This window comes from Edwardsiella sp. EA181011, from assembly GCF_000800725.1.
Lineage (GTDB): Bacteria > Pseudomonadota > Gammaproteobacteria > Enterobacterales > Enterobacteriaceae > Edwardsiella > Edwardsiella anguillarum.
The window spans coordinates 1896382-1954052 of record NZ_CP011364.1; the positions used below are offsets into that span (position 1 = coordinate 1896382).

Annotated in this window: 46 protein-coding genes, 1 pseudogene and 1 riboswitch (2 of these 48 only partly in view); of the genes and pseudogenes, 33 read left to right on the plus strand and 14 right to left on the minus strand. The window is 62.6% G+C overall.

Annotated features, from left to right (window positions below; genetic code table 11):
• The 9 genes from nuoF to nuoN form a co-directional block, all read left to right on the plus strand.
• On the plus strand, positions 1-506 hold the end of the coding sequence (gene nuoF, locus QY76_RS08445; protein ID WP_045424228.1) for an NADH-quinone oxidoreductase subunit NuoF. It extends 841 nt beyond the left edge of the window; only the last 506 of its 1347 coding nucleotides appear in the window; its start codon lies beyond the left edge, outside the window; it ends in the stop codon at positions 504-506.
• A gap of 60 nt (positions 507-566) precedes the next feature.
• Positions 567-3302 carry an NADH-quinone oxidoreductase subunit NuoG gene (gene nuoG / locus QY76_RS08450; RefSeq protein ID WP_045424231.1) on the plus strand — a complete coding sequence of 912 codons (2736 nt, stop codon included), beginning with the start codon at positions 567-569 and terminating at the stop codon, positions 3300-3302.
• The gene (nuoH, locus tag QY76_RS08455; protein ID WP_034162620.1) at positions 3299-4276 is read left to right on the plus strand and encodes an NADH-quinone oxidoreductase subunit NuoH; all 978 of its coding nucleotides are present in this window, start codon (positions 3299-3301) and stop codon (positions 4274-4276) included. Before nuoG ends, nuoH begins: the two co-directional genes overlap by 4 nt.
• 17 nt (positions 4277-4293) lie before the next feature.
• Positions 4294-4836, plus strand: coding sequence for an NADH-quinone oxidoreductase subunit NuoI (gene nuoI / locus QY76_RS08460; RefSeq protein WP_005288223.1), 543 nt, complete (start codon positions 4294-4296; stop codon positions 4834-4836).
• A 10-nt stretch (positions 4837-4846) separates the two neighbouring features.
• Positions 4847-5419, plus strand: coding sequence for an NADH-quinone oxidoreductase subunit J (gene nuoJ, locus QY76_RS08465; RefSeq protein WP_034162619.1), 573 nt, complete (start codon positions 4847-4849; stop codon positions 5417-5419).
• A complete protein-coding gene (gene nuoK / locus QY76_RS08470; protein WP_045424241.1) occupies positions 5416-5718 on the plus strand; it encodes an NADH-quinone oxidoreductase subunit NuoK in 303 nt (100 codons plus the stop codon). The genes nuoJ and nuoK overlap by 4 nt, the downstream gene beginning before the upstream one ends.
• Positions 5715-7559, plus strand: a complete 1845-nt coding sequence (nuoL, locus tag QY76_RS08475) for an NADH-quinone oxidoreductase subunit L (RefSeq protein WP_045424244.1) — start codon at positions 5715-5717, stop codon at positions 7557-7559. The genes nuoK and nuoL overlap by 4 nt, the downstream gene beginning before the upstream one ends.
• A 77-nt stretch (positions 7560-7636) precedes the next feature.
• Complete coding sequence (gene nuoM / locus QY76_RS08480; protein ID WP_034162617.1) at positions 7637-9160, plus strand: NADH-quinone oxidoreductase subunit M; 1524 nt, start codon at positions 7637-7639, stop codon at positions 9158-9160.
• Positions 9161-9166: 6 nt separating this feature from the next.
• Positions 9167-10624, plus strand: coding sequence for an NADH-quinone oxidoreductase subunit NuoN (gene nuoN / locus QY76_RS08485; RefSeq protein WP_034162616.1), 1458 nt, complete (start codon positions 9167-9169; stop codon positions 10622-10624).
• 51 nt (positions 10625-10675) lie between these two features.
• On the opposite strand, the gene QY76_RS19055 is transcribed toward nuoN, so the two are convergent.
• The 4 genes from QY76_RS19055 to QY76_RS08500 all read right to left on the minus strand — a co-directional run bounded on the left by QY76_RS19055 (position 10676) and on the right by QY76_RS08500 (position 15085).
• On the minus strand, positions 10676-10831 hold the full coding sequence (locus QY76_RS19055) for a hypothetical protein (protein ID WP_167549803.1): 156 nt from the start codon (positions 10829-10831) through the stop codon (positions 10676-10678).
• Positions 10832-10920: 89 nt separating this feature from the next.
• On the minus strand, positions 10921-13224 hold the full coding sequence (bglX, locus tag QY76_RS08490) for a beta-glucosidase BglX (RefSeq protein ID WP_045424247.1): 2304 nt from the start codon (positions 13222-13224) through the stop codon (positions 10921-10923).
• A gap of 239 nt (positions 13225-13463) precedes the next feature.
• Positions 13464-14000 carry a cytochrome b gene (locus QY76_RS08495; protein WP_045424251.1) on the minus strand — a complete coding sequence of 179 codons (537 nt, stop codon included), beginning with the start codon at positions 13998-14000 and terminating at the stop codon, positions 13464-13466.
• Positions 14001-14140: 140 nt separating this feature from the next.
• On the minus strand, positions 14141-15085 hold the full coding sequence (locus QY76_RS08500; protein ID WP_034162613.1) for a sugar glycosyltransferase: 945 nt from the start codon (positions 15083-15085) through the stop codon (positions 14141-14143).
• A 649-nt stretch (positions 15086-15734) separates the two neighbouring features.
• Between QY76_RS08500 and hybO the strand changes: the two genes are divergently transcribed.
• The 6 genes from hybO to hybE are packed head-to-tail and all read left to right on the plus strand — an operon-like array spanning position 15735 to position 21725.
• Complete coding sequence (gene hybO, locus QY76_RS08505; protein WP_012849197.1) at positions 15735-16859, plus strand: hydrogenase 2 small subunit; 1125 nt, start codon at positions 15735-15737, stop codon at positions 16857-16859.
• Between the two features lie 3 nt (positions 16860-16862).
• The gene (gene hybA / locus QY76_RS08510; protein ID WP_034162612.1) at positions 16863-17846 is read left to right on the plus strand and encodes a hydrogenase 2 operon protein HybA; all 984 of its coding nucleotides are present in this window, start codon (positions 16863-16865) and stop codon (positions 17844-17846) included.
• Positions 17839-19029, plus strand: coding sequence for a Ni/Fe-hydrogenase cytochrome b subunit (gene hybB / locus QY76_RS08515; RefSeq protein ID WP_045424254.1), 1191 nt, complete (start codon positions 17839-17841; stop codon positions 19027-19029). Before hybA ends, hybB begins: the two co-directional genes overlap by 8 nt.
• Positions 19026-20729 (plus strand): hydrogenase 2 large subunit, encoded by a 1704-nt coding sequence (gene hybC, locus QY76_RS08520; protein ID WP_034162611.1) that lies wholly within the window; start codon positions 19026-19028, stop codon positions 20727-20729. The genes hybB and hybC overlap by 4 nt, the downstream gene beginning before the upstream one ends.
• Positions 20729-21223: a HyaD/HybD family hydrogenase maturation endopeptidase gene (locus QY76_RS08525; protein WP_034162610.1), complete on the plus strand. Its 495-nt coding sequence runs from the start codon at positions 20729-20731 to the stop codon at positions 21221-21223. The genes hybC and QY76_RS08525 overlap by 1 nt, the downstream gene beginning before the upstream one ends.
• Positions 21213-21725, plus strand: coding sequence for a hydrogenase-2 assembly chaperone (gene hybE / locus QY76_RS08530; protein WP_034162609.1), 513 nt, complete (start codon positions 21213-21215; stop codon positions 21723-21725). Before QY76_RS08525 ends, hybE begins: the two co-directional genes overlap by 11 nt.
• Positions 21726-21785: 60 nt before the next feature.
• On the opposite strand, the gene QY76_RS08535 is transcribed toward hybE, so the two are convergent.
• On the minus strand, positions 21786-23252 hold the full coding sequence (locus QY76_RS08535) for a C69 family dipeptidase (protein ID WP_045424257.1): 1467 nt from the start codon (positions 23250-23252) through the stop codon (positions 21786-21788).
• Between the two features lie 294 nt (positions 23253-23546).
• Between QY76_RS08535 and QY76_RS08540 the strand changes: the two genes are divergently transcribed.
• The 8 genes from QY76_RS08540 (at position 23547) to QY76_RS08575 (ending at position 32324) form a co-directional block, all read left to right on the plus strand.
• Positions 23547-24050: a DUF1097 domain-containing protein gene (locus tag QY76_RS08540; protein WP_034162607.1), complete on the plus strand. Its 504-nt coding sequence runs from the start codon at positions 23547-23549 to the stop codon at positions 24048-24050.
• A gap of 140 nt (positions 24051-24190) precedes the next feature.
• Entirely contained in the window at positions 24191-25519 is a 1329-nt protein-coding gene (menF, locus tag QY76_RS08545) for an isochorismate synthase MenF (RefSeq protein WP_034162606.1), read from the plus strand.
• Between the two features lie 240 nt (positions 25520-25759).
• Positions 25760-27439 (plus strand): 2-succinyl-5-enolpyruvyl-6-hydroxy-3-cyclohexene-1-carboxylic-acid synthase, encoded by a 1680-nt coding sequence (gene menD / locus QY76_RS08550; RefSeq protein WP_034162605.1) that lies wholly within the window; start codon positions 25760-25762, stop codon positions 27437-27439.
• Entirely contained in the window at positions 27436-28209 is a 774-nt protein-coding gene (menH, locus tag QY76_RS08555; RefSeq protein WP_045424267.1) for a 2-succinyl-6-hydroxy-2,4-cyclohexadiene-1-carboxylate synthase, read from the plus strand. Before menD ends, menH begins: the two co-directional genes overlap by 4 nt.
• 50 nt (positions 28210-28259) lie before the next feature.
• Positions 28260-29117, plus strand: coding sequence for a 1,4-dihydroxy-2-naphthoyl-CoA synthase (menB, locus tag QY76_RS08560; RefSeq protein ID WP_034162603.1), 858 nt, complete (start codon positions 28260-28262; stop codon positions 29115-29117).
• A complete protein-coding gene (menC, locus tag QY76_RS08565; protein WP_034162602.1) occupies positions 29117-30088 on the plus strand; it encodes an o-succinylbenzoate synthase in 972 nt (323 codons plus the stop codon). The genes menB and menC overlap by 1 nt, the downstream gene beginning before the upstream one ends.
• A complete protein-coding gene (gene menE, locus QY76_RS08570) occupies positions 30076-31470 on the plus strand; it encodes an o-succinylbenzoate--CoA ligase (protein WP_034162601.1) in 1395 nt (464 codons plus the stop codon). Before menC ends, menE begins: the two co-directional genes overlap by 13 nt.
• Positions 31471-31769: 299 nt before the next feature.
• Positions 31770-32324 (plus strand): YfaZ family outer membrane protein, encoded by a 555-nt coding sequence (locus QY76_RS08575; protein ID WP_034162600.1) that lies wholly within the window; start codon positions 31770-31772, stop codon positions 32322-32324.
• Between the two features lie 91 nt (positions 32325-32415).
• On the opposite strand, the gene trpS is transcribed toward QY76_RS08575, so the two are convergent.
• The gene (gene trpS, locus QY76_RS08580; protein WP_045424270.1) at positions 32416-33447 is read right to left on the minus strand and encodes a tryptophan--tRNA ligase; all 1032 of its coding nucleotides are present in this window, start codon (positions 33445-33447) and stop codon (positions 32416-32418) included.
• Between the two features lie 181 nt (positions 33448-33628).
• Complete coding sequence (tyrP, locus tag QY76_RS08585) at positions 33629-34846, minus strand: tyrosine transporter TyrP (RefSeq protein ID WP_034162599.1); 1218 nt, start codon at positions 34844-34846, stop codon at positions 33629-33631.
• A 213-nt stretch (positions 34847-35059) separates the two neighbouring features.
• Here tyrP and QY76_RS08590 point away from each other — a divergent pair, with 213 nt between their 5' ends.
• On the plus strand, positions 35060-36262 hold the full coding sequence (locus QY76_RS08590) for a nicotinamide mononucleotide deamidase-related protein YfaY (protein ID WP_045424273.1): 1203 nt from the start codon (positions 35060-35062) through the stop codon (positions 36260-36262).
• An 18-nt stretch (positions 36263-36280) separates the two neighbouring features.
• Here QY76_RS08590 and yvcK read toward each other — a convergent pair whose 3' ends face one another.
• Positions 36281-37189: a uridine diphosphate-N-acetylglucosamine-binding protein YvcK gene (gene yvcK, locus QY76_RS08595; RefSeq protein WP_045424276.1), complete on the minus strand. Its 909-nt coding sequence runs from the start codon at positions 37187-37189 to the stop codon at positions 36281-36283.
• A 313-nt stretch (positions 37190-37502) separates the two neighbouring features.
• A riboswitch (molybdenum cofactor riboswitch) is annotated at positions 37503-37645 on the plus strand.
• Here yvcK and moaA point away from each other — a divergent pair.
• From moaA to ydeP, 7 genes and pseudogenes are all read left to right on the plus strand, one after another.
• A pseudogene (gene moaA / locus QY76_RS08600) lies at positions 37636-38621 on the plus strand (GTP 3',8-cyclase MoaA). (Overlaps the previous riboswitch by 10 nt.)
• Before the next feature lie 38 nt (positions 38622-38659).
• Positions 38660-39145: a cyclic pyranopterin monophosphate synthase MoaC gene (gene moaC / locus QY76_RS08605; protein WP_034162595.1), complete on the plus strand. Its 486-nt coding sequence runs from the start codon at positions 38660-38662 to the stop codon at positions 39143-39145.
• A complete protein-coding gene (moaD, locus tag QY76_RS08610; protein WP_034162594.1) occupies positions 39142-39384 on the plus strand; it encodes a molybdopterin synthase sulfur carrier subunit in 243 nt (80 codons plus the stop codon). Before moaC ends, moaD begins: the two co-directional genes overlap by 4 nt.
• A 1-nt stretch (position 39385) precedes the next feature.
• Positions 39386-39838 (plus strand): molybdopterin synthase catalytic subunit MoaE, encoded by a 453-nt coding sequence (gene moaE, locus QY76_RS08615; protein WP_034162593.1) that lies wholly within the window; start codon positions 39386-39388, stop codon positions 39836-39838.
• Positions 39839-39931: 93 nt separating this feature from the next.
• Positions 39932-40513, plus strand: coding sequence for a flavodoxin family protein (locus tag QY76_RS08620; RefSeq protein ID WP_034162592.1), 582 nt, complete (start codon positions 39932-39934; stop codon positions 40511-40513).
• A 166-nt stretch (positions 40514-40679) separates the two neighbouring features.
• Positions 40680-41390 carry a Bax inhibitor-1/YccA family protein gene (locus QY76_RS08625; protein WP_012849172.1) on the plus strand — a complete coding sequence of 237 codons (711 nt, stop codon included), beginning with the start codon at positions 40680-40682 and terminating at the stop codon, positions 41388-41390.
• Between the two features lie 146 nt (positions 41391-41536).
• On the plus strand, positions 41537-43816 hold the full coding sequence (gene ydeP, locus QY76_RS08630; protein ID WP_045424279.1) for an acid resistance putative oxidoreductase YdeP: 2280 nt from the start codon (positions 41537-41539) through the stop codon (positions 43814-43816).
• Between the two features lie 26 nt (positions 43817-43842).
• Here ydeP and yfaE read toward each other — a convergent pair whose 3' ends face one another.
• The 4 genes from yfaE to ubiG form a co-directional block, all read right to left on the minus strand.
• Positions 43843-44151 carry a class I ribonucleotide reductase maintenance protein YfaE gene (yfaE, locus tag QY76_RS08635; RefSeq protein ID WP_045424283.1) on the minus strand — a complete coding sequence of 103 codons (309 nt, stop codon included), beginning with the start codon at positions 44149-44151 and terminating at the stop codon, positions 43843-43845.
• Positions 44151-45281: a class Ia ribonucleoside-diphosphate reductase subunit beta gene (gene nrdB, locus QY76_RS08640; RefSeq protein ID WP_034162590.1), complete on the minus strand. Its 1131-nt coding sequence runs from the start codon at positions 45279-45281 to the stop codon at positions 44151-44153. The genes yfaE and nrdB overlap by 1 nt, the downstream gene beginning before the upstream one ends.
• A gap of 94 nt (positions 45282-45375) precedes the next feature.
• On the minus strand, positions 45376-47658 hold the full coding sequence (gene nrdA / locus QY76_RS08645; RefSeq protein WP_034162589.1) for a class 1a ribonucleoside-diphosphate reductase subunit alpha: 2283 nt from the start codon (positions 47656-47658) through the stop codon (positions 45376-45378).
• A 379-nt stretch (positions 47659-48037) separates the two neighbouring features.
• Positions 48038-48745, minus strand: a complete 708-nt coding sequence (ubiG, locus tag QY76_RS08650; RefSeq protein ID WP_045424294.1) for a bifunctional 2-polyprenyl-6-hydroxyphenol methylase/3-demethylubiquinol 3-O-methyltransferase UbiG — start codon at positions 48743-48745, stop codon at positions 48038-48040.
• A gap of 241 nt (positions 48746-48986) precedes the next feature.
• On the opposite strand from ubiG, the gene gyrA reads away from it, so the two are divergent.
• Positions 48987-51623: a DNA topoisomerase (ATP-hydrolyzing) subunit A gene (gyrA, locus tag QY76_RS08655; RefSeq protein ID WP_045424297.1), complete on the plus strand. Its 2637-nt coding sequence runs from the start codon at positions 48987-48989 to the stop codon at positions 51621-51623.
• A 191-nt stretch (positions 51624-51814) separates the two neighbouring features.
• Positions 51815-54685, plus strand: coding sequence for a two-component system sensor histidine kinase RcsC (gene rcsC, locus QY76_RS08660; RefSeq protein ID WP_045424300.1), 2871 nt, complete (start codon positions 51815-51817; stop codon positions 54683-54685).
• 32 nt (positions 54686-54717) lie between these two features.
• On the opposite strand, the gene rcsB is transcribed toward rcsC, so the two are convergent.
• A complete protein-coding gene (rcsB, locus tag QY76_RS08665; RefSeq protein ID WP_012849164.1) occupies positions 54718-55371 on the minus strand; it encodes a response regulator transcription factor RcsB in 654 nt (217 codons plus the stop codon).
• Positions 55364-57671 carry the 3' portion of a phosphotransferase RcsD gene (gene rcsD / locus QY76_RS08670; protein WP_045424303.1) on the minus strand. The gene runs 407 nt beyond the window's last position, so 2308 of the gene's 2715 nt are visible here — the last part of the coding sequence; the start codon falls outside the window, past its right edge — the gene reads right to left on this strand; it ends in the stop codon at positions 55364-55366. Before rcsD ends, rcsB begins: the two co-directional genes overlap by 8 nt.

Genomic DNA, 57671 nt, shown 5'->3' on the forward strand with positions numbered 1-57671 from the left:
GCGGGATGCGCGATGGGCTGAAGCTGAAGGCCTGGCAGCCGGGCGGGGCGGGGACTGACTTTTTGACCGAGGCGCACCTGGATCTGCCGATGGACTTCGCCAGCATCGGCAAGGCGGGCAGCCGTCTGGGCACCGCGCTGGCGATGGCGGTTGACCATGAGATCAACATGGTCTCGCTGCTGTGCAATCTGGAGAGCTTCTTCGCCCGCGAGTCCTGCGGCTGGTGTACGCCGTGCCGCGACGGTCTGCCGTGGGGGCTGAAGATTCTGCGCGCGCTGGAGCGCGGCGAGGGGCAGCCGGGGGACATCGAAACCCTTGAGCAGCTGTGCCGCCTGCTGGCGCCGGGTCATACCTTCTGCGCCCACGCCCCCGGGGCGGTAGAGCCGCTGCAGAGCGCGATTAAATACTTCCGCGAAGAGTTTGAGGCGGGGATCGCCCGGGAGACGGTCGGCAACGTCAGCCCCATCCGCGGAATTCAGCCCAACTTACTGAAATCACGCTGGTAATTGAATCTCTTCGCCGTTGACGGCGGGGGGATACGGTTTTCTTATTTTGGAAGCATGTCAATGGCAACAATACATGTAGACGGCAAAGAGTATGACGTCGACGGGGCGGAGAACCTGCTGCAGGCCTGTCTCTCCCTGGGGCTCGACATACCCTACTTTTGCTGGCATCCGGCGCTGGGCAGCGTCGGCGCCTGCCGCCAGTGCGCGGTTAAGCAGTACCAGAACGCGGAGGATACCCGTGGGCGACTGGTGATGTCCTGTATGACGCCGGCCGCCGATGGCACCTATATCGCCATCGATGACGAGGAGGCCAAGCGGTTCCGTGAGAGCGTGGTGGAGTTTTTGATGACCAACCACCCACACGATTGTCCGGTGTGCGAGGAGGGCGGTAACTGTCATCTGCAGGATATGACCGTGATGACCGGCCACCGCCTGCGCCGCTACCGCTTTACCAAGCGTACTCATGAGAACCAGGATCTGGGGCCGTTTATCTCCCACGAGATGAACCGCTGCATCGCCTGCTACCGCTGCGTGCGCTACTACAAGGATTACGCCGGCGGCACCGACTTCGGCGTCTACGGCGCCCACGATAACGTCTACTTCGGACGCCCGCAGAGCGGCACGCTGGAGAGCGAGTTTTCCGGCAACCTGGTGGAGATCTGCCCGACCGGGGTGTTCACCGACAAGACCCACTCCGAGCGCTATAACCGCAAGTGGGATATGCAGTTTGCCCCCAGCGTCTGCCAGCAGTGCAGCGTCGGCTGTAACACCAGCCCCGGCGAGCGCTACGGCGAGCTGCGCCGTATCGAAAACCGCTTCAACGGCACCGTGAACCACTACTTCCTATGCGATCGCGGCCGTTTCGGCTACGGCTATGTCAATCTCAAGGATCGTCCGCGCCGGCCGCAGCAGCGCCGTGGGACGGACTGGATCGATCTCAACGCCGAGCAGGCGCTGCAGGGCGGGGCCGATATTCTGCGCCGCGCCAGCAAGGTGATCGGCATCGGCTCGCCGCGCGCCAGCGTGGAGAGCAACTTCGCCCTGCGTGAGCTGGTGGGGGCGGAGAACTTCTACAGCGGCATCGACGTGGGTGAGCTGAAGCGCCTGAACCTGATGCTGTCGGTGCTGCGCGACGGCGGTATCTACACGCCGTCCCTGCGCGAGATGGAGCAGTACGATGCGGTGCTGATCCTCGGTGAGGATGTGACTCAGACGGCGGCGCGCATCGCGCTGGCCCTGCGTCAGGCGGTGAAGGGCAAGGCGCAGGCCATGGCCGCCGCCCAGCGGGTGGCCGACTGGCAGATCGCCGCGGTGCAGAACATCGGCCAGCACGCCAAGTACCCGCTGTTTATCACCAGTATTGATGAAACTCGCCTGGATGACATCGCCGCCCTGAATTACTGCGCGCCGGTGGCCGACCAGGCGCGCTTAGGCTTTGCTGTGGCGCACGCGCTGGATGAAAACGCGCCGGCGGTCGAGGGGCTGTCGGACGAGGTGCGCCGTCAGGCTGATATCATCGCTCAGGCGCTGGCCGGTGCGCGCAAACCCCTGATCGTGACCGGCAGCGGGGCGGGCTATACCCCGATGATCGAGGCGGCGGCCAACGTGGCGCGCGCGCTGAAGCAGCGTGCGCTGGAGGTCGGCATCACCTTCGTACCGGCTGAGGCCAACAGCATGGGGTTGGCGATGATGGATGCCTCCTCGCTGGATAACGCGCTGGTGCAGCTGGAGCAGGGCTATGCGGATACCGCGATCGTGCTGGAGAACGACCTGTACCGTCATGCGCCGTCGGCGCGCGTCGATGCGGCGCTGGCCAAGGCCAACGGCCTGATCGTCATCGACCATCAGCGCACGGCCATCATGGATCGCGCCGATCTGGTGCTCTCCGCCGCCAGCTTCGCGGAAAGCGACGGTACCTTGGTTAACCAGGAAGGGCGCGCCCAGCGCTTCTTCCAGGTGTTCGATCCTGCGTTCTACGACGATCCGAAGAAGAAGTCGCCGACCATCATGCTGGAGGGGTGGCGCTGGCTGCATGCCCTGCGGGTGAGCGCCGGCCAGCAGGTGCCGGACTGGAGCCAGCTCGATCAGGTGATCGCCGACTGCGTGCAGGCCTGCCCACAGTTCGCCGGCATGGTCGACGCGGCGCCCAACGCCGCCTTCCGGGTGCGTGGGCAGAAGCTGGCGCGTGAGCCGCTGCGCTACAGCGGGCGTACCTCGATGCTGGCCAACATCAGCGTCCATGAGCCGCGCCAGCCGCAGGATAAGGACACCGCCTTTGCCTTTTCGATGGAGGGCTACAGCGCGCCGCAGGCCGAGCGTCAGGAGTTCGCCTTCGCCTGGGCGCCGGGCTGGAACTCCCCGCAGGCCTGGAACAAGTTCCAGGATGAGGTCGGCAGCCACCTGCGCTTCGGCGATCCGGGCGTGCGCCTGATCGCGGCCGGTGACGGCGGATTACCCTATTTCACCCAGGTACCGGCGCCGTATCAGGTGCACGGCTGGGTGATCGCCCCTTACTACCATCTGTTTGGCAGCGACGAGCTGACTCAGCGTACGCCGGTGATCCAGCGCCGCATGCCGCAGGCCTGCGTGCGGGTCTGCCCGGAGGATGCCGCGCGGATGGGCGCGTCGGAGGGGGCGACGATCGAACTGAGCTGCGCCGGCGAGGTGCTGCGTCTGCCGCTGCAGATTAGCCGCCGCCTGCAGCCGGGTCAGGTCGGCCTGCCGCTGGGCATGCCGGGGGTCGCGCCGGTGTTGAACGGCGTTAAAGTGGATTACATGCGGGAGGCTGCGGTATGAGCGTAATAACGCCGGATACGGTGGAGATCCTTCTCACCGTGCTGAAGGCTGTGGTGATCCTGCTGGTGGTGGTCACCTGTGGGGCCTTTATGAGCTTCGGTGAACGCCGTCTGCTGGGGTTGTTCCAGAACCGCTACGGGCCAAGCCGGGTAGGGTGGGGCGGTTCGCTGCAGCTGGTGGCGGACATGATCAAGATGTTCTTCAAGGAGGACTGGGTTCCGCCGTTCACCGATCGCCTGATCTTTACCCTGGCGCCGATGATCGCCTTCTGCTCGCTGCTGCTCTCGTTTGCCATCGTGCCGGTGGCGCCGGGCTGGATGGGGGCCGACCTTAACATCGGCATCCTGTTCTTCCTGATGATGGCCGGGCTGGCGGTGTATGCGGTGCTGTTCGCCGGCTGGTCGAGCAATAACAAATACTCCCTGCTGGGGGCGATGCGCGCCTCGGCGCAGACCCTGAGCTATGAGGTGTTCCTCGGCCTTTCGCTGATGGGGGTGGTGGCGCAGGCCGGCTCCTTCAATATGCAGGTGATCGTCGACTCGCAGAGCCATCTGTGGAACATCATTCCGCAGTTCTTCGGCTTCCTGACCTTTATCATCGCCGGCGTCGCGGTGTGTCACCGTCACCCGTTCGACCAGCCGGAGGCTGAGCAGGAGTTGGCCGATGGCTACCATATCGAATACTCCGGGATGAAGTTCGGTCTGTTCTTCGTCGGTGAATACATCGGTATTGTCACCATCTCAGCGCTGATCGTCACCCTGTTCTTCGGCGGCTGGCACGGGCCGTGGCTGCCGCCGTTTATCTGGTTCGCCCTCAAGACGGCGTTCTTTATGGTGATGTTTATTCTGGTACGCGCCTCCCTGCCGCGTCCCCGCTATGACCAGGTGATGGCCTTCGGCTGGCGGATCTGCCTGCCGCTGACGCTGATCAACCTGTTGGTCACGGCGGCCGTCATTTTGTATCACGCTCAGTAAAAGGGGTGAGTGTAACCATGACATTGAAAGAGTTAGTGGTTGGTTTCGGCACCCAAGTGCGCAGCCTGTGGATGATAGGCCTGCATGCTTTCGCCAAACGCGAAACCAAAATGTATCCGGAGGAGCCGGTATACCTGCCACCGCGCTACCGCGGCCGTATCGTGCTGACGCGCGATCCGGACGGCGCCGAGCGCTGCGTGGCCTGCAACCTGTGTGCGGTGGCCTGCCCGGTCGGCTGCATCTCGCTGCAGAAGGCGGAGACCGAGGATGGCCGCTGGTATCCGGAGTTTTTCCGCATCAACTTTTCCCGCTGTATTTTCTGCGGCATGTGCGAGGAGGCCTGTCCGACCACCGCCCTGCAGCTCACGCCGGATTTTGAGATGGGGGAGTTCCGTCGTCAGGATCTGGTGTATGAGAAAGAGGATCTGCTGATTTCCGGGCCGGGGAAATACCCCGACTACAACTTTTACCGTATGGCCGGTATGGCGATCGATGGCAAAGCCAAGGGCGAGGCCGAAAACGAAGCCAAACCGATCGACGTCAAAGGTCTGTTGCCCTAAGGAGCCGAGCATGGAATTTGCCTTTTACGCTGCGGCGCTGGTGGCCGTGTTGGCGACGATCCGCGTGATCACCCACACCAACCCGGTGCATGCGCTGCTGTACCTGATCGTCTCGCTGCTGGCGGTGGCGGCGGTGTTCTTCTCCCTCGGCGCCTACTTTGCCGGGGCGCTGGAGATCATCGTCTACGCTGGCGCCATCATGGTGCTGTTCGTCTTCGTGGTGATGATGCTCAACCTGGGCCACTCGGTGGTCGAGCAGGAGCGCGCCTGGCTGAAGCCCGGCGTGTGGATCGGTCCGGCGCTGCTGTCGCTGATCCTGCTGGCGGTGGTGCTGTATGCGATTAGCACCCTGCAGGGTGGTGTCCTCGATGGTCGCGCCGTGGATGCCAAGGCGGTGGGGATTGCCTTGTTCGGGCCCTATGTGCTGGCGGTGGAGCTGGTCTCAATGCTGCTGCTGGCCGGCCTGGTGGTGGCCTTCCACATCGGTCGTGAACACCATCCGGGCGAGGTACTGAGCAATAAGGCCGCGTCCCAGGGGACGGCGGCGATGGCGGTACGTAATAAAGCGGAGGAGCGCGCATGATCCCGTTACAACATGGGCTGATCTTGGCAGCCATTCTGTTCGCGCTGGGGCTGACCGGCCTGTTAATCCGCCGCAACCTGCTGTTCATGCTGATCAGTCTGGAGATCATGATCAACGCGGCGGCGCTGGCCTTTGTGGTGGCCGGCAGCGTCTGGGGCCAGGCCAACGGGCAGGTGATGTATATCCTGGCCATCAGTCTGGCGGCGGCGGAGGCCTCTATCGGTCTGGCGCTGTTGCTGCAGCTGCATCGTCGCCGCAACACCCTGAATATCGATACTGTCAGTGAGATGCGCGGATGAACCTACTCTATTTAACCATTCTGCTGCCGCTGCTGGGATTTCTGATCCTGGCCTTTTCCCGCGGCCGTCTGTCGGAGAATCACACCGCGATCATCGGGGTCGGTTCCGTCGGTCTAGCGGCGCTGGTCACCCTGTACGTCGGCGCCAACTTTCTGAGTCACAATGCGGCCGGTGCAGCCTATAGCCAGCATCTGTGGAACTGGATGGCGGTCGGTAACTTTACCATTCCGGTGACCCTCAGCCTGGACGGCCTGTCGCTGACCATGCTGTCGGTGGTGACCGGCGTCGGCTTCCTGATCCACCTGTTCGCCTCATGGTATATGCGCGGGGAGGAGGGCTACTCCCGCTTCTTCGCCTATACCAACCTGTTTATCGCCAGCATGGTGGTACTGGTGTTGGCGGATAACCTGATGCTGATGTACCTCGGCTGGGAAGGGGTGGGGCTGTGCAGCTATCTGCTGATCGGGTTCTACTACACCAATCCGGCCAACGGTGCGGCGGCGATGAAGGCATTCATCGTGACCCGCGTCGGCGACGTGTTCCTGGCCATCGGCCTGTTTATCCTCTACCACCAGCTGGGTACCCTGAATATCCGCGAGCTGATGGTATTGGCGCCGCAGCAGCTGGCGGTCGGTTCGCCGGCCATCACCTGGGCGACGCTGATGCTGCTGGGCGGCGCGGTGGGTAAATCGGCTCAGCTGCCGCTGCAGACCTGGCTTGCCGATGCCATGGCGGGCCCGACGCCGGTCTCTGCGCTGATCCACGCCGCGACCATGGTGACCGCCGGGGTCTATCTGATCGCCCGGACCCATGGCCTGTTCGTGATGGCGCCGGAGGTGCTGCACCTGGTGGGGATTATCGGCGCCGTGACGCTGGTGCTGGCCGGCTTTGCCGCGCTGGTGCAGACGGATATCAAGCGGGTATTGGCCTACTCCACCATGAGCCAGATCGGCTATATGTTCCTGGCGCTAGGGGTACAGGCCTGGGATGCTGCGATTTTCCATCTGATGACCCACGCCTTCTTCAAGGCGCTGCTGTTCCTCTCCTCCGGCTCGGTTATTCTGGCCTGCCACCATGAGCAGAACATCTTCAAGATGGGCGGACTACGCCACAAGTTGCCGCTGACCTACCTGTGCTTCCTGGTGGGCGGGGGGGCACTGGCGGCGCTGCCGCTGGTCACCGCCGGATTCTACAGTAAAGATGAGATCCTGTGGGGAGCGCTGGCCTCGGGCCATGTCAACCTGATGATGGCCGGGCTTATCGGCGCCTTCCTGACCTCGCTGTATACCTTCCGGATGATCTTCATCGTGTTCCACGGCGAGGCGCATACCCAGGCCCATGAGGTGAAGGGGCTGAGCCACAACCTGCCGCTGATCGTGCTGATGATCCTCTCTACCTTCGTCGGGGCGCTGATCACCCCGCCGCTGGCCGGGGTGCTGCCCGCCATGCCTGAGGGTGAGGGGGGCAAGGTGACGCTGGAGGTGGTATCGGCCATCGTCGCCATCGCCGGGGTACTGCTGGCGGCGCGTCTTTATCTGGGGCAGCGCAGCCTGGTCAACGGGATCGCCAACAGCGTGCCGGGGCGTTTCCTCTCCACGTGGTGGTTCCATGCCTGGGGATTCGACTGGCTGTACCGGCAGATCTTTATTAAGCCATTTAAGGCCGTCGCCTGGCTGCTGCGGCGCGATCCGCTCGATCGCATGATGAACCTGTTTGCGCTGGTGGCCCGCTTGGGCAACCGTGCGCTGGCCGTCAGCGAAAACGGGCAGCTGCGCTGGTATGCAGCGTCGATGGGTGTTGGGGCAGTGGTCGTTTTGGCGCTGTTATTATTGGTTAAGTGAATCTCGTTAAAGCGGGTGAGGGGACGACCCCTGTCTCCTCCGTTTGAATGTATTCAGAATAAGGGAAACCAAACGCCATGTTATTACCTTGGCTAATTCTTATCCCGCTGATTGGCGGTCTGCTGTCCTGGCAGGGCGAGCGTCTGGGGCTGAAAGCGCCGCGCTGGATTGCGCTGCTGGCCATGGGCCTGACGCTGCTGCTGTCGCTGTACCTGTGGCTGCAGGGCAACTATGGCTTGACCCAGGCGGCGGGTATTCCACAGTGGCAGTCCAGCTTCATGGTGCCGTGGATCCCGAGCCTGGGCATCTCCTTCCATCTGGCGCTCGACGGCTTGTCGCTGCTGATGGTGGTGCTGACCGCGCTGCTGGGGGTGCTGGCCATCCTCTGCTCCTGGAATGAGATCCATAAGTACCAGGGCTTCTTCCACCTTAACCTGCTGTGGATCCTGGCAGGGGTGATCGGCGTCTTCCTGGCCATCGACATGTTCCTGTTCTTCTTCTTCTGGGAAATGATGCTGGTGCCGATGTACTTCCTAATCGCCCTGTGGGGCCATAAGGGATCCGACGGCAAGACGCGCATCAGCGCGGCGACCAAGTTCTTCATCTATACCCAGGCCAGCGGTCTGGTGATGCTGATCGCCATCTTCGGCCTGGTGTGGGTGCACTACAACGCCACCGGGGTGCTGAGCTTCGACTATGAGGTGCTGCTCAACACGCCGATGAGCCACACGGTGCAGTATCTGCTGATGCTGGGCTTCTTTATCGCCTTTGCGGTGAAGATGCCGGTGGTGCCGCTGCACGGCTGGCTGCCGGACGCGCACAGTCAGGCGCCGACCGCCGGCTCCGTCGACTTGGCCGGTATCCTGCTGAAGACCGCGGCCTATGGCCTGCTGCGTTTCAGCCTGCCGCTGTTCCCGCAGGCCTCGCTCGAGTTCGCGCCTATCGCTATGGCGCTGGGGGTGATCGGGATCTTCTACGGCGCCTGGATGGCCTATATCCAGACGGATATCAAGCGTCTGATCGCCTACACCTCGGTGTCGCACATGGGCTTTGTGATGATCGCCATCTACTCCGGCAGTCAGCTGGCGTTCCAGGGGGCGGTGGTGCAGATGATCGCGCACGGCCTCTCCGCCGCCGGGCTGTTCATCATTACCGGTCAGCTGTATGAGCGCCTGCATACCCGCGATCTGCGCGAGATGGGCGGCCTGTGGGGGCGTGTGAAGTACCTGCCCGCACTGTCGCTATTCTTCGCCGTGGCGACCCTGGGGATGCCGGGCACCGGTAACTTCGTCGGTGAATTTATGATGATGTTCGGCAGCTTCCAGGTGGTGCCGGTGACGACGGTGGTCGCCAGCTTCGGCCTGGTGTTTGCGTCCGTCTATTCGCTGGTGATGATGCAGCGCGCCTACTACGGCGCGCCCAAGTCAGACCAGCCGCTGGCCAGTCTGAGCGTACGTGAGCTGTCGCTGATTCTGCTGCTGGTGGTACTGCTGGTGCTGCTGGGGATCTTCCCGCAGCCGGTGCTAGATACCTCCAGCGCGGCGATGGGCAATATTCAGCATTGGTTCGCTTCTGCTTCAACTTTAACCACAAGGCCGTAAATCGCCATGACAATAACTCCTCAAAATCTGATCGCACTGCTACCGCTGTTGATCGTCGGATTGACGGTGGTGGTTGTGATGCTGTGCATTGCGTGGCGACGCAACCACTTCGTCAACGCGACGGTGACCGTGATTGGCCTGAACGCGGCGCTGCTGTCGCTGTTTCTGGTGGCCGCCGCGGTGCCCAGCGACATTACTCCGCTGATGCATGTGGACGGTTTCTCCATGCTGTACACCGCGCTGGTGCTGCTCTCCGCGCTGGCGACCTGCACCTTTGCCTACCCGTGGCTGCAGGGCTATCCGGATAACCGCGACGAGTTCTACCTGCTGGTGCTGATCGCCACGCTGGGCGGGATCTTGCTGGCCTGCGCCAACCATCTGGCGGCGCTGTTCCTGGGGATAGAGCTTATCTCCCTGCCGCTGTTCGGTCTGGTGGGCTACGCCTATCGCCAGAAGCGCTCGCTGGAGGCGGCGATCAAGTACGCCATTCTCTCGGCCGCCGCGTCCGCCTTCCTGCTGTTCGGCATGGCGCTGCTGTACGCGCAGTCCGGCGATCTCTCCTTTGCCGGTCTGGGCTATGCGCTGGGCGGCAGCATGCTGACCCAGCCGCTGGTGCTGGTGGGGCTGGGCATGATGCTGGTGGGCTTTGGCTTCAAGCTGTCGCTGGCGCCGTTCCAGCTGTGGACGCCGGATGTCTATCAGGGGGCGCCGGCGCCGGTGTCGACCTTCCTGGCGACCGCCAGCAAGATCGCCATCTTTGCCGTGCTGTTGCGTCTGTTCATCCTGCTGCCGGCGACAGACAGCGAGGCGGTGCGCGTGGTGCTGGGCGTCATCGCCTTCTGCTCCATCCTGTTCGGTAACCTGATGGCGGTCACCCAGAGCAACATCAAACGTCTGCTGGGCTACTCCTCTATCGCCCACCTGGGCTATCTGCTGGTGGCACTGATCGCCGTGCAGAGCGAGGGCATTGCGATCGAGACCGCCGGGGTCTATCTGGCCGGCTATCTGTTCGCCAGCCTGTCGGCTTTCGGTATCGTTAGCCTGATGTCCAGCCCCTATAGCGGGCCGGATGCCGAGTCGCTTTACTCCTACCGCGGCCTGTTCTGGCATAAGCCGATTCTGTCGGCGGTGATGACCGTATCCATGCTCTCCCTGGCCGGCATCCCGATGACCCTGGGCTTTATCGGTAAGCTGTTCGTGGTGATGGCGGGCGTCAGCGCCGGGCTGTGGTGGCTGGTCGGCGCGGTGGTGGTCGGCAGCGCGATCGGCCTGTACTACTACCTGCGCGTAGCGGTCAGCATGTACCTACGCGCGCCGCAGACGCTGATCCGCGACACCCCGAATAACTGGGCGCTCACCGCCGGTGGGGTGGTGGTGCTGCTCTCTGGCGTGCTGGTGGTGCTGACGGGGATCTTCCCGCAGACGCTGATTTCGCTGGTACAGCTGGCACAGCCGCTGCCCTGATAGGGGGCACCGATGAGACAATGCCGGGCCAGGGGCCCGGCATTTTTTTATCTAGCGGGTAATGGAGAAAAAGAGATCGCAGGCAAAGGCGCTGATGAAGAAGATACACAGACGGACCCAGGGACTCTCCACGCCCAGCATGATCGACAGCAGGGTCATGCCGAGGCTGAAGATAATCATGACGAGCAGGCTTGGCCAGGTATACATAGCGCTCCCCCTAAAGATACGGCGGCCCCGGCGGCGCCGGGGCGATGAGATTGATTATGCGCCCGCGGGCGCATAAGAAAAGCGCCGGGCTATAACAGCTCGAAGTGGGCGCGCTTCACCCGCTGGACATCGGTGCCGATAAACACGTTGATGCGCCCCGGCTCGATGACCTGCTGCATCTGGGCGTTCCAGAAGCGCAGCTGCTGCGGCGTCAGGGTAAAGCTGACGCGGCGGCGTTCGCCCGGCTGCAGCATCACCTTGCGGAAGTCCTGCAGGCTCTTCAGCGGGCGGCTGATGCTGGCCACGGGATCCTGCAGGTAGAGCTGCAGCACCGTGGCCCCGGCGCGCGGGCCCGTATTGGTGACGGTGACGCTGGCCTCAATCTGCCCATCGCGCGCCATCTGCGGGGCCGACAGGGTGATCTCCGACAGCGTGAAGCGGGTATAGCTCAGTCCGTAGCCGAAGGGGTAGAGCGGGCCGTTGGCCTCATCGAAGTAGTGCGACGTGTACTTCTCCGGCTTTTGCGGATCGTAGGGCCGGCCGGTATTCAGCCGGCTGTAGTAGGTGGGAATTTGGCCGACGGAGCGCGGGAAAGAGATGGGCAGCTTGCCGGAGGGGTTAACGTCGCCGAACAGAACATCGGCGACGGCGTTGCCGCCCTCGGTACCGGGGAACCAGCTCTCCAGGATGGCGTCAGCCTGCTGATCTTCGCGTACCAGGGTCAGCGGACGCCCATTCATCAGCACCAAGACCAGCGGCTTGCCGGTCTGCTTGAGGGCGGCGATCAGATCCCGCTGACTCTGCGGCAGATCGATATGGGTGCGGCTGGAGGCCTCGTGGGCCATCCCCTGCGCCTCGCCGACGACCGCCACCACCGCATCGGCCTGTCTGGCCACGGTGACCGCCTCATCGATCAGCGCCTGGGCGGGACGCGGGTCGACGCTGACGGAGGGGCCGTACTGATTGAGAAACTGGAGAATGTCTGCGTCATTGCTGACGTTGGCGCCGCGCGCGTACAGCACGCGGCCATGGCCGGCCATGGCGTTGCGGATCCCGCTGAGAAGGGTGACGGCCTGCGCAGGCTTGCCGGCGGCCGACCAACTGCCGATCACGTCGCGCTGGCTGTCGGCCAGCGGACCGACGACGGCGAGGGTGCCGCGGCGCGCCAGGGGCAGGGTATCCAGGCGGTTTTTCAGCAGCACCAGCGTTTGGGCGGCGACCGTGCGCGCCTCGGCGCGGTGCAGGCGGCTTTCGGCGTCCGTGTCCTGGGGATCGCTGCCGACGGGGCCGAGATGGCGATAGGGATCGTGGAACAGCCCCATGTCGTACTTCACGTTCAGTACGTGGCGGCAGGCATCATCGACGGCGGCGGCGCTGACCCGGCCGCTTTTCACCAGTCCCGGCAGGTACTGGCTGTAGTATTCGTCGCTCATGCTCATATCGATACCGGACTGGATCGCCAGGCGCACCGCATCCTGGGGATCGCGGGCGACGCCGTGGTTAATCAGCTCCTTAATGGCGCCGTGATCGCTGATGGTGATGCCCTGAAAGCCCCACTGGTCGCGCAGCAGGGTTTTCAGCAGCCAGGGGTCGGCGCTGGCCGGGGTACCGTTAATGGCGTTCAGGGAGACCATCACACCGCCGCTGCCGGCGTCCAGCGCCGCCTTGTACGGGGGAAGGTAGTCCTGGAACATGCGCTGAGGACTCATGTCGACGCTGTTGTAGTCGCGCCCGCCTTCAACGGCGCCGTAGAGCGCATAGTGTTTGACGCTGGTCATCAGCGCATGGCGATCGCCCGGGTGACGCCCCTGCATCGCCTTGACCATCAGACGCCCCATTTCTGAGGTGAGATAGGTATCTTCGCCAAAGCCCTCCGAGGTGCGGCCCCAGCGCGGGTCGCGGGTGATGTCGACCATCGGCGCCCAAGTCATGTTCAGCCCGTCTTCGCTGGCCTCATAGGCCGAGATGCGCCCGACGGTGGTGACCAGATCGCGATCCCAGCTGGCGGCCAGCCCCAGGCTGATGGGAAATACCGTGCGCTGCCCGTGGATGACGTCATAGGCGAAAAACAGTGGGATTTTCATTCGACTGTGCCGCACGGCCTGATCCTGCATGCCGCGGATCCCGGGTCGGGTGACGGTATTGAAGATGGCGCCGACCTGGCCGCCGGCGATCATCGTGTAGACCTTTTCCTTGGGGTTATCGGGGCCGACGCTGATCAGCCGCAGCTGGCCGATTTTTTCCGCCAGGGTCATTCGCTGCAGCATCTGGGTGACAAAGGCGTCTCGGGGCAGGGTGGGATCGGGCCACTGGGTGGGGTAGCCTGACGTTCCGGCCAGCGCCGGCGCCGTCAATAGAGCGCTGATCAGACCGAATGAGCAGAGCCATTTCATGATGTTCACATTTCCTTTGCCTGGGCTGCACGCAGCAGCGTAATCGGAGCGGTACCGGCCTCTCCCAGTGGGGCGCAGTTTAATGCGGTGCGCGGATCATCACGCAGGCTGGGAACGGCGTTTTAAGGATACATATCATACAGGTGAATAGTTGCTTCGTGCTTCTTAATTTATGTTGGATAGGTAAGCGGGGGAGGGGCGGGGCGATCTCAGGCGCCGGCGTCGGCGCCTGAGGCGGATCAGCGCGTTTTTTTCTGCGGCATCATCAGCAGCAGCGCGTTATCACGGATGACATAGTGGTGGAACAGCGCGGCGGCGGTGTGCATAGCGATCAGGGCGTAGCCGATATTGGCCAGCACCACGTGCCACTCTTTTATCACGGACTTCATGGAAGGATCCGGCGTAACCCAGGGGGCGATGGTCATGCCAAACAGCGACCAGCTTTTACCGCCGTAGGCCATCAAGGTGACGCCCAGCAGCGGGATCGCCAGGAACCAGAGGTAGAGCGTCAGGTACATCATGCGCGCCGCCAGATGCTGCCAGCGCGGCGGCGGCGGCAGGATCGGCGGATCCGGCAGGATGTGACGTAGCCCGAGGCGTATCAGCATCGCAATCCATACCAGTACGCCGGCATTGTAGTGAACTTCGCGCATCAATAGATAGGCCGGTGAGTCCTTGGCAAACAGGCCGCGGAACTCAATGCTGATATAGGCGATGGCAATCAGCAGCAGCGTTATCCAGTGCAGGGATATTTGTATTTTACTAAAGCGTTGCATGGTCTCTCACTCTCATGGGTTCGTGACATTGTAGACTAGCTGAAAAATATTAAGAGACCCTTAAAGGGTTTTCTCTGATTTTATCCTGCGATGATGTCTGACACGTCACCCAACGACGCGAATGTCCGTACCTATGGCAATTATATGATGCCGGGCTCAGCCTTTTCCACATGAGGACTCCATTGCTGAAAGTAGCGCCGGGCGTCAATTTTTTCAAAAATAGCGTCGTCGATCGCGCTATTCAGCGAGAGATTTTTGATGTCGATATTATTGGCCTTCATCACCTGGCTTGCATGCAGAAAGGCCGGGATGATCAGCGGTTCTACTTTATCGGCTAAAAAGGTCGGCAGCATGCTGCCCAGGGTCTCATAGAAACGGGGACGGTCGAAATTGTTCATATCCAGCCCGGCGATAAATATCGTATTAAAGCCAAGGTAGGCGACGATCTGCAGCGCCCAATAGACGACGGTGCCCGCGTCGAAGATGCCGCGGCGGATATCCTGGCTGAACCCAATGCTCTGCTCATTGTCGGAAAATTGTATGCTGCGGTCCTGCCCATAGTGCGCCCTAAGCTGGCGAGGCGTGAGGCTGGGGCAATAGACCTTTTCCGCGATATCCTCAATGATGGCCAGGCGGCAGCGGAGGGCGCCGAGGGTAAAGCGGTCGAGGATGCGGGCCATACCGTGAACGGTGGTAAACAGGGTTAATCCGCACTGTTTAATCACCTCCAGAACGACGTCCGGACGCCGATCGATAAACCCCATATCGATGATAACGTAAAAAGTAAAGTCAACCTTGTGATGTAAAAAGTAGGCGCCGTTCACCCCGACGGCGGGCATGGCGGGGAGCTGCTCAAAACAGAGCGTATTGACCGACGGGCCGCTCGCCGTCAGCAGCACCTTACCGTGACTGCTGCGCTGCAGCTGGCTCAGCGGGACGATGGGGATCGGCTGTTTTTTGTAATCTAACGTTACAATTTCACCGCCGTCGCCGCGCGTGATTTTTACGTATGGCCAAAGATTTTCGTTATGGCGATAGGGGCGTGGGTGGGAGTAGCGGTACAGCTGTTTAAAAAAAGAACCCATAATTCATCCAATTAGCTGATATGTAACGCGGGGTGTTCTTAATCGTCATCATAACTTTATTTTTTTGCGGTATTTTTAGCTTAAAGTCTTGTCTGTTGATGCTTTGTTTAACCGTGGTGCGGGGCGCCACCCGCGGCATCTCGTCGGCCCGCCGCGGGCGCTCGGGTGCCGGGAGAGGGCTTCGGTGCAGCATCCTGACCGCTGCCGGAAAAAGTAGCACAGGCGCTGCGTTTTGCGAGGAAGGCGGCGGATCTGCGCCGTAAAAATAAAAGCAATGCTCAGCGCCTATTCTTGGGACTGTGGGAAGAGATATTTACGCTATCGACTGGGCTCTCGGTTAATCAAAAAGAGGGAGGCGGCGGCGCGGCGCGGAGGTCATGACCGTCGCTAAATAATAATCATGTGAAATAGATAGGCTGATAGTTATTAAGGTGTCTAATGGCGCTATAGCATAATTATATGAATTAATTGAGGGCTTTTTGAACAGATGGTCAGGGCTGAATCGCTCTGTTTCACATAAATATCCTTATCGCGTAAAAAAAGCCAGTCAACTTGATGAAGATCAACCACAGCGGGGGGGGCAAATCCTTAGCATTGCGCCCCTGAAAGCATTCCACCAGACGAATGCGCATAAACAGGAAACTGCAGAATGGTTGAGGATTCTTTTTTATCCGCTCACGGCATCAATCGTCGTGACTTTATGAAACTGTGCGCGGGCATGGCCGCCACACTAGGGTTAAGCTCCAATGCGGCGGCGGAAATGGCGGCAGCGATCACCAGTCCGCAGCGTCCTCCGGTTATCTGGATCGGTGCCCAGGAGTGTACCGGCTGTACCGAGGCCCTGCTGCGTTCCACGCACCCGACGCTGGAAACGCTGCTGCTGAATACCATCTCATTGGAATATCATGAGGTACTGTCATCAGCCTTCGGTCATCAGGTTGAAGAAAACCTGCACAACGCCATGGCGCGCTACAAGGGCAAATATGTCCTGGTGGTGGATGGCTCTATTCCGCTGAAAGACGGCGGCGTGTACTGCATGGTGGCCGGCGAGCCTATCGTCGATCAGATCCGTAAGGCCGCCGCCGATGCGGCCGCGGTGATCGCTATCGGCTCCTGTTCCGCCTGGGGCGGCGTTCCGGCTACCGGCGGTAACCCGACCGGCGCTGTCAGCCTGGAAGAGGCGCTGGGTCGTCCGGTGATCAATATCCCGGGCTGCCCGCCTAACCCGCATAACTTCCTGACCACCGTGGTCTACTACATCACCTATGGCAAGCTGCCGGAGCTGGACAGCAAGCACCGTCCGCTGTTCGCCTACGAGCGCCTGATCCACGAGAACTGCGAGCGTCGCCCGCACTTCGACGCAGGCCGCTTCGCCAAAGAGTTCGGTGACTATGGCCACCGTCAGGGCTGGTGTCTGTATCACCTCGGCTGTAAGGGGCCGGAAACCTACGGCAACTGCTCGACGCTGGAGTTCTGCGACATCGGCGGCGGCATCTGGCCGGTGGGCATCGGCCACCCGTGCTACGGCTGTAACGAGCAGGGTGTCGGCTTTACCAAGGGGATCTTCCAGCTCTCCAGCGTAGAAAACCCGACGCCGCGCGCGGAAAAACCGCTGGTGGATAACAAAGAGGGTGGGCATATCTCGCCGACGGCCACCGGTCTTATCGGCGGCGCGCTGGGGATCCTGGCCGGGGTGAGCCTGATGGCTGTGCGTGAGCTGGGTCGCCAGCAGAAGCGTAACCAGGCGGATCAACACGATTCACGGGAGGAGTAAACCGTGAACAGACGAAATTTTCTGAAGTTCGCCTCTGTCGGCGCGCTGGCGGCGGGCACTGCCGCCTCCGGCAGCGCCCAGGCAGCGGCCGAGAACAAGCCGCCGATCCCGACGGCGGTGGGGATGCTGTATGACTCAACGCTGTGCGTCGGCTGTCAGGCCTGCGTCGCGGAGTGTCAGCGACTGAACAAAAATCAGCTGAACCCGAACGGCGATCCGATCTGGTCCAACAACGATAAGCTGACGCCCTATACCAATAACATAATTCAGGTATGGCGTGACGGCACCGGGGTGAATAAGGATCAGGTAGAAAACGGCTACGCCTACATCAAGAAGCAGTGCATGCACTGCGTCGATCCTAACTGTGTCTCTGTTTGTCCGGTCTCTGCGCTGAAGAAGCACCCTGTCACCGGGATCGTCATGTACGATCCTGACGTCTGCACCGGCTGTCGCTACTGCATGGTGGCCTGCCCGTTCGACGTACCGAAGTACGATTACGATAACCCGTTCGGGGCGATTCACAAATGTGAACTGTGTAATCAGAAAGGGTTGGAGCGTATCGATCAGGGTAAACTGCCGGGCTGTGTCGAGGTGTGTCCTGCCGGTGCGGTGATCTACGGTACCCGTGACGAGCTGCTGGCCGAGGCCAAGAAGCGTCTCGCCGCGCGTCCCGGCGCAGAGTATGCCTACCCGCGTCAGACCCTGCACAGCAATGACAGCTATCAGCACCCGGTCGCCCACTATCAGCCTTACGTGTATGGCGAGAAAGAGGGGGGCGGTACCCAGGTTCTGGTTCTGGCGGGCGTGCCTTATGCCAAGCTGGGTATGCCGCAGCTGGATGAGCTGTCTACCGGCGCCCGCTCCGAACACATTCAGCATACGTTGTACAAAGGCATGATCCTGCCGCTGGTGGTCCTGGCCGGTCTTTCGGTAATGACCTATCGAAATACCAAGAATCACCATGACGGAGACGATGATAATGAGTGATCATAAAGCCAGTCCGCTCGGCGGGCGTTTGGTAAGCTGGCCCGTCGTGTTGCTGGCCCCGTTCATCCTGCTGTGCGGGATATTTATCCTGAAGCGTTTGATCTTCGGTATCGGCTCCGTCGCCGATCTGAACGGTGGCTATCCGTGGGGGATCTGGATCGCGTTTGACCTGCTGATCGGCACCGGCTTCGCCTGCGGCGGCTGGGCGCTGGCCTGGGCGGTGTACGTGTTTAACCGCGGCGAATACCACCCGCTGGTGCGTCCGGCGCTGCTGGCCAGCCTGTTCGGCTACTCCCTCGGCGGCCTCTCCATCACCATCGATGTGGGCCGTTACTGGAACCTGCCGTACTTCTACATCCCGGGGCATTTCAATACCTCCTCGGTGCTGTTTGAAACGGCGGCCTGTATGACGGTGTATATCGGCGTGATGGCGCTGGAGTTTGCGCCGGTTATCCTGGAGCGCTTCGGCTGGAAGGTGTCGCTGAAACGCCTGAATAAGGTCATGTTCTTTATTCTGGCGCTGGGTGCGCTGCTGCCGACCATGCACCAGTCCTCCATGGGCTCGCTGATGATCGCCGCCGGTAAGAAGGTGCATCCGCTGTGGCAGAGCTACGAGCTATTGCCGCTGCTGTCGCTGCTGACCGCCTTTATCATGGGCTTCTCCATCGTGGTCTTTGAAGGCTCGCTGGTGCAGGCCGGCCTGCGCGGGCGCGGCCCAGATGAGAAAACCCTGTTTGCCAAGCTGGTGCGGGTGATCCAGGTGTTCCTGCTGCTGTTCCTGGTGCTGCGCTTCGGCGAGCTGGCGATGCATGATAAACTGCACTACCTGTTCCAGTTTGACCGCTACTCCGTCAGCTTCTGGTGTGAGGCCATGCTGATGCTGTTCCCGCTGCTGGCATTCTGCTCTGCGCGCTGCCGTAAAGACTCGCGCATTCTGTTTGTCGGCGCGCTGAGCATGCTGCTCGGTTCGGCCCTGTGGCGCTTGAACTACTCGTTGCTGGCCTTTGTGCCGGGCAACGGCTACGGATATTTTCCAACCTCTGAAGAGGTGCTGATTTCAATGGGCTTTGTGGCTATTGAAGTCGTTGCTTATTTGCTGCTGATCCGGCTGCTGCCGGTGTTGCCAGCGCTTGACCATTTAAAACACCAAGGTTATCAGGCCCAAGGGAAAGCTAAAGTATGAGCCAACGTATTACTATCGACCCGATTACCCGCATCGAGGGCCATCTGCGCATTGACTGCGAGATCGAAAACGGCAAAGTGACTAAAGCCTGGTCATCCGGCACCATGTGGCGCGGGATGGAAGACATCGTTAAGGGTAATGATCCGCGCGACGCCTGGATGATCGTTCAGCGTATCTGCGGCGTGTGTACCACCATCCACGCCATCGCCTCCGTCCGCGCGGTCGAAAGCGCCGTCGGCGCCAAGGTCCCGGTGAACGCGCAGTATATCCGTAACCTGATCCTGGCGGCGCACAGCATTCACGACCATATCGTGCATTTCTATCAGCTGTCGGCGATGGACTGGGTGGACATCACCGCCGCGTTGAAAGCCGATCCGAACAAGTGTGAGGCGATGCTGCAGGGCGTCTCCGCCTGGAAGCTGAACAGCGCCGGCGAGTTCGCCAAGGTACAGCAGAAGATCCGTAACCTGGTCGACAGCGGCCAGCTGGGGATCTTTGCCAACGGCTACTGGGGCCACAAGGAGATGAAGCTCTCTCCGGAAGTGAACCTGATCGCCGTCGCCCACTACCTGCAGGCGCTGGAGTGCCAGCGTGACGCCAACCGCGTCGTCGCTATCCTGGGCGGTAAGTCTCCGCATATCCAGAACCTGGCGGTCGGCGGTGTGGCCAACCCGATCAATCTCAACGCGCCGAGCGTGCTCAACCTGGAGCGCCTGATGTACGTCAAGATGTTCATCGAACGTCTGGGCGACTTCATTGAGCAGGTGTACAAGGTGGACGCGGCGATCATCGCGGCCAACTACCCGGAATGGATGACGCTGGGCCGCGGCGCTCAGCACTACCTGAGCGTGCCGGAGCTGCCGACCGACGGCGACGGCGGTAGCTTCCTGCTGCCGGGCGGCTATATCGAAAACGGTGACATGGCCAACTACCGCCCGATCAATAGCCAGCAGGATCCGTGGTTGATCGCCGGTATCGCCGAGTGCAGCAAGCACTCCTGGTATCAGGATGACGCTAACCTGAAGCCGTGGGAAGGGAAAACCGAGCCGAACTACACCGGCTGGCAGGAGGACGGTAAGTACTCCTGGGTGAAATCGCCGACCCTGTACGGCAAGGTGGTCGAAGTCGGTCCGCTGGCCGATCTGCTGGTGAAGCTGGCAGCCAAGCATGAAGACACCGTTAAACATTACAACGAAGTCAATGGGCTGTACCAGAAGCTGACCGGCAAGACGCTGCAGGTCGAACAGCTGCACTCCACCATGGGGCGCATCATTGGCCGCGCGGTGCGCTGCTGCGTGCTGAAAGATACCCTGATGATGCAGTGGCAGGCGCTGATCGACAATATCGGCAAGGGCGATCACGTGGCCTATATCCCGGCCGAAATCGACCCGAACAAAGAGTACCGCGGCGTCGGCTTCGAAGAAGCGCCGCGCGGCGCACTGTCGCACTGGATCGTCATCAAGGGTGGCAAGATCGCCAACTACCAGGCAGTGGTGCCGTCAACCTGGAACTCCGGCCCGCGCAACGGCCAGGATGAGCCGGGCCCGTACGAGCAGGCGCTGGTGGGGACTCCGGTCGCCGACATTAACAAGCCGCTGGAAGTGGTGCGTACCGTGCACTCCTTCGACCCGTGCATGTCTTGTGCGGTACACGTGGTGAATACCCTGGATGGCGAAACCACCAAGGTGAAAATCCTGTAATGAATACGCTGATTCTCGGGATTGGAAACCTGCTGCTCAGCGATGAGGCGGTCGGCGTGCGTATCGTCGAGCGCCTGCAGCGCGACTATCGCTTTCCGGCCAACGTCGAGCTGATGGACGGCGGCACCGCCGGCATGGAGCTGCTGGAGTACCTGGCCTGCCGCGATCACCTGATCGTGGTGGACGCCGTGCTCAGCGGCAGCGAACCCGGCAGCGTCATCACGCTGCGCGACGACGAGGTCCCGGCGATGTTTAGCCGTAAAATTTCGCCGCACCAGCTGGGGCTGGCCGACGTGCTGTCGGCGCTGCGCCTGACGGACGAGTTCCCGAAAAAGCTGACGTTGGTCGGCATTGAGCCGCAGTCGCTGGAGCCGAACATCGGTTTGACGCCGGCGATCGCCAGCGCGGTGCCGGTGGCGATGGACCGGGTGCTGGCTATCCTGCGTGAGCAGGGGATTCAGGCCCTGCACCAGGGGGATATCCATGCACAGTGAATTCCCGCACGATGAGCCGCCGGAGCAGGGCATGGCCGCCGGGCGCGTGGGGTTCGATAGCGATCCTGCCGCGCAGCTGATCGCGCAGTATCAGCAGATCGCCACGGGCGAAATGCACGATCTGCCGTTCTATCGCGCCGGGATCCCGGTCAGCGCCGTGATGCGTCCGTTCGACGGGCAGTGGATCGGCTGTGTGCTGACGCCGTGGATGCTGAGCGTGGTGATCCTGCCTGGGCCGGATCAGGCCTGGCCGGCGCGTAAGATCGGCGATCGTCTGGCGCTGCAGCTGCCGCGCGGCAACATGACCTTTATGGTCGGAGAGCTGCCGCAGAGCGGACAGCTGCTCTCCTGTTCGCTGATGTCGCCTCTCGATCCCCATCTGGAGGCTGAGCAGGCCGAACAGCTGATGCGCGATACGCTGACCATGCTGCTCTCCCTGCCGGTGACGGAGACCCACGAGGTGGATCTTTCCCGGCGAGCGCTGTTCAGCCGCCGCGGTTAAGCGTCCATAAAAGCAAACACCCCGCAGCGCGGGGTGTTTTTTTATGGCCAGCGCCTGGCGTTATGCCCCTTCGAAGTGATACTTCATGTCGGTGGCATGGGTCATTTTGGTCACGACCTGACGGGTCAGCTGATCGGTCAGCTTCAGTGCGTCCTGCATGGTCTGATCCTCAAACTGTTGCAGCAGCTGCTGGGCCTTCTTCGGCTGAGACTTATAGAGCGTCAGGTATTCTTGCTCCATGCTCTGCTGACGCTGGGCCGTCTGCTGCTCGAATTGATGGTAGGCGCGCTGTACGTCAGGCGCATAGGCGTTGTAATCCTGCATGACCAGGGTTTGCAGCGTGCGGAACTTCCAGTTGACGGAGTCATCGCTGGCCTGATCGCTCCCCTTGTCGTAGCCCGGCAAATAGTGCTCGATGCCCTGATAATAGGGCACATAGACACTCAGCGCGGACATCCCGAAGGCGACGTATTCCACTTCGCCGATCGCTTTGGGTAAGTTCGGACGAACCTGCAGGATGTGCGACTCCTGGGTGCGGAATACGGAGATCGGGCGGTAAGGCTCTTTCGGGTTGTTGTTGGCATAGGGGTCGTGCGCGGTTCCCTGATAATGGTTACGCAGCGCCTGCTCTACGTCGGCAATGCTGATTTTCTTGGCCGGGGTGAGGAAGACCGGGAAGTTTTTACCGTCGGTGATGGTGGTCTTCAGCTGCGGGTTGAACATGTGCTGCAGCGTCCAGACGCGCGGATAGTTATAGGTCACATCGTTTTCGACGTCCTGAGAATAGGCTTTGTGGAAGTCGAAGGCGCCGTCTTTCGGGCTGTACAGGCCATGCTGTTCGGCAAAGCTGATCAGGGTCGGGGAGCCCAGGTAGTTTGCGGTGTCTTTCGGATCATACTGACGCAGACGGCCCTGATTGGCGGAGACCAGGTATTTGTCCGCCGGCAGGCGGGTTGCCATCCACTGGTGGCCGCTGCCGGTCTCCAGATACCACAGATCGTGCTGGTCGACGAAGGCGACGCCAAAGCCTTCACCGGCGCCCTGCTGTTCGATGATCTTGCCCAGCAGCTCAACGCCCTCACGCGCGCTGTGAATACGCGGCAACACCACGGTCTGGATAGCGTCTTCCGTGATCCCGGTTTTCTCTACATAGGGATCGGCCTTCAGCGCCGGCTGCCCGTTGTAGATGGTTTCGGTCGCGGTCATTCCGACGCCGGCGGAGTTGAAGCCGGCCTCACCCATTGATTTATCCTGGGTATCAAAATCGTGAATGGCGGTGTAGCGCAGCGCCTCTTTCGGCAGCGGATAGGTAAAGTCATTGCCGTGGGATTTAAACACCCCGTGCTGATTATGGGCCGCCGGGTGGATGACCATATGTTTGGCATTATTGGCTGAGTAGTCTTCATTTCGCGCTGCGATAAAAGAACCATCGGTCGTGGCCTGATTGCCCACCAGTATCGTCGTACAGGCCATGGCCTGACCAACGCACAGCGTAGCGATCGCTGCCGCAAGCAGAGTGGTTTTCATAATTGACTCCAATCGTTATAAGTATTGTTTCGTAAATCTTCTTCACAGTAGATCGCGTTAGCGCCAGTTACAAACCCTGCTAATAAAAAGCGCGTTACCTTTTGTAAGCGGAAATGACCACGGCGCCCGTCGAGCATAACGAATCGAACAAACCGCATAAAACCGGCAAAAAGTGTGATTAATATCACTTTGTGATGTAATAGTCACAAGATCATCAAATGACGGCGTGATGTCTATCAATGAATATTGCCCATTCGCCGCTACACTACGCTTTTTGTATCAGGAGAGCCTGCGATGCCCGTCTTACTTGCCATTGCCTTAACCACTGGGATTCTGTCGGCCGTGTGGGGATGGGTCGCCATCAGCCTCGGGCTATCGGTCTGGGCCGGTTTCCTGGGCTGTACCGCGTACTTCGCCTGTCCGCAGGGGGGGCTGAAAGGGCTGGGCATCTCACTGTGCACCCTGTGCAGCGGCGTGTTCTGGGCGGAGATCATCATCAACGGCAGCGCGCTGCAGCCGCACATGGCGCTGCTGGGGTATGGGCTGACCGGCGCGGTGGCCTTTCTGATGTGCGTTCAGGCCTGTCAGCGCTGGCTCTCCTTTGTTCCGGGGACCTTTATCGGCTGCTGCGCCACCTTCGCCGCCGGCGGTGACTGGCGCCTGGTGATACCGTCACTGCTGCTGGGGCTGCTGTTTGGCTATGGGATGAAGAACAGCGGCCTGTGGCTGGCTGCTCGCCGGCGCCGCAGCGTGCCGTTACCGGACGACGCGCGCACCGACGGCGCAGGGGTTCGCTAAATCGGGGACGTCTCGCTGGCGGCTTTTTCAACGATTGTCCGCCAGTGAGAGCGATATCACCTTCATCCGCTTTTTTTCTCTTTAATCCCCCGTATAATTCACCACTCTCCTAACCGCTGTTATCCCCGACCGAGGTTGTCGTGCACCATTTTACCGCTCTGATACAACGCATTGTCCCCCAGCTACATAAAGCGGCCCAGCAGGGTCCGGGACTGGTCAGAGTGGCGCTGCCCTTTGCGGCGCATGATAGCGATTCGATGCTGGCGTGGTTGGCGACCCAGCCGCTGTATCCGCAGTTTTACTGGCGCCACCGCAGCGATGAGGAAGAGGCCGCGGTGTGTGGGGCGCTGCAGGTGTTTCGCGATGCCGAGCAGGCGCAGGCGTTTATTCGGCGACACCGCCAGCCGGATCTGCGGATCTGGGGGCTGAATGCCTTCGATCGCGTGACGCTGGAGGGCTATGGTGAGGTGGAGAGCCTGCTGTTTTTGCCGCGTCTGGCGCTGCTGCGCCGCGGCGATCGGGCCGAGCTGGTGGTATACCTGTACAGCGAGACGTCGCTGCAGGCGGATCTGCCGCGGGCGTTGAGCGATCTGGCCGCGCTGCTGCCGCCGCAGCCGCTGGGTGCCCTACAGGCCCAGGTACTGAGCGCCGCGCACCAGCCCGATCACGACGCCTGGTGCGCGCTGCTGACCCAGGCGCTGGCGGCGATCGCCCGCAATGAATTTGCCAAGGTGGTGATGGCGCGCTGTACCACCCTGACCCTCAGTGAGCCACTGCGCGCGGCGCAGTTTCTGGCCGCCAGCCGGGCGGTCAACCACCGCTGCTACCACTTTATGCTGGCGTTGGCGCCGCACCGCGCATTTTTGGGATCGTCGCCGGAGCGGCTGTACCGCCGCATCGGGGTGCAGCTGGAGACCGAAGCGCTGGCCGGTACCGTCGCCCGCGGCGGAAACGAGGCGCAGCGCCGGGACAACGCGGCCTGGCTGATGCAGGATGGCAAGAATCAGCATGAAAACCTGCTGGTGGTCGACGATATCTGTCAGCGCCTGCGCAGCGGTGCGGGCGCGCCGACTCTAGAGGTGATGGCGGCGGAGATCGTGGCGCTGCGTAAGGTTCAGCATCTGCGGCGCACCATTCATGTTACGTTGAATCAGCAGGATGACGCCGAATGCCTGCGGCGCCTGCAGCCGACGGCGGCGGTGGCCGGCCTGCCGCGTGAGCCCGCACGCTATTTTATTATGCGCGATGAACCCTTTGCGCGCGGCTGGTACGCGGGATCCGCAGGCTACCTTTCGCTGGCCCAGGCCGAGTTTGCGGTTGCGCTGCGCTCGGCGCTGATCGAAGACGATCGCATCCATCTGTACGCCGGCGCCGGCATCGTGGCGGGCTCGGATCCGCAGCAGGAGTGGTTGGAGATTGAGAATAAGGCAGCCGGTCTGCGCACGCTGCTGGAGGGGGAGAGCCTGTAGCCCCCGGGGGCGAAAGCTGCGATCGGGGCGACACATGCGCAGCACACAGATTGTGATATGGGGGAGTCTGGTGTACCATGTTGGTCATATTTTACATTTGATTCTCTTTTAAATCATGGTCTTACATTGTGCCTCTGCGTGAGGCGCGCTGTATGCCAACGCGTGCGTCAGGGAAGCCGCTGCCAGCCTGTTCGCTGCAGCCGTAGGACGCGCAATCCGCTAAGTCACTGTTGAGTCGCCATGTCATCTATTCTGTTTAACCGTCGCTGGGCCTCGGTGCTGCTTGAAGCGTTGACCCGTCACGGCGTACGTCATGTCTGTATCGCTCCCGGTTCCCGCTCTACGCCGCTAACGATGGCGGCGGCGGCCCATCCCCGCCTGCATAGCCATACCCATTTCGACGAGCGCGGCCTAGGGCATTTGGCGCTGGGGCTGGCCAAGGTCAGCGGCCAGCCGGTGGCGGTGATCGTCACGTCGGGAACGGCCGTCGCCAATCTCTACCCGGCGCTGATCGAGGCCGGGCTGACCGGTGAGCGGCTGATCCTGCTGACCGCCGACCGCCCGCCGGAGCTGATCGACTGCGGTGCCAACCAGGCGATCCGCCAGCAGAACATGTTCGCCTCCCACCCGACGGAAACCCTCAATCTTCCCCGGCCTACGCCGGACATCTCCGCCGCCTGGCTGGTTTCCAGCGTCGATAGCGCCATGGCCCGCCTCGACCACGGTGCGCTGCACATCAACTGCCCCTTCGCAGAGCCGCTGTACGGCGAGGATGACGACGGGCAGCAGGGATGGTCTGCGGCGCTGGGCAGCTGGTGGCAGGGCGAGACGCCCTGGCTGCAGGAGAGCACCCCCTATGCGGGCGCGGTGCGTGCAGAGGCGGATTGGGCGCAGTGGCGTCGCCGCCGCGGGGTGGTGCTGATTGGCCGCGTGGATGCCGAGGCGGGCCGCCAGGCGGCTGCCTGGGGAGAGATGCTGGGCTGGCCGGTGCTGGGGGATGTGCTGTCGCAAAGTGGCCAGCCGCTGCCCTGCGCCGATCTGTGGCTGCCCCACGCGGAGGCGCGCCGCCTGCTGGCGCAGGCCGAGATCGTCGTGCAGTTTGGTGCCAGCCTGACCGGGAAGCGCCTGCTGCAGTGGCAGGCGGCCTGCAAACCGCAGCGCTACTGGTTGATCGATCCGCTGCCGGGACGGCTGGATCCCGCCTGTCACCGCGGTCGTCGTTTGGTGGCGCCGGTGCAGGCATGGCTACAGGCTCACCCGGCGCAGCCCGCTGCGCCCTGGGCGCCCGGGCTGAAGGCGTTGGCCGAGCGGGCAGCCCAGTGCGTTGAGCAAACGCTGCAGGCGTCGTTTGGCGAGGCGCAGGTGGCGCACCGGCTGGCGCAGCTGCTGCCGCTGCGGGGACAGCTGTTTGTCGGCAATAGCCTGATCGTGCGTCTGGTCGATGCGTTGGGGCAGCTGCCCGCGGGCTACCCGGTATACAGCAACCGCGGCGCCAGCGGTATCGATGGCCTGGTCTCAACCATTGCCGGGGTACAGCGCGGCAGCGGGCTGCCGACGCTGGCGATCCTGGGCGATCTGTCGGCGCTGTACGATATTAACGGCCTGGCGCTGCTGCGCCAGGTGACGGCGCCGACGGTGGTGATCGTGGTGAACAACAACGGCGGGCAGATTTTCTCCATGCTGCCGACGCCGCCGGCGGAGCGCGAACGCTTTTACCTGATGCCGCAGAATGTGGATTTCCGCCACGCGGCGGCGCTGTTTGATTTGACCTACGCCTGCCCGACGGACTGGGCGGCGCTGAGCGACGCGGTCTCCCAGGGCTGGCGGCGCAGCGGGACGACGCTGATCGAACTGCGGGTGCCCGGCACGGCGGGCGCGGAGGCACTGCAGCAGCTGCTGGGTAAGGTGGCCGCGCTGTGATCCTGGCCTATCGCCGCCTGGCGGCCGCGTCTCCCGGTGCACCGACCCTGGTATGGCTGCATGGCTTTCTCGGCAATCACCGTGAGTGGCTGGCGCAGGCGCAGGCATTGCTGCAGTATGCGCATGTGCTGATCGATCTGCCGGGGCACGGTGACTCGGCAGCGCTGACGGTGGACGACTTTGCCCAGAGCGATGCCGCGCTGCGCGATACGCTGCGCGCCGCCGGGGTGACGTCCTATGGGCTGATCGGCTATTCGCTGGGCGGTCGCCTGGCGATGTATCATGGCTGCCAGGGCGCGCCCGGGCTATGGGCGCTGGCGGTCGAGGGGGGAAACCCCGGACTGGAGACGGCCGCGGAGCGCCAGGCTCGGTGGGCGCACGACGGCCGCTGGGCCGAGCGCCTGCGCAGCGAGCCGCTGGCGCAGGTGCTGGATGACTGGTATCGACAGCCGGTGTTCGCCGATCTGAATGCGGCGGCGCGGGCCGCCCTGGTGGCGCTGCGCGCCGGACAGTCCGGCGCGGCGCTGGCGCAGATGCTGCAGGCGACCTCGCTGGGTGTCCAGCCGCCGCTGGGCGCGGCGCTGGCGGCGCTGACCTGTCCTTTATGCTATTTATGCGGTGAGCAGGACACCAAGTTTCGCGCGCTGGCCGGGCGCTGGCGGCTGGCGGTACGTCTGATCGACGGCGCCGGCCACAACGCCCACCGCGCCAACCCACGGGCGTTTCGCGACGCGCTGGGGACCTTTTTAACGACATCAACTCCCGGCTGACGCGCCAGACGCGCCGCCGGGTCGGCACCCTTATTAACAGGAAACGTATTATGCTGTATCCAAGCGAACAAGAGCTGTACGCCCCGATCGCATGGCAGGACTGCAGCGGCGACTTTGAGGATATCCTCTATCACAAGTCCGCCGACGGTATTGCTAAAATCACCATCAACCGCCCGCAGGTACGTAACGCATTTCGCCCGCTGACGGTGAAAGAGATGCTGCAGGCGCTGGCCGACGCGCGCTATGACGACGGCATCGGGGTGATCGTGCTGACTGGCGCCGGTGATAAGGCGTTCTGCGCCGGCGGTGACCAGAAGATCCGCGGTGACTACGGCGGCTACCGCGATGACAGCGGCGTGCATCATCTCAATGTCCTCGACTTCCAGCGTCAGATCCGCACCTGTCCGAAGCCGGTGGTGGCGATGGTTGCCGGCTATGCGGTCGGCGGCGGTCACGTCCTGCATATGATGTGCGATCTGACCATCGCGGCGCAGAATGCCCAGTTCGGCCAGACCGGCCCGAAGGTTGGCTCCTTCGACGGCGGCTGGGGTGCCTCTTACATGGCGCGCATCGTCGGCCAGAAGAAGGCCCGCGAGATTTGGTTCCTGTGCCGGATGTATGACGCACAGCAGGCGCTGGACATGGGGCTGGTCAACACCGTGGTGCCGCTGGATGAGCTGGAGCGTGAGACCGTACGCTGGTGCCGTGAGATGCTGCGCAATAGCCCGATGGCGCTGCGCTGCCTGAAGGCGGCACTCAACGCGGACTGCGACGGCCAGGCCGGTCTGCAGGAGCTGGCGGGGAATGCCACCATGCTGTTCTACATGACGGAAGAGGGGCAGGAAGGGCGTAACGCGTTTAATGAAAAGCGTCAGCCGGACTTTTCCAAGTTTAAGCGGAATCCGTAATGCGTCAGGCCACGCTGTACCGCTACCGTCTGCCGGTGGACGCCGGCGTCGCGCTGCGTAACCAGCGGTTGAAAAGCCGCGATGGGCTACTGGTGCGACTGCGCGAGGACGGGCGCGAAGGGTGGGGCGAGATAGCCCCGTTACCGGAATTTAGCCGTGAAACGCTGCCCGAGGCTCAGGAGGCGGCGTGCCGCCTGCTGGCGGAGTGGCAGGCGGGCGCGGTGCCGGCGGAGAGCCCGCTGCCGTCGGTTGCCTTTGGCCTGAGCTGTGCGCTGGCGGAGCTTTCTGGCGCGCTGCCGCAGGCGGCCAACTACCGCTCGGCCACGCTGTGCAACGGCGACCCCGATGCGCTGTTTCAGGCGCTGCAGTCGATCCCCGGCGAAAAAGTGGCCAAGGTGAAGGTCGGACTGTATGAAGCGGTACGCGATGGGATGATCGTCAACCTGCTGCTGGAGGCGCTGCCGGATCTGCATCTGCGTCTGGATGCCAACCGTAGCTGGACCCGGGCCAAGGCGGATGGCTTTGCCAAATATGTCAATCCGGCCTGGCGCGATCGCATTCTGTTCCTGGAAGAGCCGTGTAAGACCCGCGATGAGTCGCGCGCCTTTGCCCGCGACACCGGGATCGCCATCGCCTGGGATGAGAGCGTGCGCGATGCGGACTTTCGCGTCGAGGCGGAGCCGGGCGTGGCGGCCATCGTCATCAAGCCGACCCTGACCGGCAGCCTGCAGCGCTGCCAGCAGCTGGTGGCGCAGGCGCACCGGGCGGGCCTGAGCGCGGTGATCAGCTCCAGCATTGAATCCAGCCTGGGGCTGAGCCAGCTGGCGCGCATGGCGGCCTGGCTGACGCCGGGCACGCCGCCGGGTCTGGATACCCTGACGCTGATGCAGGCGCAGCTGCTGCGGGCCTGGCCGGCGTGTACGCTGCCGCTGTGGGGTGAGGATGCGCTGGACGTGGTATGGCAGGCCTGAGCGGCGTTGACGACTGGCCCTGGCGTCACTGGGCGCGTCTGCGTCCGGCTGACGTCGCGCTGCGCAGCGACGGCGAGGCGATTGACTGGCGGACGCTGGCGCAGCGTATTGATGGGCTGGCCGGCGGATTCAGTGCACAGGGCGTCGCCTCCGAGGCCGTCGTTGCCCTGCGGGCGAAGAATGGGCCCGAGATGCTGTATGCCTATCTGGCGCTGCTGCAGCTGGGCGCCCGGGTGCTGCCGCTGAATCCACAGCTGCCCGCCGCGCTGCTCGGCGTCCTGCTGCCGCGGCTCAACGTGGCCTTTGCGCTGGACCTAGCGCCCGGGTCTGCGTTGAGCTGGTCCGAGGGGATTCCGCCGCTGCATTTGCGTTCGGGGTCGGCCGCGGCGTCTGCCCCATGGGCGCCCCGGCGCCAGGCGACGCTGACGCTGACCTCGGGCTCCAGCGGGCTGCCCAAGGCGGCGGTGCATACGGCGGCCGCGCATCTGGCCTCGGCCCGGGGCGTGCTCTCCCTGATACCGCTGACGGCGCAGGATACCTGGCTGCTGTCGCTGCCGCTGTACCATGTCTCTGGACAGGGGATCGTCTGGCGCTGGCTGCTCGCCGGCGCTCGCCTGGCGCTGCGTGCGATGCACCCGCTGGAGCGGGCGCTGGACGGCTGTAGCCATGCGTCGCTGGTGCCGACCCAGCTGTGGCGTCTGCTGCAGTCGCCGCAGCCGGTGGCCCTGCGCGACGTTTTGCTGGGAGGGGCGATGATCCCGCTGGCGCTGACCCAGGCGGCGGAGGCGCGCGGTATTCGCTGCTGGTGCGGCTATGGTCTGACGGAGATGGCTTCAACGGTGTGCGCCAAGCGTGCGGATGCCCTGCCGGGCGTGGGGACGACGCTGCCGCAGCGTGAGGTTTGCCTGGCGGCGGACGGCGAAGTCCTGCTGCGCGGCGACAGCATGGCCTGCGGTTACTGGCGGGATGGCCGCCTGCACCCGCTGCTGGGTGACGACGGCTGGTTCCATACCCGCGATCGCGGGGCGTGGGCGTCCGGCGAGCTGCGCATACTGGGGCGGCTGGATAACCAGTTTTTCAGCGGGGGCGAGGGGATCCAGCCGGAGGATATCGAGCGTATTCTGCAGCAGCATCCGGCGGTTTCTCAGGCCTTTATCGTGCCGGTGGATGACGCCGAGTTTGGCCAGCGTCCGCTGGCGGTGGTGGAGTGCAGCGTGGCGACGGCGTCGCTGGCCGCCTGGCTGGAAAACCGGGTAGCGCGCTTTCAGCGTCCGGTGGCCTGGCTTCTGCTGCCCGAAACGCTGAAAAGCGGCGGGATTAAAATCGCTCGCCGTCAGGTGCAGCAGTGGGCCGTGCAGGCCTACCGCGCGCAGGGGCTCTGACCTGACGGTACCCGGTGCCGCCGGCTCGCCGTACGGCGACGTCGGGATAATCTTAAATAATGCGCCCGGACTGGCAACGAGGCGCTTTTTTTATTCTGTTTCTCCGGACTTCCCGCTATGCTAACGCCCTCGGGGCGCTCTGCGCCACGCCTCCCGCCGCCGTTCTTACGTGGAGCGGGGCGGTGAGCCGATGACCCCGCTGGGCGGGCGGATGCCGGAGGCGCATTTTTCACCGGCGGAGCGATGGACGTCGGGAAAATGTTGGAGCACATTTTTTAATGTTTGATAAGGAAAATTCAATGAAGAAGTCGTTTTACTGCCTGGTAGCCGGCAGCGCGCTACTGCTGAGCGGGGCGGCTCAGGCGATCAGTCTGAACGGACAGGCCGGTAAGGATTTTACCAATCTTGAGGTCGGTCTGGGGACCGGGTCGTCAGGCCTGTACTCCACCCTGAACTGGGCACACAGCGATAACGACGGTGATATCGTTGGCCTGGGACTGGGGTTGGGCGTCCCCCTGGGTTCCGCCATTATTTCCGTGGGCGGTAAGGCCATGTATATGAATCCGAAGCACAGCGGCGGCGGCAGCGATGACTATGCCGTGGCGATCGGCGGCGGGGTTAACCTGCCGCTGGGGCAAAGCTTCGCGCTGTACGGCTCGGCCTACTATGCGCCGGACTCCCTCTCCAGCGGGATCAAGGACTACACGGAGGCCACCGGTGGGGTGCGCTGGAACGTGATGCGTCCGCTGAGCGTGGACGTCGGCTATCGCTACATTAACCTGGCCGGCAAAAACGGCCACCGCGATAACGCGATCGCCGATGGCCCCTACGTTGGCGTCGGTCTCAGCTTCTGACGATCGGTGCGGCGGCGCAGATGCGCCGCCTGCTTTTCCCGCGCCTCCCTTTTCGTCGCCGCCCCCACTCTCCCTTTTTTCCTATTCTGGCTCAGTACATCAGCGGCAGCCCCAGTCCCCGTTTGATCGCCATCAGCGTTTGCTGGCTAACTTCGCGCGCCCGTTCGCTGCCCGCCTGCAGGATCTGCAGCAGCTGGGCGCGATCCGCCAACAGCTCGGCGCGCCGCTGCCGGATCGGCACCAGCAGGGTCTGCAGACACGCCTCTAGCTCGCGTTTACACTGGCTGTCACCGAGGCCGCCGCGGCGGTAGTGCGCCTTCATCTCGGCCACCCGTTCGGCGCAGGGATGAAAGGCGTCGAGATAGGTGAAGACGACGTTGCCCTCGACCCGTCCCGGATCGCTGACCCGCAGATGGGCGGGATCGGTGTACATGGCGTGAACCGCCGCCCGGATCTGCGCGGGATCGGCGCTGAGCGGCAGGGCATTACCCAGGGATTTGGACATCTTGGCGTTGCCGTCGATGCCCGGCAGCCGGCCTACCTGGCTGAGAATCGCCTGGCAGGGACGTAGCACCGGCTGCGGCAGCAGGGCGTTCATCCGCTGGACGATCTCGTTGGTTTGCTCCAGCATCGGTAGCTGATCGTCGCCGACCGGGATGCGATCGGCGCAGAACGCGGTGATATCGGCGGCCTGACTTATCGGATAGAGCAGAAAACCGGCCGGCAGCGCGTTGGCAAAGCCCTTCTGGGCAATTTCGTTTTTTACCGTGGGGTTCCGCGCCACGCGCGCCACGCTGACGATATTCATGTATAGCATCGTCAGCTCCGCTAGCGCGGGCAGCGCTGACTGCAGGCACAGCGTAGCCCGCCGGGGATCGAGACCGACCGCCAGGTAGTCCGCCATCACCTGTAGAATGTTGTCCGCCACCTTTTGCGGGCGGCTGCCGTTATCGGTCAGCCCCTGCAGATCGGCGATCATCACATACAGCGGGAAGCGCTGCTGCAGCGCCAGACGCTGGCGCAGGGAGCCGACGTAGTGGCCGAGATGCAGCGGGCCGGTGGGGCGATCGCCGCTCAGGCAGATGTGCTGTTCAACGTCGTTGGGGGAAGAAAGGTGTTGCATGGTCGCTCTCCGTTAATCGATAGCTGCGCCGGAGTGCGTCCATAGAAAACATCAAGCCGCCTTCCGGCGGCTTGGTCACTGAAATTAGAAGTACACAGTATCGGGCCGCCGCAGTAAACGGCGCCACCAGCGAAGGGGGGCAGACGGGACAGTGTGCTTTTCATCGCTTCACCATACTGCCTTATCCCACCTCTGGCAAGAGCCCGGCCGCGATCGACAGCTGTATGGCGATCACCGCGACGCCGCACAGCAGCACCAGCCACAGCAGCGGACGGCCGCCGGCGACTCGGTAGCCGTTGGGCAGCCCGCCGTGGCGACGGCGGGTCTGCCATACCAGTAGCGCCGGCAGCAGCAGCGCCAGCACCGCCAGCGCGATGGCGGCGTAGCCCAGCGCCATGACGAACCCCTGTGGATAGAACAGGGCAAAGGCCAGGGGCGGAATAAAGGTCAGAATGCCGGTCTGCAGTCGCCCAGAGGCGTTACGGCGGCGCTGGAACAGATCGCCCAGATAGTCAAACAGTCCCAGCGATACGCCGAGAAACGAGGTCGCCAGCGCCAGATCGGCGAACAGATGCACCGCCAGCTCGACGTGAGGCGTCGCCACCACGGCGCGCACCGCCTGCAGCAGTCCGTTCAGCCCGGCGTGGGTCGCCAGCAGGCCGAGAAAGGTGTGGTTACTGATGGCGCCCAGGGTGGCCAGCTGCCAGAAAATGTAGGCCAGCAGTGGAATGGCGCTGCCGGTAATAAAGATGAGCCGCAGGCGGCGCATATCGCCTTTCATGTAGCTGACGATGCTCGGCACGCTGCCGTGGAACCCAAAGGAGGTAAAAATGACCGGAATGGCCGACAACGCCAGCCCTTTTTCCAGCGGCAGGCTGAGCAGGTTGGTGCGCTGAATATGGGGCATCATCAGCGCCAGCATCACGACTAGCAGCACGATTTTGGCGCTGAACAGCAGGCGGTTGAACAGATCGACCGAATGGGTACCGACGCTGACAATCGTGCCGCCGACCAGCGTAAACAGCAGTACGCCGAGGGTCGGCGAGACCGACAGCGACAGCCACTGCCCCAGGCTGGCGGCCAGCAGCTCACCGGCGCCGCTGATATAGGCCGCGGTGAGCGCGTACATGAGGAACAGCATGCTGATACCGGCCAGCCATTGGCCGGGTCGTCCCAGATAGCGGCGGGCCAGGGTGCCCAGCCCCTCATCGGCCGGGGCATGCTGATAGACTTCGACCATCAGCAGGGCCGTATAGCACATCAGCGCCCACAGCGCGATCAGCATCACCAGCGTGGTGCTAAAGCCGACGCCGGCGGCGGCCAGCGGCATCGCCAGCATCCCTGCGCCAATGGTGGTTCCTGCCACGATAAAAATACTGCCAATTGTACGATTTCTCACGCTTTCCTCTGCTTTACTGCTCCAGGGAGTTATTTCATGGCAGCGTACGGGAAAAAATCACCTTCGTCAAACTGGCGTTACATTATATGTAATTATTTGTTTACACAAAAAGGGCGCCGTCGGCGCCGGATCGCCCGCGGTGGCGCGGCGGGAGATCTTGTGCATCGGCCGGACACTTCCTAAAGTGGGGGAGGGTCTAAAACGGAGTGAACCATGTTACGAGTTGAGATGTTGAGCAGCGGCGATGAGGTGCTGCACGGTCATATCCTGGATAGCAACGCGGCCTGGCTGGGGCGCTGGCTGTTTGAGCGCGGCGCGCCGCTGTGCGGCCGCGCGACGGTGGGCGATGAGATCGCGGCGCTGTGTGCGGCGATAGAGGGCGCCGCTCGCCGCGCCGATGTGCTGATCGTCAACGGCGGGCTGGGGCCGACCCGTGACGATCTCAGCGCGCAGGCGGCGGCTCAGGCGCTGGGTGTGGCGCTGGAGGAGAACGACGCCTGGATGGCGCGGATGCAGGCGTGGTTCGCCCAGCGCGGACGGAGTATGCCCCCCAGCAACCGCAAGCAGGCCTGGCTGCCGGCTGGAGCCGAAGTGCTGGATAACCCGATCGGCACCGCCTGCGGCTTTGCGGTTACGTTGCATAAGTGTATTGTTTTCTTTACGCCTGGCGTGCCCAGCGAGTTTATGATGATGGTCGAGCAGCAGATCCTGCCGCGTCTGCGGCAGCGTTTTCGTCTGCTGCCGCCGCCGCTGTGTCTGCGGCTGAGCACCTTTGGTCGCACCGAGAGCGGTCTGGCTGAACAGCTGGATACGCTGGCGCTGCCGCCCGGCTGTACGCTGGGCTACCGTTCCGCGTCACCGATCATCGAGCTGAAGCTAACCGGTCCCGCCGGGCAGGCGGCGGCGATGGAGGCGGCCTGGGCCCGGATCCGCGCCGCGGTAGCGGAGAACCTGCTGTTTGACGGATGTGACGGCGTCGCCGCGCGTGCCGCCGCCGCGCTGCGACGCGCGGGTGTCACTCTGGCGCTGAGCGAACAGTTCAGCGCCGGGCTGATCCACTGTTGGCTGCGGGCGGCGGATGCGCCGCTGGCGAACGGCGAGCTGCTGGCGCATGAGGGGCACCCGACGCTGGAGCAGGTGATGGGCCGGGCGCGGATGCTCTCCGCCGGTCGCGCGGGGGCGCTGACGCTGGCCAGCGGTGAACTGCTGGAGGATACCCTGACGCTGGCGCTGCATACTCCGCGGAGAAGCTTTGGCCAGACGCTGTGCTTTCCCTCCGCCCGCCACAGCCAGACGCTGCGTCGGGAGGCGTGCGCGACGCTGGCGCTGGATATGCTGTGCCGCTATCTGGACGGGCGCTCGCCCTTTGGGCGCTACGAGTGGCCGCGCTGTTTGGAACGGCGGGAGGAGGCCTAGAGTGTGCAGGGATGCCGCCTAGCCGAGCCGCTGCAGCACCTGCTCTATCGCCGCGCGCAGCTGCGCCCGATCGTGGCGGTAGGTAATGTCGTCGGCGGCCAGCGTTCCCTGTACGATGGTGACGCCTGCGCCGAGGCCGCCGATCTCGGTTTGCGGACCGACGATCGCGGCGTCGATGTGGCGCCCGCCCATGGCATCGCTCAGGCGTCGCAGCTTTTCTGGCAGCCGCAGCGCGCTGGCCGGGCTATGTTCACGGGCCAGGTTGCCTATATAGACCAGCGGCGCCCCGGTGCGCCGCAGCGCCTGGCTGAGATCGTCGACCAGCAGGATGGGCATCAGGCTGGTGAAGTAGCTGCCGGGGCCCAGCAGGATAAGGTCGGCGCGGCCAATGGCCTCAATCGCCTCGCGGGTTGCGCAGACGGAGGGGGAGAGCATCAGCTGGCGCGGCATCTGCTGCAGCCTATCGATATCGACCTCGCCGTGGATACGGCTGCCGTCCTCGGCGATGGCGCAGAGGTCGGTCGGCTGTTCGGACATGGGGATCAGCTGGGCGTCCACCTTCAGCAGGCTGCGGATCAGGTTAATCGCCTCCAGCGGCCGCACGCTCAGGTGATCTAGCGCCTTGAGCATCAGGTTGCCCAGATTGTGCCCCGCCAGCTCACCGCTGCCGTTAAAGCGGTATTCAAACATGGCCGAGGCGACGCTGGGTTCGGTGATCAGTTGGTTCAGACAGTTGCGCAGATCGCCCCAGGCGATGCCGCCTTCGGCGCGCCGGATGCGCCCGGTCGAGCCGCCGTTATCGGTGGTGGTGACGATGCCGGTCAGCCGCGGGCCAAGGGCGCAGAGTGCCGACATGACGCGGCCCAGCCCATGGCCGCCGCCGAGGGCGACCACACAGTCCAAATCAGCCAGGGTGCGGTTTCGCATAGGGTTCCTTTTCGGGCGCGGTGAGGGCGCCTACGATAGCGGATCGGCGCGAAAAAGGCGAAGCCGCACGGCGGTTGCGTGACATGTATCAATTGCAACCGGCGTGATTTTGGTTACTATGAAAACTAAGCTACTGAGATATAAGCGTTATATTTTTAATTATATAACGCTTGGCCACTGCAGAGAGTCGCGCTGCATCGGTCCGTTGACCGTCGCGTCTTTTTTGCCCCGGAGTGCGTCTGCGCCGTCCGAGGCAAAGAAGAGGTTTCAGCAACAGCCCGCTATGGCCTGCGGCAGTGCGCCGCCCGCCGCGGGTATTTTTGAACTCCGAGCCTTGATGCCTAAGTGTGCGCTCCCGCGCAGATAAGGTTTCTTGGCCGTGGCTTCGCGCCACCAGGGTGTCAGGTAGAAATGCCGGCGCCTCCCGACTTGGAAAGGTGTTTATCGTGTCCCAGTTAACCGACGCATTCGCGCGCACGTTCTATTATCTGCGCCTGTCAGTCACCGATGTGTGCAACTTTCGTTGCACCTACTGCCTGCCGGACGGCTATCGTCCAGATAGCCACGGCGCCAAGCGCTTCTTGTCGCGCGATGAGATCCGCCGTATCAGCCATGCCTTTGCCGCGCTGGGCACCGAAAAGGTGCGTCTGACGGGGGGGAGCCGACCCTGCGCCGCGACTTTTGTGATATCGTCGCCGCCGTACGTGAGAATCCCGCCATCCGTACGCTGGCGGTGACCACTAACGGCTACCGTATGGCGCGCGACGTCGGCGCCTGGCGCGATGCGGGGCTGACGGCGATCAACGTCAGCGTGGACAGCCTGGATGCCCGCCAGTTTCACGTCATTACCGGCGAGGATCGCTTCGCGCAGGTGATGGCGGGGATCGATGCGGCCTTTGACGCCGGCTTCGAGCGAATCAAGGTCAATACCGTGCTGATGCGCGGCGTCAACGACGGCAGCCTGCAGGCCTTTTTGCACTGGATCCGCCGCCGGCCGATTCAGATGCGTTTTATCGAGCTGATGGAGACCGGCGACGGCAGCGAACTGTTTCGCCGCCATCACGTGTCCGGCTCGACGATCCGCGCCCAGCTGCTGGCGGCGGGCTGGCAGCGTCGGCTGCCGGGGCGCAGCGACGGTCCGGCGCAGGTCTTCTGGCATCCCGATTATCTGGGCGAAGTCGGTCTGATCATGCCCTATGAGAAGAACTTTTGCGCCAGCTGTAACCGCCTGCGGGTGTCCGCCGTGGGCAACCTGCATCTGTGCTTGTTCGGCGAGCAGGGGATCGCCCTGCGCGATCTGCTGCAGGAGGATGCGCAGCAGGCCGCGCTGCAGGCGCGCATCGCCGCGGCCCTGCGCCATAAGCGGGAGAGCCACTTCCTGCATCAGGGCGACAGCGGCCATACCCAGAACCTTTCTTTCATCGGCGGCTAGTCCGCCGGGTAGACCCACCTTTTATACAGCGAAGAACGATGAGCCAGTTAACCCATATTAATGCGGCCGGCGAGGCGCACATGGTTGACGTTTCCGCCAAGGCGGAGACGGTACGTGAGGCGCGCGCCGAGGCCTATGTCACTATGCGCCAGGAGACCCTGGCGATGATCATCGACGGTAAGCACCCCAAGGGGGATGTGTTTGCTACCGCCCGCATCGCCGGTATCCAGGCCGCCAAGAGCACCTGGCAGCTGATCCCGCTGTGTCACCCGCTGCTGCTGAGCAAGGTTGAGGTGACGCTGAGCATCGAGCCGGCCCACAGTCGGGTACGCATCGAGACCTGCTGCCGTCTGTGCGGCAAGACCGGGGTGGAGATGGAGGCGCTGAGCGCCGCCTCGGTGGCCGCGCTGACCATCTATGACATGTGCAAAGCGGTGCAGAAAGACATGGTGATCGGCCCGGTGCGCCTGCTGGCCAAAAGCGGCGGCAAGTCCGGGGATTTTCACGCGGGGGAGGTACAATGATCCAGGTGCGTTTTTTTGCCCAGGTGCGCGAGCTGACCGGCTGCGCCGAGTTGGCCTGTGAGTCCTGTCGGGATGTCGAGACGCTGCGCGCCGCGCTGGCGCAGCGCGGCGATAAATGGGCGCTGGCGCTGGAGCCGGGCAAGCTGCTGGTCGCCGTGAATCAGACCATGGCGCCCTTCGACCACCCGCTGCAGGAGGGTGACGAGGTAGCCTTTTTCCCACCGGTGACCGGAGGCTGACATGCAGGATACCCAGATCGTCGTCAGCGCCGCCCCTTTTTCCGTTGCCGAACAGTATCAGTGGCTGGCGCAGCGGAATGAGGACGGGGCGGTAGTGACCTTCAGCGGCAAGGTACGCAACCATAACCTGGGCGATGACGTCAGCGCGCTGACCCTGGAGCACTATCCGGGCATGACGGAGAAGGCGCTGGAGGAGATAGTCGCGCTGGCGCGCCGCCGTTGGCCGCTGGGGCGCGTCGCGGTGTATCACCGCGTCGGACCGATGCTCCCCGGTGAGGAGATCGTGTTTGTCGGGGTGACCAGCGCACACCGTGGCATGGCCTTTGAGGCGGCGGAGTTCATCATGGACTACCTGAAGACCCGCGCCCCTTTCTGGAAGCGGGAGACCTCGGAGGGGGCCGATCGCTGGGTCGATGCCCGCGACAGCGATCGCCAGGCGGCCGAGCGCTGGTAGCGCCGATACGCAGCGAATGCCGCCGACGTGGATTTCTCGCCGGAGCTGGCCTATAACTGTTGTGATTATCCGTGGATAAAAGGAGTCGGGATCATGGCAGTCATCGTTATTGTGTATCACAGCGGCTATGGACACACCGCGCGCGCGGCAGAGGCCGTGGCACAGGGGGCCCGCGCCGTCGCCGGCGCGCAGGTCAGCCTGCTGCCCATCGACAGCGAGGGCAATCTCCCCGCCCAGGGCTGGGAGCAGCTGGCGGGCGCGGATGCCATCATCATGGGCTCGCCGACCTATATGGGCGGCCCCTCCTGGCAGTTCAAAAAATTCGCCGACGCCTCCTCCAAGCCCTGGTTCAGCCAGAGCTGGAAGGATAAGCTGTTTGCCGGCTTCACCAACTCGGCCAGTATGAACGGCGATAAGCTCTCCACCCTCGATTATCTGTTTCACCTGTCTCAGCAGCACGGCGGGCTGTGGGTGGGAATGGGGATGCTGCCGTCCAACGGCAAGGCGGCCCAGCGTAATGATGTGAACTACATCGCCGGGTTTTCCGGCCTGATGACCGTGTCGCCCTCCGACGCCACTCCGGATGAGGCCCCGCTGCCGGGCGATCTGGAGACAGCGCGCCGCTTCGGCGCCCGGGTCGCCGCGGTGGCCCTGCGCTGGCATACACCGGCGTAAGCCCCGCTGTACGCCGCCGGCGTCGCGATGCGTCGGCGAGCGGCATAATTGTTTGAGCGAGATCGCATTTTTTTATGTTAGGCTTAAGTGAGTGACATAGCACTCATCCGCCCGCGGTGTCTATGGCCCGCGGGCACGTTTTTTTCGCATTATGAAGGGTCATTCCATGGATCGTTATCCACGTACAAACGGCACCCTGGCAGCGCGCGCAGGCAGCGGCATTCAGGCCTATATGGCCCAGGTGTATGGCTGGATGTGCTGCGGTCTGCTGCTGACGGCGCTGGTTGCCTGGTATGCCGCGCGGACACCGGCGGTGCTTAACCTGATCTTCGCCAACAAGATGGTCTTTTTCGGGCTGATCATCGTTCAGCTAGGGGTGGTGTTCGTCCTGTCCGGGATGGTCAACCGCCTGAGCGGCGCCGCCGCGACCTCGCTGTTTATGCTCTACTCCCTGTTGACCGGGCTGACGCTGTCCAGCATTTTCATCGTCTATACCTATAGCTCCATCGCCAGCACCTTCGTGGTGAGCGCCGGTATGTTCGGCGCCATGAGCCTGTATGGCTATACCACCAAGCGCGATCTGAGCGGCATGGGATCGATGCTGTTTATGGCCCTGATCGGCCTGGTGCTGGCCTCGCTGGTCAACATCTGGCTGAAGAGCAGCGCGCTGACCTGGATCGTGACCTACGCCGGGGTGCTGATTTTCGTCGGGCTGACCGCCTATGATACCCAGAAGCTGAGAGTGATGGGTGAGCAGCTCTCCGCCGACGATCGCGACGGCTTCCGCCGCTATGCGATCATGGGCGCGCTGACGCTGTATCTGGACTTTATCAACCTGTTCCTGATGCTGCTGCGCATCTTCGGCGATCGCCGCTAGCCCTGCGCTGTCGAGGCGTTAAATCCAGCGACTCATACCGGCCCTTTGCGGCCGGTATGGCTTTTTGTGCCATGATACCCCGGCGCGCTGCCGGATAGCCCGACTTGGCTATACTTATAGCCTCTCTGAGTAAAGTCGAGGCTGTCATGAAACCCAAAGTAGAAACGTACAGCGCCGCCGCCGGTGGGTGGGGCGCGGTGAAGGCCGTAGCGGATGCGCTGCGTCGCCAGATGGATCTGCGCCGGGAGGCGATTGCGCTGTTTGACATGAATAAGCCAGACGGCTTTGACTGTCCGGGATGTGCCTGGCCCGATCCCAAGCACAGCGCCTCGTTCGACGCCTGTGAAAACGGGGCGAAGGCACTGGCCTGGGAGGCGACCGCGAAGCGGCTAGACGCCGGCTTTTTTGCCGCCCATACGGTGCAGACGCTGCTGAGCTGGGGCGATCATGAACTGGAGGCGGCGGGCCGCCTGACCCTACCGCTGAAGTACGATGCCGCCAGCGACCGTTACCGGCCGCTGAGCTGGCAGCAGGCGTTCGAGGAGATCGGCGCCCACCTGCAAGGCTATCGCAACCCGAATCAGGTCGAATTCTATACCTCGGGCCGCACCTCCAACGAGGCGGCCTTCCTCTACCAGCTGTTCGCCCGCGAGTACGGCAGCAATAACTTTCCCGACTGCTCCAATATGTGCCATGAGCCGACCAGCGTCGGGCTCGCGGCCAGCATCGGCGTGGGGAAAGGCACCGTTCTGCTGGAGGACTTTGACCAGTGCGATCTGGTGATTTGCATCGGCCACAACCCCGGTACCAACCATCCGCGGATGCTGACCTCGCTGCGCGCGCTGGTGAAGCGCGGGGCGAAGATGATCGCCATCAATCCGTTACAGGAGCGCGGGCTGGAGCGTTTTACCGCGCCGCAGAACCCGCTGGAGATGCTGACCAATCGTGAGACGTCGCTGGCCAGCGCCTATTATCATGTGCGTATCGGCGGCGATACCGCGCTGCTGAAGGGGATGATGCGCCTGCTGATCGAGCGCGATGAGGCGGCGCGGGCCGCCGGGCAGCCGCCGCTGCTGGACGATGCCTTTATCGCAGAGCACACCCGCGGCTATGCTGCGCTGCGCAGCGATGTGCTCAACGCCCGCTGGCAGGATATTGAACGGATCTCCGGCCTGAGCCAGGCTCAGCTGGCCGAACTGACGGACGCCTACGTGGCCGCCGAGCGCACCATTATCTGCTATGGCATGGGGATCACCCAGCATCAGCACGGCACCCAGAACGTACAGCAGCTGGTGAATCTGTTGCTGCTGAAGGGCAATATCGGTCGCCCGGGCGCCGGTATCTGCCCGCTGCGCGGCCATTCGAATGTGCAGGGCGATCGCACCGTCGGCATCACTGAAAAACCATCGGCCGAGTTTCTGGCGCGGCTGGGCGACTACTTTGGTTTTACTCCGCCTTCGGCCCCCGGCCACGCGGCGGTAGCCAGCATGCAGGCCATCTGCGACGGCAGCGCGCGGGCGCTTATCTGTCTGGGCGGGAACTTCGCGCTGGCGATGCCGGACAGGCAGGCAAGCGCCGTGCCGCTCACTCAGCTGGATCTGGCGGTGCACATCGCGACCAAGCTGAACCGTTCGCACCTGTTGACCGCGCGTCACAGCTACATTCTGCCGGTGCTGGGGCGCAGCGAGATCGATATGCAGCAGAGCGGGGCGCAGGCGATTACCGTAGAGGACTCCATGTCGATGGTACACGCCTCCCGCGGGGTATTGACGCCCGCCAGCGACCAGCTGCTATCGGAGTGTGCGGTGGTGGCTGGGATCGCCCGGGCGGCGCTGCCGCACAGCGTCGTGGCGTGGGAGGCGCTGATCGCCGACTACGACCGCATTCGTGCCGCCATCGAGGCCGTTCTCCCTGCGTTTGCGGATGTGAATCAGCGCATCCGCCAGCCCGGCGGCTTCCACCTGGTCAACGCGGCGGCCGAGCGGCGCTGGCTGACGTCCTCGGGCAAGGCCAGCTTTATTCCCTGCGCGGGGCTGCTGGAGGATCCCGAATCGGCCTTTAACAGCGAGCTGGTGCTGGCGACGGTGCGCAGTCACGATCAGTACAATACCACGCTGTACGGCATGGATGATCGCTATCGCGGGGTGTTTGGTCAGCGTGACGTGGTGTTTATCAGCGCGGCGCAGGCGCAGCGCTGCGGGGTCGGCGATGGGGAGCGGGTCAACCTGATCGCCCTGACGCCGGACGGCAAGCGCAGCGGGCGTCGCATGGATGCGCTGCGGGTGGTGATTTACCCGATGGCCGATCGCTCGCTGGTGACCTACTTTCCGGAGTCAAACCATATGCTGACGCTGGACAATCACGATCCGGCCAGCGGTATTCCCGCCTACAAGAGCATTCCGGTGGTGCTGGAGCGAGCGGGGTAGGGCGGACGCGCGGCGAGCCGGGCGCCCTAGAGATCGAGCTCGATGTCCTGCTGCACGATACAGCAGCAGGGCAGGATCTCGTCCGGCTGCAGAAAGGCCAGCGGCGCCTGACGGTAGCTGACTCGCCCGCGCAGCAGGCGGCAGCGGCAGGCGCCGCAGAAGCCGGAGCGACACTGGTATTCGACCGCCACCTGCTGCTGCTCTAGGGTTGCGAGCAGCGTCCGATCGGGGCGGTGCTCCAGCTGACGCGCGCTGCGCGCCAGTCGGATACGGTAGCGCGGGGCATCCGGGCTTTCCGTCGCCGCGGCGGCGACGGCTTTAGCGGTGCGCGTCATCAGAGCTGGAAGCCGCTCAGATCGTCGGCGTTGACCTCGGCGTCGATCTGGCCGACCAGATAGGAGCTCACCTCGACCTCCTGCGGGGCCACCTGCACGTTGTCGGAGACCAGCCAGGCGTTGATCCACGGGATCGGGTTGGAGCGGGTCTCAAACGGCAGCGACAGTCCGACGGCCTGCATGCGAATGTTGGTGATGTACTCCACGTACTGGCACAGAATATCCCGGTTGAGGCCGATCATCGAGCCGTCGCGGAACAGGTAACCGGCCCACTCCTTCTCCTGCTGGGCAGCCTGTACGAACAGGTCATAGCACTGATCTTCGCATTCGGCGGCGATCTCGGCCATTTCCGGGTCGTCTTGCCCGGAGCGCATCAGGTTGAGGATATGCTGGGTACCGGTCAGGTGCAGGGCCTCGTCGCGGGCGATCAGGCGGATGATCTTGGCATTGCCCTCCATCAGCTCGCGCTCGGCGAAGGCAAACGAGCAGGCGAAGCTGACATAGAAGCGGATCGCCTCCAGCGCGTTGACGCTCATCAGACACAGGTAGAGCTTTTTCTTCAGCTCACGCAGGCTGACGGTCACCGGCTTGCCATTGATCTGGTGCGTTCCTTCCCCCAGCAGATGATAGTAGCCGGTGGTTTCGATCAGGTCGTCATAATAGGCGGAGATGTCGCGCGCGCGCTTGAGGATCTCCTCATTGCTGACGATATCATCGAACACCAGCGACGGATCGGTGACGATATTGCGGATGATATGGGTATAGGAGCGAGAGTGAATGGTCTCGGAGAAGGACCAGGTCTCGACCCAGGTCTCCAGCTCCGGAATGGAGATCAGCGGCAGCAGGGCGACGTTGGGGCTGCGGCCCTGAATGGAATCCAGCAGGGTCTGGTACTTCAGGTTGCTGATAAAGATATGCTTTTCATGATCGGGCAGCGCCTGATAGTCGATGCGATCGCGCGAGACATCCACCTCTTCCGGGCGCCAGAAGAAGGAGAGCTGCTTTTCGATCAGCTTTTCAAAGATTTCATGCTTCTGTTGATCATAGCGGGCAACGTTAACCGGCTGACCAAAGAACATCGGTTCGAGCAGTTGGTCGTTTTTTTTCTGAGAGAAGATGGTGTAGGCCATGACCCTAATCCTGTTGTGCCCCGCCGGTGCGAGGCGTCAAAAATAATGCGTGGATGCGGCGTCCCACGCCGGGGACGCCGTGCAGCGAGGGCGGTTAAATCTTGCAGGCGCCGCTTTCGCAGCCGTCGTCCTGCGCGCTCCCCAGATCTTCCTGCACATCCTCCGCACCGTCGCGGGTGTTTTGATAATAGAGGGTTTTCACCCCCAGTTTATACGCCGTCAGCAGATCTTTTAACAGCTGCTTCATCGGTACTTTCCCGGACGGGAAGCGTGACGGATCGTAGTTGGTATTGGCGGAGATCGACTGATCGACAAACTTCTGCATCAGGCCGACCAGCTGTAGATAGCCATCGTTGCCCGGCATGGCCCACAGCAGCTCGTAGGCATCCTTCAGGCGCTCATATTCCGGCACGACCTGGCGCAGAATGCCGTCCTTGGAGGCCTTGATGCTGATATAGCCGCGCGGCGGCTCGATGCCGTTGGTGGCGTTGGAGATCTGCGATGAAGTCTCCGACGGCATCAGGGCCGACAGGGTCGAGTTGCGCAGCCCGTCGCGGACGATTTCGGCGCGCAGGGTTTCCCAGTCATAGTGCAGCGGTTCGCGACAGATGGCGTCGAGATCTTTCTTATAGCTGTCGATGGGCAGGATCCCCTGCGCATAGGTGGTCTCGTTGAACCACGGGCAGGCGCCCTGCTCCTGCGCCAGGCGGTGTGAGGCCTTCAGCAGGTAGTACTGGATCGCCTCAAAGGTGCGGTGGGTCAGCGCGTTGGCGCTGCCGTCGGAGTAGCGCACCCCGTTTTTAGCCAGATAGTAGGCGAAGTTGATCACCCCGATGCCCAGGGTGCGGCGCCCCATAGCGCCGCGCTTAGCGGCCGGAATCGGGTAGTCCTGGTAGTCGAGCAGGGCATCCAGCGCGCGGACCGCCAGGGTGGCCAGCTCTTCCAGGTCGTCCAGCGAATCGATGGCGCCCAGGTTGAAGGCCGACAGGGTACACAGGGCTATCTCGCCGGTTTCATCGTTGACATCCTCCAGCGGCTTGGTCGGCAGCGCGACCTCCAGACACAGGTTGGACTGGCGCACCGGTGCGACCTGGGCGTCAAACGGGCTGTGGGTATTGCAGTGGTCGACGTTCTGGATGTAGATACGCCCGGTGGAGGCGCGCTCCTGCATCATCAGCGAGAACAGCTCGACCGCCTTGATCTTGCGCTGGCGGATGCGACTGTCCTGCTCGTACTGCACATACAGGCGTTCGAACAGGTTCTGATCGGCGAAGAAGGCGTCGTACAGACCCGGAACGTCGGAGGGGCTGAACAGGGTGATCTCGCCGCCCTGGATCAGGCGCTGGTACATCAGGCGGTTGAGCTGCACGCCGTAGTCCATGTGGCGCACCCGGTTATCTTCGACCCCGCGGTTGTTCTTCAGCACCAGCAGGCTCTCTACCTCCAGGTGCCACAGCGGGTAAAACAGGGTTGCCGCGCCGCCGCGGACGCCGCCCTGAGAGCAGGACTTGACCGCGGTCTGGAAGTGTTTGTAGAACGGGATGCAGCCGGTGTGGAACGCCTCGCCGCCGCGGATCGGGCTGCCCAGCGCGCGCAGGCGCCCGGCGTTGATGCCGATACCGGCGCGCTGGGAGACATACTTCACAATGGCGCTGGAAGTGGCGTTGATCGAGTCCAGGCTGTCGCCGCACTCGATCAGCACGCAGGAGCTGAACTGGCGCGTCGGGGTGCGCACCCCGGACATGATCGGCGTCGGCAGGGAGATCTTAAAGGTCGATACCGCGTCGTAGAAGCGCTTGACATAGTCCAGCCGGGTCTCGCGTGGGTAGTGGGAGAACAGGCAGGCGGCGACCAGGATATACAGGAACTGGGCGCTCTCATAGATCTCACCGCTGACGCGGTTCTGCGCCAGGTATTTGCCCTCCAGCTGCTTCACCGCGGCATAGGAGAAGTTCATGTCGCGCCAATGGTCGATAAAGCCATCCATCTGTTCGAATTCGTCGCGGCTGAAGTCGGTCAGCAGGTGGGCATCATATTTACCCATCTCCACCAGGCGTACGACGTGGTCATACAGTTTGGGCGGTTCGAACTGGCCGTAGGCCTTCTTGCGCAGGTGGAAGATCGCCAGGCGCGCGGCCATGTACTGGTAGTCCGGGGTTTCACGGGAGATCAGATCGGCGGCGGCCTTGATGATGGTCTCATGGATGTCCGCCGTGCGGATGCCGTCATAAAACTGGATGTGGGAACGCAGCTCAACCTGGGAGACCGAGACGTTTTGCAGCCCTTCCGCCGCCCAGTCGAGAACCCGGTGGATTTTGTCGAGATTGATGCGTTCTTTGCTTCCGTCGCGTTTGGTGACGAGCAGACTCTGATTCATAGGATACGTTCCTGTCCGTGTGAGCCCCGCTGGACGTGCGTTAGCCCCGCTGACGCTAGTGGCGTAGGCGCAGCGATAACACAATATATAGGGGGTGAATGACGATGTGGCAACAAGATAGTGTTGTTGCCCGCGTTTTGCAAGTGAACAAAATGGCGCATGCTTGTGGATAAGTTGGGGGTGAAATGTTATGTAGCGGACGGTAGGCGGCGTCCGCTCTGGCACTGTCCGCGAGGGGATAACATGAGGGGCGCTTTTAAAAAAATTGATCGTTTGCCGTTTTATTATTCGTTACGGAAACGGGCAATCTTGATCTGGCGCGGAATGGGTTAAAACGTCACCGCCGCGGGGAAAACGGCAGCGGTGACGACGGCGCGCGTTACTCCGCCTCGCGGCAGGTGTGCAGCAGATAGTTGACGTCGACCCCCTGGCCCAGGGTGAAGCGATCGCGCAGTGGGTTATAGTGCATACCGCAGAGATGGCGCACCGTCAGCGGGGCGCTGTCCAGCCAGCCCATCAGCTCGGCGGGGCGGATAAACTTGCGCGGATCATGGGTGCCCTTGGGCACCATTTTCAGCAGGTACTCTGCACCCAGCACCATCAGCAGCCAGGCCTTGGGGTTGCGGTTGATGGTTGAAAAGAAAACCTGTCCGCCGGGTTTGACCAGGCGGGCGCAGGCCAGAACCACTGAGCGGGGATCCGGCACATGCTCCAGCATCTCCATGCAGGTGACCACGTCATACTGTGCGTCGGCGCGCTCGGCGTGCTGTTCGACCGTCTCCTGCAGATAGTTGACCGTGACGCCGCTCTCCAGGGCGTGGAGGCGCGCCACCTGCAGCGGCTCCGCCCCCATATCCAGCCCGGTGACCTCGGCGCCGGCCTGCGCCATGCTTTCCGCCAGAATGCCGCCGCCGCAGCCGACGTCAAGTACCCGCTTGGCGAACAGGCCGTCGGCGCGCTGCAGGATATAGTCCAGGCGCAGGGGATTGATGCGATGCAGCGGTTTGAACTCGCCCTCGGGATCCCACCAGCGCGAGGCGACGGCTTCAAACTTGGCAATTTCCTGCAAATCAACGTTTTGTGACACCTCTGACTCCTTTAATTCAGCGCGGCGGCGCGCGCAAAAAAGACCCTCTGGGGCGATTATACCCGTTGTTCCGCGATGGCAAAGGGGCAGTCGGCGCTCACGCGACGATGGCGCTGTGCATTTCGCACAACCCCGGCCTTTGTGGTATCATTATCGTCTTTGTCATCGTGTATGCGCCTGGTTCTACTCGATGTATTGAGGGTAGCGGCAGATGAATAATTAGTAGAGGGATAGCAGCTCCATGAGCGACCTTGCCAGAGAGATTACGCCGGTCAATATCGAAGAAGAGTTGAAAAACTCATATCTGGATTACGCCATGTCCGTTATCGTCGGTCGTGCGCTGCCGGATGTTCGGGATGGCCTGAAGCCGGTACACCGTCGCGTCCTGTTTGCGATGAACGTACTGGGCAATGACTGGAACAAACCATACAAAAAATCGGCCCGCGTGGTCGGTGACGTTATCGGTAAATATCACCCACACGGTGACAGCGCGGTTTATGACACTATCGTGCGTATGGCGCAGCCGTTCTCCCTGCGCTATATGCTGGTCGACGGTCAGGGTAACTTTGGCTCCATCGACGGTGACTCCGCGGCGGCGATGCGTTACACCGAAGTGCGCATGGCGAAGATTGCTCATGAGCTGTTGGCCGATCTGGACAAAGAGACGGTGGACTATGTGCCCAACTACGACGGCACCGAACAGATCCCCGACGTCCTGCCGACCAAGGTGCCTAACCTGCTGGTCAACGGCTCTGCCGGTATCGCGGTGGGGATGGCGACCAACATTCCTCCCCATAACCTGACCGAGGTGATCAACGGCTGCCTGGCCTATATCGATGATGAGAACATCACCATCGAAGGGCTGATGGAGCATATTCCGGGGCCAGACTTTCCGACGGCGGCGATCATCAACGGGCGCCGCGGCATTGAAGAGGCCTACCGCACCGGGCGCGGCAAGATCTACGTGCGTGCGCGCGCCGAGATCGAGGTCGACGCCAAGAATGGTCGCGAAACCATCGTGGTGCATGAGATCCCCTATCAGGTCAACAAGGCGCGTCTGATCGAGAAAATCGCCGAGCTGGTGAAGGAGAAGCGCGTCGAAGGCATCAGCGCGCTGCGCGACGAGTCCGATAAAGACGGTATGCGTATCGTCATCGAGATCAAACGCGACGCGGTGGGCGAGGTGGTGTTGAACAACCTCTACTCCCAGACGCAGATGCAGGTCTCCTTCGGTATCAACATGGTGGCGCTGCACCAGGGACAGCCGAAGCTGCTGACCCTGAAGGAGTGCCTGGAAGCCTTTGTGCGCCACCGCCGTGAGGTGGTGACCCGCCGCACCATCTTTGAACTGCGCAAGGCGCGCGAGCGCGCCCACATATTGGAAGGCCTGGCCATTGCGCTGGTCAACATCGATCCGATCATCGAGCTGATCCGTCGCGCGCCGACGCCCGCCGAGGCCAAGGCCGCGCTGGTTTCCCAGGCCTGGACGCTGGGCAACGTGGCGGCGATGCTGGCGCGCGCCGGCGACGATGCCGCGCGTCCGGAGTGGCTGGAGCCGCAGTATGGCATTCGCGACGGCCATTATCACCTGACGGAGCAGCAGGCGCAGGCGATCCTGGATCTGCGTCTGCAGAAGCTGACCGGCCTGGAGCACGAGAAGCTGCTGGATGAGTACAAGGCGCTGCTGGAGCAGATCGCCGCGCTGATCTTCATTCTGCAAAGCCCGGAGCGCCTGATGGAGGTGATCCGCGAAGAGCTGATCGCTATCCGCGAGCAGTTTGGCGATGCGCGCCGCACCGAAATCACCGCCAACACGGCGGATATCAATATCGAAGATCTGATCGAGCAGGAAGACGTGGTGGTGACCCTGTCGCATCAGGGCTATGTGAAGTACCAGCCGCTGAGCGACTATGAGGCTCAGCGTCGCGGCGGTAAGGGCAAGTCTGCCGCCCGTATTAAGGAAGAGGACTTTATCGATCGGCTGCTGGTGGCCAATACCCACGATACCATCCTGTGCTTCTCCAGCCGGGGCCGCATGTACTGGATGAAGGTGTACCAGCTGCCGGAGGCCAGCCGCGGCGCACGCGGCCGTCCGATCATCAACCTGCTGCCGCTGGAGGCCGACGAGCGCATCACCGCGATCCTGCCGGTGCGTGAGTACGCCGAAGGGGTCAACGTGTTTATGGCGACCGCCAGCGGCACTGTGAAGAAAACGGCGCTGACCGAGTTCAGCCGTCCGCGCGCCGCCGGGATTATCGCCGTTAACCTCAACGACGGCGATGAGCTGATCGGGGTCGATCTGACCGATGGCAACGACGAGGTGATGCTGTTCTCCGCCGCCGGTAAAGTGGTGCGCTTCAAGGAAGACGCAGTGCGCGCCATGGGGCGTACCGCGACCGGGGTGCGAGGCATCAAGCTGGCCGGAGACGATCGCGTGGTCTCGCTGATCGTACCGCACGGTGAGGGGGCTATCCTGACCGTGACCCAGAACGGCTACGGCAAGCGCAGCGGCGTGGCCGAGTACCCGACCAAGTCACGCGCGACCCAGGGGGTTATCTCCATCAAGGTGACCGAGCGTAACGGCAGCGTCGTCGGCGCGGTGCAGGTCGAGGACTGCGACCAGATCATGATGATCACCGATGCCGGCACCCTGGTGCGCACCCGCGTATCCGAGGTCAGCATCGTCGGGCGTAATACGCAGGGGGTTATCCTGATCCGTACCGCCGAAGACGAGCACGTAGTGGGGCTGCAGCGGGTCGTCGAGCCGGTTGACGACGAAGAGCTGGACAGCATCGACGGCAGCGCCGCAGAGGGCGACGATGAGATCGTGCCGGAAGTGGAGAGCGATGACGATGCCGCCGAGGACGACGCTGAATAAGCGTTGACGTAGGTGTCACAAGGGCCGGTTACTCCGGCCCTTTTTTATGCCGCTGATCTGCCCGAATAGCGGTTGAGGCTTGCCTCCTGACTAGCGCTGACGCGCCGTTATGCCGCCAGGTCATTGCGCCGGGCGGGGTTTGCCGCTACCTTAACGCCATTCCCTCTGTTACTACGGTTACGGGCGCCACGTTGAAATACTTCGTCTCCTTTCGCACCACGCTCAAGGTTTCCCGCTATCTGTTCCGCACGCTGGCGCTGATGCTGTGGATCCTGGGTGCCCTGCTGACCACCTTCTACATTCTGAATAAGTTTCATGAGAAAGAGTCCGATATCCGTCAAGACTTTAACCTGAACTTCGATCAGGCCCAGTCGGTCATCCGTCACGCTAACGCCACCATGCGCGATATTCGCTATATCGCCGAGAATCGGCTGGCCTGGTCGGGCAGCGACGGTAGCATTCAGCCCTACAGCGGCAGGGCTCTGGACATCAGCGGCGAGCTGCCGCCGCTGCTGCCGATCTTTCCCGAGTCCGACTGCCGGCGCATCAGCGCGGGCTACCGCACCTCTCTGCGGGCGCTCAGCGGGTTTATCCGCTACTGGAAGGAGAACTTTGTCGCCGCCTACGATCTCAACCGGATCTTCGTCATCGGCGGCAGCAGCCAATGCCTGGCCGATTTTAGCATTCGCAACGTGCCCCTGGACGGCGGCAACACCCTGCGCCTGCTGCAGCAGCGGGTGATGCGTTTTCAGGGCAGCAACGATAAGGATCAGTCGCTGTTCTGGGTGATCCCGGGCGCGCAGAGCGACGCCGGCTCGCTGTATATCGCCTCACCGATATACAGCGGCAACCAGCTGGAGGCGGTGTTGGGCACCGAGCAGACGCTGCGTCTGGAGGAGTTGACCAACCCGTCGGTACTGCCGATCGGGGTTACGCTGCTCAGCGACAGCGGCGATACGCTGTTGAGCTATGCCGAAAACGGCGGGCCGCTGCCGATACTGAGCGGCCTGCCGGACGATGAGCACTACTTCGGCTATAACAGCGGCTACGACACGCTGCTGCTGAAGAAAAAGCTGCAGCCGAGCGGTCTGTCCATCGTCTACTCGCTGCCGTCGCGGGTGCTGCTGGAGCGCTTTAACCTGCTGCTGATCAACGCCATCGTACTGAACCTGATCAGCGGGATCGTCCTGTTCGTCCTGACCTGGCTGTTCGAGCGCAAGATGTTCCTTCCGGCGGAGAATAACGCGCTGCGGCTGGAGGAGCATGAGCAGTTTAACCGCAAGATCGTGGCGTCGGCGCCGGTGGGCATTTCGATCCTGCGGGCGCGCGACGGCAGCAACATCCTCAGTAACGAGCTGGCCCACAACTATATCAGCCAGTTTACGCCCGAGGATCGCCAGCGCATCACCCGGATTATCTGCGAAGAGCCGGTCAGCGTGTTGGATGTGATCACCGTACAGAACCAGAATCTGCAGATCAGCTTTGTCCGTTCGCGCTACCGCAATGAAGACGTGGCGATTTGCGCCATGGTCGACGTCAGCGCCAGGGTGAAGATGGAGGAGTCGCTGCAGGAGATGGCCGCCGCCGCCGAGCAGGCCAGCCAGTCTAAATCGATGTTTCTGGCGACCGTCAGCCATGAGCTGCGCACCCCGCTGTACGGCATTATCGGCAACCTGGATCTGCTGCGCACCAAGACGCTGCCGGAGGAGGTGCAGCGTCTGCTGGGGGCGATGAGCAACTCGTCGGGGCTGTTGCTGAAGATCATCAACGATATCCTTGATTTCTCCAAGATAGAGTCGGAGCAGCTGAAGATCGAGCCCGGTCGCTTTGTCCCGCGCGAGGTGATCCCGCATATCATCGGCAACTACCTCCCGCTGGTGGTACGTAAACGTCTGACGCTGTACTGCTTTATTGAGCCGGATGTCCCGGAGGCCCTCTCCGGCGACATCATGCGCATTCAGCAGGTGCTCTCGAATTTGCTGAGCAACGCCATCAAGTTTACCGATACCGGCTGCATTATTTTGCAGGCGCGGGTGAATGACTTCTATCTGGAGTTCCGGGTGCGCGACACCGGGCTGGGGATCCCGCCGCGCGACGTGCTGCGCCTGTTCGATCCCTTCTTTCAGGTGGGCAGCGGCGTTCAGCGCCATTTTCACGGCACCGGGCTGGGGCTGGCCATCTGCGAGAAGCTGGTCAGCCTGATGGACGGCGATATCGCGGTGGAGTCGTCGCCGGGGCTGGGCAGCATCTTTACCATTCGCCTGCCGATGTATCAGGCCAAGGCGGCGCAGCCGCTGCAGCCGGTGCTGCAGCAGCGCACCCTGTGGCTGGATATCCATAACGCCCGTCTGGAGCGCTATCTGCAGACGCTGCTGAGCGCCGCCGGTGCGCGGGTGTGCCTCTGTCCGCCGATGACGCCGTCGACGGCGCAGGATGTGCTGATCTGCGATCATCCGCCGCAGACGGAGCAGGCGTTCGCCGCCCAGGTGCGGCTGTGCGCCGACTACCTCGGCCACGCCTGTCGCCGCGCCTCGGGGGAATGGCTGTTGAATACCGCCGCGCCGCTGGAGCTGCTGCAGGTGCTGAACCGCATTTTTGCGCCGGAGAGCGCCGCAGAGTGCTGCCTGGACAACGCCATAGCGGCGCCGGCGGATCGTCAGCAGGACTTCAGCGATATCGCGATCCTGATCGTGGACGATCATCCGATCAACCGACGTCTGCTGGCCGATCAGCTGATCTCGCTGGGCTTTAGCCAGGTCGCGGTGGCCTGCGATGGGGTCGATGCCCTGGGGGCGCTGCAGCAGCAGGCGGCGGATATCGTGCTGACGGACGTGAATATGCCCAATATGGATGGCTACCAGCTGACCGAGCGACTGCGTCAGCAGGGGCGCACCCTGCCGATCGTGGGAGTGACGGCTAACGCGCTGGCCGAGGAGCGCCAGCGCTGTATTGAGGTGGGGATGGACAGCTGCCTGTCCAAGCCGGTGATGCGGGAGGATTTGCTGGCCTCCCTCAGCGGCTATGCGCAGCAGATTCGCCGGCGGCGGGAGAAAGAGGCATAAAAAAACCCCGCCGACGGAGGCGGGGCGTGGGGTTATGCCTTGTCGTCATTCGGCATGATATTGACCGATGACAGATAGTTTAGCAGGGCGATATCGTTGTCGACCCCCAGCTTCAGCATCGCTGATTTCTTCTGGCTGCTGATGGTCTTGATGCTGCGGTTGAGCTTTTTGGCGATCTCGGTGACCAGGAAGCCCTCGGCGAACAGGCGTAAAACCTCGCTCTCTTTCGGCGAGAGGCGCTTGTCGCCGTAGCCGCTGGCATTGATTTTCTCCAGCAGCTTGGAGACGCTTTCCGGTGTGAACTTTTTGCCTTTCTGCAGGGCGGCCAGCGCCTTGGGCAGGTCGGTGGGCGCCCCCTGCTTCAGCACGATCCCCTCGATATCCAGATCCAGCACGGCGCTGAGGATCGCCGGGTTGTTGTTCATGGTCAGTACGATGATAGACAGCTCGGGAAAGTGGCGCTTGATGTATTTGATCAGCGTAATGCCGTCGCCGTACTTGTCACCGGGCATGGAGAGATCGGTGATTAGTACGTTGACGTCCAGTTTGGGCAGGCTATTGATCAGCGCTGTGGAATCTTCAAATTCTCCGACCACGTTAACCCACTCGATCTGTTCTAGCGATTTGCGGATGCCGAACAGGACGATGGGATGGTCATCAGCAATGATTACATTCAGGTTATTCATATTGTTGGTTACCTAGTTGCAGCAGTCGGCTGACAAAAGCGTCAATGTGACTGATCAGGACTCTAACGTGTGCCGCATCGTTGCGTTTAATGGCCTCTTCCAACTGTTCGCACAGCCCTTTGCCGGCGGGAAACGCCAGCATGGCAAAGACCCCCTTGAGGCGATGTGCGGTGAGGGCCAGCGATGGCCAATCCTGTTGATCCGACTCAGTATACAGTTTTTGAACATCTGCGGGTACTGTGTCCAAAAATAGAGAATAATAATCCTTTGATTTAAAAGGATTGTTGTCAATATCGAGAGACGTATTTTCAGCATATTCGCACCGCGCTGGCGATTCTGTCGCCGCCATTTGCCGTTCGATCAGCAGCAGAATGGCATCGATCAGCGCATCAGTCAGGTTAAAATTGGCCCGGATCCGCTGCGGCGCGTACTCCTCAAAGCCGTCGATATCCGCCGCCAGCAGCAGGGTATCGGCCTGGGCCAGCGCCGGATCGTCGGTCAGCGTCAGATCGCTGTGGATCTCTGCGCCGTCGCTCTCCGCGTCGGCGGTCAGCAGGGTGGCGCCAAAGCCCTCCAGGCGCTGGGCAACCCGGGAGCGGATCTCCTCTGAGGTAATCCGCAGACGGATGGTGATGCCGTCCAGCAGCCCCTCACCGTCCTGATCGGCCAGGGGCAGCGCCTGCATCTGGCAGCTAAAGCGGTAGTGGGTGCCAATGTCATGCCTGCTGTCGATGGTCAGCTCGCCGCCCAGGCGTCGGCACAGCTGGGCACACAGATAGTAGGTCAGGCTGGAGCCGCGCGCGAAGCGATCGCGCTGGGCCGGCGCCAGCGCCGGATAGCGCAGGTTGTGGCGCTCGGCGCTGGAGACGCCTGCGCCGGTGTCGCTGAGGGTGATCTGCAGCAGGCCGGGGCGCTGAGCATCGGGAGCGATGGTGAGGCCGATCTTGCCGTAGGCGGTGGTGATGATGGCGTAGTGCAGCAGCATCTCCAGCACCCGCTCCAGGGTGGCGATATCGCCGTTGAACTGCTGGGCGGGATCGGTTTCAACCCGTCCCAGCAGCATCAGCCCCTTGCGCCGCATGGCCGGCAGGCTGCGCAGCAGCAGGGCATCGATGCGTTCATGCAGGCGGAAGGTTTCCTGCGGCGGCGCCCAGTCCTGGCTTTCGACGGCGGTCAGCAGGGTGATCTCATCGATCAGGCGCTGGGCGTGCTGGCTCTCCAGCCACAGATCGTCCAGCGGCGATGGGCCGTCGGCGTCGCGGTCGCGGCGCAGGCTCTCGCAGATCTGCATTATCCGCGCCAGCGGATCGCGCAGCTCCCGGCCCAGGTTGTCCGTCATGGTCTTGCGCGCCGTCAGGTTCTTTTCATACTCCGCCTGCGTCAGCTTGAGCTTTTGGCTCATCAGCATTTCGCTATCCAGGTTGCGGATCAGAAACAGCGCGGAGTAGGGTGTCTGCTGGCTGCGCACCATCTGCACTTCGTACATGGCGTTATTGACGCTGACCTGCACCTTCCCCTGGTGGCGGTCGGCCATGGCGGCGATTTTGTTCAGGCTCAGGTGGGGCAGCAGATGGTCGGCCAGCTTATTGCTGGCGACCAGGGTGTCGCTGTCGAAGCGGTAAATCAGCAGCCCCATCGGCAGATGGGTGATGATCTCCTGGTTCATCTCCTGCTGGGCGTTCAGCTGGGCCGCCATGCGTTTGCCCGGGCGTACATACTGGTGACGGATGATGTAGAAGCCGATGGCGGAGAGGATCAGCAGCGCCAGGTTGATCAGCAGTACCCAGAAGTTATTGCGCGCCAGATCCAGCGTGAGGGTCATGGTCGGGATATGAAACTGAATTTTCAGCGGCGTATTGTAGATGGGCGCATTGACGGTGACCCAGGGCCAGCCCAGCTGGGTAAAGGCGCGCGGCAGCTCATCGTGACCGCCCCAGTCGCTGATGCTGTCCTGATCCTCTAGCAGCTGGAAGCGCGTCGCCGGCAGATTGTCCGGCAGAATATCGCCCACCGGCAGATCGAAGGCGATGACGGTGGCCAGATGGCCCGGATTATTAAAGGTGGTGCGCAGGGTAAAGTAGTAGGCGTTGAGAAAACGGAACTTGCGCAGCCCGGAGAAGCCCTCACGCAGGTCGAGGGCATTGGACTGCTGCAGCATTTCGGCTTTGCGGGTCTCCACCAGATTGCCCAGGTAGCCGTCTTTATAGCGCGCCGAGAGATCCTTCATCGGCATGGTCGAAATCAGGATCAGGCTGTTGTCCTGGCCGTTGAGGTAGTAGAGCGAGTAGGCGTCGGTGCTG

Excerpts from the sequence above, each read along its gene's own strand:
- nuoG (WP_045424231.1), top strand. The coding sequence starts at position 567 with ATGGCAACAATACATGTAGACGGCAAAGAGTATGACGTCGACGGGGCG.
- nuoH (WP_034162620.1), top strand. The coding sequence starts at position 3,299 with ATGAGCGTAATAACGCCGGATACGGTGGAGATCCTTCTCACCGTGCTG.
- nuoI (WP_005288223.1), top strand. The coding sequence starts at position 4,294 with ATGACATTGAAAGAGTTAGTGGTTGGTTTCGGCACCCAAGTGCGCAGC.
- nuoJ (WP_034162619.1), top strand. The coding sequence starts at position 4,847 with ATGGAATTTGCCTTTTACGCTGCGGCGCTGGTGGCCGTGTTGGCGACG.
- nuoK (WP_045424241.1), top strand. The coding sequence starts at position 5,416 with ATGATCCCGTTACAACATGGGCTGATCTTGGCAGCCATTCTGTTCGCG.
- nuoL (WP_045424244.1), top strand. The coding sequence starts at position 5,715 with ATGAACCTACTCTATTTAACCATTCTGCTGCCGCTGCTGGGATTTCTG.
- nuoM (WP_034162617.1), top strand. The coding sequence starts at position 7,637 with ATGTTATTACCTTGGCTAATTCTTATCCCGCTGATTGGCGGTCTGCTG.
- nuoN (WP_034162616.1), top strand. The coding sequence starts at position 9,167 with ATGACAATAACTCCTCAAAATCTGATCGCACTGCTACCGCTGTTGATC.
- QY76_RS19055 (WP_167549803.1), bottom strand. The coding sequence starts at position 10,831 with ATGTATACCTGGCCAAGCCTGCTCGTCATGATTATCTTCAGCCTCGGC.
- bglX (WP_045424247.1), bottom strand. The coding sequence starts at position 13,224 with ATGAAATGGCTCTGCTCATTCGGTCTGATCAGCGCTCTATTGACGGCG.
- QY76_RS08495 (WP_045424251.1), bottom strand. The coding sequence starts at position 14,000 with ATGCAACGCTTTAGTAAAATACAAATATCCCTGCACTGGATAACGCTG.
- QY76_RS08500 (WP_034162613.1), bottom strand. The coding sequence starts at position 15,085 with ATGGGTTCTTTTTTTAAACAGCTGTACCGCTACTCCCACCCACGCCCC.
- hybO (WP_012849197.1), top strand. The coding sequence starts at position 15,735 with ATGGTTGAGGATTCTTTTTTATCCGCTCACGGCATCAATCGTCGTGAC.
- hybB (WP_045424254.1), top strand. The coding sequence starts at position 17,839 with ATGAGTGATCATAAAGCCAGTCCGCTCGGCGGGCGTTTGGTAAGCTGG.
- hybC (WP_034162611.1), top strand. The coding sequence starts at position 19,026 with ATGAGCCAACGTATTACTATCGACCCGATTACCCGCATCGAGGGCCAT.
- QY76_RS08525 (WP_034162610.1), top strand. The coding sequence starts at position 20,729 with ATGAATACGCTGATTCTCGGGATTGGAAACCTGCTGCTCAGCGATGAG.
- hybE (WP_034162609.1), top strand. The coding sequence starts at position 21,213 with ATGCACAGTGAATTCCCGCACGATGAGCCGCCGGAGCAGGGCATGGCC.
- QY76_RS08535 (WP_045424257.1), bottom strand. The coding sequence starts at position 23,252 with ATGAAAACCACTCTGCTTGCGGCAGCGATCGCTACGCTGTGCGTTGGT.
- QY76_RS08540 (WP_034162607.1), top strand. The coding sequence starts at position 23,547 with ATGCCCGTCTTACTTGCCATTGCCTTAACCACTGGGATTCTGTCGGCC.
- menD (WP_034162605.1), top strand. The coding sequence starts at position 25,760 with ATGTCATCTATTCTGTTTAACCGTCGCTGGGCCTCGGTGCTGCTTGAA.
- menB (WP_034162603.1), top strand. The coding sequence starts at position 28,260 with ATGCTGTATCCAAGCGAACAAGAGCTGTACGCCCCGATCGCATGGCAG.
- menC (WP_034162602.1), top strand. The coding sequence starts at position 29,117 with ATGCGTCAGGCCACGCTGTACCGCTACCGTCTGCCGGTGGACGCCGGC.
- menE (WP_034162601.1), top strand. The coding sequence starts at position 30,076 with ATGGCAGGCCTGAGCGGCGTTGACGACTGGCCCTGGCGTCACTGGGCG.
- QY76_RS08575 (WP_034162600.1), top strand. The coding sequence starts at position 31,770 with ATGAAGAAGTCGTTTTACTGCCTGGTAGCCGGCAGCGCGCTACTGCTG.
- trpS (WP_045424270.1), bottom strand. The coding sequence starts at position 33,447 with ATGCAACACCTTTCTTCCCCCAACGACGTTGAACAGCACATCTGCCTG.
- QY76_RS08590 (WP_045424273.1), top strand. The coding sequence starts at position 35,060 with ATGTTACGAGTTGAGATGTTGAGCAGCGGCGATGAGGTGCTGCACGGT.
- yvcK (WP_045424276.1), bottom strand. The coding sequence starts at position 37,189 with ATGCGAAACCGCACCCTGGCTGATTTGGACTGTGTGGTCGCCCTCGGC.
- moaC (WP_034162595.1), top strand. The coding sequence starts at position 38,660 with ATGAGCCAGTTAACCCATATTAATGCGGCCGGCGAGGCGCACATGGTT.
- moaD (WP_034162594.1), top strand. The coding sequence starts at position 39,142 with ATGATCCAGGTGCGTTTTTTTGCCCAGGTGCGCGAGCTGACCGGCTGC.
- moaE (WP_034162593.1), top strand. The coding sequence starts at position 39,386 with ATGCAGGATACCCAGATCGTCGTCAGCGCCGCCCCTTTTTCCGTTGCC.
- QY76_RS08620 (WP_034162592.1), top strand. The coding sequence starts at position 39,932 with ATGGCAGTCATCGTTATTGTGTATCACAGCGGCTATGGACACACCGCG.
- QY76_RS08625 (WP_012849172.1), top strand. The coding sequence starts at position 40,680 with ATGGATCGTTATCCACGTACAAACGGCACCCTGGCAGCGCGCGCAGGC.
- ydeP (WP_045424279.1), top strand. The coding sequence starts at position 41,537 with ATGAAACCCAAAGTAGAAACGTACAGCGCCGCCGCCGGTGGGTGGGGC.
- yfaE (WP_045424283.1), bottom strand. The coding sequence starts at position 44,151 with ATGACGCGCACCGCTAAAGCCGTCGCCGCCGCGGCGACGGAAAGCCCG.
- nrdB (WP_034162590.1), bottom strand. The coding sequence starts at position 45,281 with ATGGCCTACACCATCTTCTCTCAGAAAAAAAACGACCAACTGCTCGAA.
- nrdA (WP_034162589.1), bottom strand. The coding sequence starts at position 47,658 with ATGAATCAGAGTCTGCTCGTCACCAAACGCGACGGAAGCAAAGAACGC.
- gyrA (WP_045424297.1), top strand. The coding sequence starts at position 48,987 with ATGAGCGACCTTGCCAGAGAGATTACGCCGGTCAATATCGAAGAAGAG.
- rcsB (WP_012849164.1), bottom strand. The coding sequence starts at position 55,371 with ATGAATAACCTGAATGTAATCATTGCTGATGACCATCCCATCGTCCTG.